This is a genomic window from Rhodobacter maritimus (genome assembly GCF_058747975.1).
In genome coordinates, this window is sequence record NZ_CM179095.1 from 2107501 (window position 1) to 2162449 (window position 54949).

The 54949-nt window shown below is 65.6% G+C and carries 54 protein-coding genes (2 of these 54 running past the window's edge); 21 read left to right on the plus strand and 33 right to left on the minus strand.

Features of this window, described 5'->3' with window-relative positions; translation table 11 throughout:
* The 5 genes from pssA to AC4PTO_RS10850 form a co-directional block, all read right to left on the minus strand.
* A protein-coding gene (pssA, locus tag AC4PTO_RS10830) for a CDP-diacylglycerol--serine O-phosphatidyltransferase (protein WP_492728362.1) crosses the window boundary here: on the minus strand, positions 1-4 show its beginning. It extends 728 nt beyond the left edge of the window; 4 of the gene's 732 nt are visible here — the first part of the coding sequence; its start codon is at positions 2-4; the stop codon falls past the left edge of the window.
* Positions 5-20: 16 nt separating this feature from the next.
* Positions 21-719, minus strand: coding sequence for a phosphatidylserine decarboxylase (locus AC4PTO_RS10835; RefSeq protein ID WP_492728364.1), 699 nt, complete (start codon positions 717-719; stop codon positions 21-23).
* Between the two features lie 252 nt (positions 720-971).
* Complete coding sequence (gene rpsI, locus AC4PTO_RS10840) at positions 972-1460, minus strand: 30S ribosomal protein S9 (RefSeq protein WP_492728365.1); 489 nt, start codon at positions 1458-1460, stop codon at positions 972-974.
* A gap of 1 nt (position 1461) precedes the next feature.
* Positions 1462-1926: a 50S ribosomal protein L13 gene (gene rplM / locus AC4PTO_RS10845; protein WP_492728366.1), complete on the minus strand. Its 465-nt coding sequence runs from the start codon at positions 1924-1926 to the stop codon at positions 1462-1464.
* Between the two features lie 142 nt (positions 1927-2068).
* On the minus strand, positions 2069-2491 hold the full coding sequence (locus AC4PTO_RS10850) for a PaaI family thioesterase (protein WP_492728367.1): 423 nt from the start codon (positions 2489-2491) through the stop codon (positions 2069-2071).
* A 55-nt stretch (positions 2492-2546) separates the two neighbouring features.
* On the opposite strand from AC4PTO_RS10850, the gene AC4PTO_RS10855 reads away from it, so the two are divergent.
* The gene (locus tag AC4PTO_RS10855; RefSeq protein WP_492728368.1) at positions 2547-3335 is read left to right on the plus strand and encodes an enoyl-CoA hydratase; all 789 of its coding nucleotides are present in this window, start codon (positions 2547-2549) and stop codon (positions 3333-3335) included.
* 70 nt (positions 3336-3405) lie between these two features.
* Here AC4PTO_RS10855 and AC4PTO_RS10860 read toward each other — a convergent pair whose 3' ends face one another.
* Positions 3406-4158, minus strand: a complete 753-nt coding sequence (locus AC4PTO_RS10860; RefSeq protein WP_492728369.1) for a cytochrome c biogenesis CcdA family protein — start codon at positions 4156-4158, stop codon at positions 3406-3408.
* A gap of 108 nt (positions 4159-4266) precedes the next feature.
* Between AC4PTO_RS10860 and AC4PTO_RS10865 the strand changes: the two genes are divergently transcribed.
* Positions 4267-4494 (plus strand): sulfurtransferase TusA family protein, encoded by a 228-nt coding sequence (locus AC4PTO_RS10865; protein ID WP_492728370.1) that lies wholly within the window; start codon positions 4267-4269, stop codon positions 4492-4494.
* A gap of 43 nt (positions 4495-4537) precedes the next feature.
* On the opposite strand, the gene AC4PTO_RS10870 is transcribed toward AC4PTO_RS10865, so the two are convergent.
* The 6 genes from AC4PTO_RS10870 to purC form a co-directional block, all read right to left on the minus strand.
* Positions 4538-7240 carry an Rne/Rng family ribonuclease gene (locus AC4PTO_RS10870; RefSeq protein WP_492728371.1) on the minus strand — a complete coding sequence of 901 codons (2703 nt, stop codon included), beginning with the start codon at positions 7238-7240 and terminating at the stop codon, positions 4538-4540.
* 495 nt (positions 7241-7735) lie between these two features.
* A complete protein-coding gene (locus tag AC4PTO_RS10875) occupies positions 7736-9067 on the minus strand; it encodes a sigma-54-dependent transcriptional regulator (protein ID WP_492728372.1) in 1332 nt (443 codons plus the stop codon).
* 4 nt (positions 9068-9071) lie between these two features.
* Entirely contained in the window at positions 9072-10847 is a 1776-nt protein-coding gene (locus AC4PTO_RS10880) for a sensor histidine kinase (protein WP_492728373.1), read from the minus strand.
* Between the two features lie 81 nt (positions 10848-10928).
* The gene (gene purQ / locus AC4PTO_RS10885; RefSeq protein WP_492728374.1) at positions 10929-11597 is read right to left on the minus strand and encodes a phosphoribosylformylglycinamidine synthase subunit PurQ; all 669 of its coding nucleotides are present in this window, start codon (positions 11595-11597) and stop codon (positions 10929-10931) included.
* A gap of 77 nt (positions 11598-11674) precedes the next feature.
* The gene (purS, locus tag AC4PTO_RS10890; RefSeq protein WP_492728375.1) at positions 11675-11914 is read right to left on the minus strand and encodes a phosphoribosylformylglycinamidine synthase subunit PurS; all 240 of its coding nucleotides are present in this window, start codon (positions 11912-11914) and stop codon (positions 11675-11677) included.
* Positions 11915-11928: 14 nt separating this feature from the next.
* Positions 11929-12690 (minus strand): phosphoribosylaminoimidazolesuccinocarboxamide synthase, encoded by a 762-nt coding sequence (purC, locus tag AC4PTO_RS10895; RefSeq protein ID WP_492728376.1) that lies wholly within the window; start codon positions 12688-12690, stop codon positions 11929-11931.
* Between the two features lie 272 nt (positions 12691-12962).
* On the opposite strand from purC, the gene AC4PTO_RS10900 reads away from it, so the two are divergent.
* Positions 12963-13277, plus strand: a complete 315-nt coding sequence (locus tag AC4PTO_RS10900) for a DUF1476 domain-containing protein (RefSeq protein ID WP_492728377.1) — start codon at positions 12963-12965, stop codon at positions 13275-13277.
* Positions 13278-13459: 182 nt separating this feature from the next.
* Positions 13460-14473 carry a betaine--homocysteine S-methyltransferase gene (gene bmt / locus AC4PTO_RS10905; protein ID WP_492728378.1) on the plus strand — a complete coding sequence of 338 codons (1014 nt, stop codon included), beginning with the start codon at positions 13460-13462 and terminating at the stop codon, positions 14471-14473.
* 14 nt (positions 14474-14487) lie between these two features.
* On the opposite strand, the gene AC4PTO_RS10910 is transcribed toward bmt, so the two are convergent.
* On the minus strand, positions 14488-15570 hold the full coding sequence (locus AC4PTO_RS10910; RefSeq protein ID WP_492728379.1) for a PA0069 family radical SAM protein: 1083 nt from the start codon (positions 15568-15570) through the stop codon (positions 14488-14490).
* Between the two features lie 150 nt (positions 15571-15720).
* Here AC4PTO_RS10910 and AC4PTO_RS10915 point away from each other — a divergent pair, with 150 nt between their 5' ends.
* The 3 genes from AC4PTO_RS10915 (at position 15721) to AC4PTO_RS10925 (ending at position 17359) form a co-directional block, all read left to right on the plus strand.
* On the plus strand, positions 15721-16425 hold the full coding sequence (locus tag AC4PTO_RS10915; RefSeq protein WP_492728380.1) for a corrinoid protein: 705 nt from the start codon (positions 15721-15723) through the stop codon (positions 16423-16425).
* Between the two features lie 103 nt (positions 16426-16528).
* Positions 16529-16687, plus strand: coding sequence for a hypothetical protein (locus AC4PTO_RS10920; RefSeq protein WP_492728381.1), 159 nt, complete (start codon positions 16529-16531; stop codon positions 16685-16687).
* A 45-nt stretch (positions 16688-16732) separates the two neighbouring features.
* A complete protein-coding gene (locus AC4PTO_RS10925) occupies positions 16733-17359 on the plus strand; it encodes a DUF1638 domain-containing protein (RefSeq protein ID WP_492728382.1) in 627 nt (208 codons plus the stop codon).
* A gap of 111 nt (positions 17360-17470) precedes the next feature.
* Here AC4PTO_RS10925 and AC4PTO_RS10930 read toward each other — a convergent pair whose 3' ends face one another.
* The 3 genes from AC4PTO_RS10930 to AC4PTO_RS10940 form a co-directional block, all read right to left on the minus strand.
* On the minus strand, positions 17471-18070 hold the full coding sequence (locus AC4PTO_RS10930) for an HNH endonuclease (RefSeq protein ID WP_492728383.1): 600 nt from the start codon (positions 18068-18070) through the stop codon (positions 17471-17473).
* A gap of 171 nt (positions 18071-18241) precedes the next feature.
* A complete protein-coding gene (locus tag AC4PTO_RS10935; RefSeq protein ID WP_492728384.1) occupies positions 18242-18904 on the minus strand; it encodes an alpha/beta hydrolase in 663 nt (220 codons plus the stop codon).
* A complete protein-coding gene (locus tag AC4PTO_RS10940; RefSeq protein WP_492728385.1) occupies positions 18901-19533 on the minus strand; it encodes a DNA-3-methyladenine glycosylase family protein in 633 nt (210 codons plus the stop codon). Before AC4PTO_RS10940 ends, AC4PTO_RS10935 begins: the two co-directional genes overlap by 4 nt.
* A 64-nt stretch (positions 19534-19597) precedes the next feature.
* On the opposite strand from AC4PTO_RS10940, the gene AC4PTO_RS10945 reads away from it, so the two are divergent.
* Positions 19598-20839: an MFS transporter gene (locus tag AC4PTO_RS10945; protein ID WP_492728386.1), complete on the plus strand. Its 1242-nt coding sequence runs from the start codon at positions 19598-19600 to the stop codon at positions 20837-20839.
* A 135-nt stretch (positions 20840-20974) separates the two neighbouring features.
* Here the strand turns inward: AC4PTO_RS10945 and pgi are convergent, their stop codons facing one another.
* The 7 genes from pgi to AC4PTO_RS10980 form a co-directional block, all read right to left on the minus strand.
* Positions 20975-22585 (minus strand): glucose-6-phosphate isomerase, encoded by a 1611-nt coding sequence (gene pgi, locus AC4PTO_RS10950; RefSeq protein ID WP_492728387.1) that lies wholly within the window; start codon positions 22583-22585, stop codon positions 20975-20977.
* A 1-nt stretch (position 22586) separates the two neighbouring features.
* Positions 22587-23258, minus strand: coding sequence for a 6-phosphogluconolactonase (gene pgl / locus AC4PTO_RS10955; protein ID WP_492728388.1), 672 nt, complete (start codon positions 23256-23258; stop codon positions 22587-22589).
* A complete protein-coding gene (gene zwf / locus AC4PTO_RS10960; protein ID WP_492728389.1) occupies positions 23255-24724 on the minus strand; it encodes a glucose-6-phosphate dehydrogenase in 1470 nt (489 codons plus the stop codon). The genes pgl and zwf overlap by 4 nt, the downstream gene beginning before the upstream one ends.
* A 117-nt stretch (positions 24725-24841) precedes the next feature.
* The gene (locus AC4PTO_RS10965) at positions 24842-25351 is read right to left on the minus strand and encodes a DUF2478 domain-containing protein (RefSeq protein ID WP_492728390.1); all 510 of its coding nucleotides are present in this window, start codon (positions 25349-25351) and stop codon (positions 24842-24844) included.
* Between the two features lie 50 nt (positions 25352-25401).
* On the minus strand, positions 25402-25944 hold the full coding sequence (locus AC4PTO_RS10970) for an RSP_2648 family PIN domain-containing protein (RefSeq protein WP_492728391.1): 543 nt from the start codon (positions 25942-25944) through the stop codon (positions 25402-25404).
* Positions 25941-27152, minus strand: a complete 1212-nt coding sequence (locus AC4PTO_RS10975) for an RSP_2647 family RNA methyltransferase (protein ID WP_492728392.1) — start codon at positions 27150-27152, stop codon at positions 25941-25943. The genes AC4PTO_RS10970 and AC4PTO_RS10975 overlap by 4 nt, the downstream gene beginning before the upstream one ends.
* 85 nt (positions 27153-27237) lie before the next feature.
* On the minus strand, positions 27238-27864 hold the full coding sequence (locus AC4PTO_RS10980; RefSeq protein WP_492728393.1) for a DUF6778 family protein: 627 nt from the start codon (positions 27862-27864) through the stop codon (positions 27238-27240).
* A gap of 205 nt (positions 27865-28069) precedes the next feature.
* Here AC4PTO_RS10980 and edd point away from each other — a divergent pair, with 205 nt between their 5' ends.
* Entirely contained in the window at positions 28070-29875 is a 1806-nt protein-coding gene (gene edd, locus AC4PTO_RS10985; protein ID WP_492728394.1) for a phosphogluconate dehydratase, read from the plus strand.
* 254 nt (positions 29876-30129) lie between these two features.
* Positions 30130-30771: a bifunctional 4-hydroxy-2-oxoglutarate aldolase/2-dehydro-3-deoxy-phosphogluconate aldolase gene (gene eda, locus AC4PTO_RS10990; RefSeq protein WP_492728396.1), complete on the plus strand. Its 642-nt coding sequence runs from the start codon at positions 30130-30132 to the stop codon at positions 30769-30771.
* Here the strand turns inward: eda and AC4PTO_RS10995 are convergent.
* Both AC4PTO_RS10995 and AC4PTO_RS11000 read right to left on the minus strand, forming a co-directional pair.
* A complete protein-coding gene (locus AC4PTO_RS10995; RefSeq protein ID WP_492728398.1) occupies positions 30768-31040 on the minus strand; it encodes a hypothetical protein in 273 nt (90 codons plus the stop codon). The genes eda and AC4PTO_RS10995 overlap by 4 nt on opposite strands.
* Before the next feature lie 19 nt (positions 31041-31059).
* Complete coding sequence (locus AC4PTO_RS11000) at positions 31060-33855, minus strand: [protein-PII] uridylyltransferase family protein (RefSeq protein ID WP_492728400.1); 2796 nt, start codon at positions 33853-33855, stop codon at positions 31060-31062.
* A gap of 100 nt (positions 33856-33955) precedes the next feature.
* Between AC4PTO_RS11000 and AC4PTO_RS11005 the strand changes: the two genes are divergently transcribed.
* From AC4PTO_RS11005 to AC4PTO_RS11020, 4 genes are all read left to right on the plus strand, one after another.
* Complete coding sequence (locus AC4PTO_RS11005; protein ID WP_492728402.1) at positions 33956-34423, plus strand: YbaK/EbsC family protein; 468 nt, start codon at positions 33956-33958, stop codon at positions 34421-34423.
* A 177-nt stretch (positions 34424-34600) separates the two neighbouring features.
* On the plus strand, positions 34601-35089 hold the full coding sequence (locus tag AC4PTO_RS11010) for a DUF2852 domain-containing protein (protein WP_492728404.1): 489 nt from the start codon (positions 34601-34603) through the stop codon (positions 35087-35089).
* 138 nt (positions 35090-35227) lie between these two features.
* Positions 35228-36052: an arginyltransferase gene (locus AC4PTO_RS11015; RefSeq protein WP_492728406.1), complete on the plus strand. Its 825-nt coding sequence runs from the start codon at positions 35228-35230 to the stop codon at positions 36050-36052.
* A 227-nt stretch (positions 36053-36279) separates the two neighbouring features.
* Positions 36280-37374 (plus strand): TRAP transporter substrate-binding protein, encoded by a 1095-nt coding sequence (locus tag AC4PTO_RS11020; RefSeq protein WP_492728408.1) that lies wholly within the window; start codon positions 36280-36282, stop codon positions 37372-37374.
* 149 nt (positions 37375-37523) lie between these two features.
* Here AC4PTO_RS11020 and AC4PTO_RS11025 read toward each other — a convergent pair whose 3' ends face one another.
* The 3 genes from AC4PTO_RS11025 to AC4PTO_RS11035 all read right to left on the minus strand — a co-directional run bounded on the left by AC4PTO_RS11025 (position 37524) and on the right by AC4PTO_RS11035 (position 40322).
* Positions 37524-39275: a TRAP transporter large permease gene (locus AC4PTO_RS11025; RefSeq protein ID WP_492728410.1), complete on the minus strand. Its 1752-nt coding sequence runs from the start codon at positions 39273-39275 to the stop codon at positions 37524-37526.
* Positions 39272-39868, minus strand: a complete 597-nt coding sequence (locus AC4PTO_RS11030; protein WP_492728414.1) for a TRAP transporter small permease subunit — start codon at positions 39866-39868, stop codon at positions 39272-39274. The genes AC4PTO_RS11025 and AC4PTO_RS11030 overlap by 4 nt, the downstream gene beginning before the upstream one ends.
* 106 nt (positions 39869-39974) lie before the next feature.
* Complete coding sequence (locus tag AC4PTO_RS11035; RefSeq protein ID WP_492728415.1) at positions 39975-40322, minus strand: hypothetical protein; 348 nt, start codon at positions 40320-40322, stop codon at positions 39975-39977.
* Between the two features lie 57 nt (positions 40323-40379).
* Here AC4PTO_RS11035 and AC4PTO_RS11040 point away from each other — a divergent pair, with 57 nt between their 5' ends.
* The gene (locus tag AC4PTO_RS11040; RefSeq protein ID WP_492733601.1) at positions 40380-42134 is read left to right on the plus strand and encodes an acetolactate synthase 3 large subunit; all 1755 of its coding nucleotides are present in this window, start codon (positions 40380-40382) and stop codon (positions 42132-42134) included.
* 75 nt (positions 42135-42209) lie between these two features.
* The gene (gene ilvN / locus AC4PTO_RS11045) at positions 42210-42770 is read left to right on the plus strand and encodes an acetolactate synthase small subunit (protein WP_492728417.1); all 561 of its coding nucleotides are present in this window, start codon (positions 42210-42212) and stop codon (positions 42768-42770) included.
* A 23-nt stretch (positions 42771-42793) separates the two neighbouring features.
* On the opposite strand, the gene AC4PTO_RS11050 is transcribed toward ilvN, so the two are convergent.
* From AC4PTO_RS11050 to AC4PTO_RS11065, 4 genes are all read right to left on the minus strand, one after another.
* On the minus strand, positions 42794-44146 hold the full coding sequence (locus AC4PTO_RS11050) for an HlyD family type I secretion periplasmic adaptor subunit (protein WP_492728419.1): 1353 nt from the start codon (positions 44144-44146) through the stop codon (positions 42794-42796).
* Positions 44143-45996 carry a type I secretion system permease/ATPase gene (locus AC4PTO_RS11055; protein ID WP_492728421.1) on the minus strand — a complete coding sequence of 618 codons (1854 nt, stop codon included), beginning with the start codon at positions 45994-45996 and terminating at the stop codon, positions 44143-44145. Before AC4PTO_RS11055 ends, AC4PTO_RS11050 begins: the two co-directional genes overlap by 4 nt.
* Positions 45997-46270: 274 nt before the next feature.
* On the minus strand, positions 46271-48346 hold the full coding sequence (locus AC4PTO_RS11060; protein ID WP_492728424.1) for a hypothetical protein: 2076 nt from the start codon (positions 48344-48346) through the stop codon (positions 46271-46273).
* Positions 48347-48508: 162 nt separating this feature from the next.
* Positions 48509-50104 (minus strand): hypothetical protein, encoded by a 1596-nt coding sequence (locus AC4PTO_RS11065; RefSeq protein ID WP_492728426.1) that lies wholly within the window; start codon positions 50102-50104, stop codon positions 48509-48511.
* 645 nt (positions 50105-50749) lie between these two features.
* Between AC4PTO_RS11065 and AC4PTO_RS11070 the strand changes: the two genes are divergently transcribed.
* Together AC4PTO_RS11070 and AC4PTO_RS11075 are read left to right on the plus strand one after the other, a co-directional pair.
* A complete protein-coding gene (locus AC4PTO_RS11070) occupies positions 50750-51490 on the plus strand; it encodes a response regulator transcription factor (protein ID WP_492728429.1) in 741 nt (246 codons plus the stop codon).
* Positions 51480-52010: a hypothetical protein gene (locus tag AC4PTO_RS11075; RefSeq protein WP_492728431.1), complete on the plus strand. Its 531-nt coding sequence runs from the start codon at positions 51480-51482 to the stop codon at positions 52008-52010. Before AC4PTO_RS11070 ends, AC4PTO_RS11075 begins: the two co-directional genes overlap by 11 nt.
* On the opposite strand, the gene AC4PTO_RS11080 is transcribed toward AC4PTO_RS11075, so the two are convergent.
* Positions 51992-52279: a hypothetical protein gene (locus AC4PTO_RS11080; protein WP_492728432.1), complete on the minus strand. Its 288-nt coding sequence runs from the start codon at positions 52277-52279 to the stop codon at positions 51992-51994. The genes AC4PTO_RS11075 and AC4PTO_RS11080 overlap by 19 nt on opposite strands.
* Positions 52280-52772: 493 nt before the next feature.
* Here AC4PTO_RS11080 and AC4PTO_RS11085 point away from each other — a divergent pair, with 493 nt between their 5' ends.
* The 3 genes in view from AC4PTO_RS11085 to AC4PTO_RS11095 are tightly spaced (at most 42 nt apart) and all read left to right on the plus strand, a layout consistent with a single transcriptional unit that may run on beyond the window.
* Entirely contained in the window at positions 52773-53483 is a 711-nt protein-coding gene (locus tag AC4PTO_RS11085) for a DUF1003 domain-containing protein (RefSeq protein ID WP_492728434.1), read from the plus strand.
* A gap of 42 nt (positions 53484-53525) precedes the next feature.
* A complete protein-coding gene (locus tag AC4PTO_RS11090; RefSeq protein WP_492728436.1) occupies positions 53526-54086 on the plus strand; it encodes a DedA family protein in 561 nt (186 codons plus the stop codon).
* Positions 54083-54949, plus strand: the 5' portion of a protein-coding gene (locus AC4PTO_RS11095; protein ID WP_492728439.1) for a phospholipase D-like domain-containing protein. The gene runs 492 nt beyond the window's last position; 867 of the gene's 1359 nt are visible here — the first part of the coding sequence; it begins with the start codon at positions 54083-54085; the stop codon falls past the right edge of the window. The genes AC4PTO_RS11090 and AC4PTO_RS11095 overlap by 4 nt, the downstream gene beginning before the upstream one ends.

A 54949-nucleotide genomic window follows, 5' to 3' on the forward strand; every position in this document is an offset into this window, starting at 1 on the left:
CCATGTGTCCCGCCCTGCCCCTACCTGATTCCACCCATGCGCGCCGGCTCGTCTGACGCGAAATCCGCCAGCACGGTTTCCCCCGCAACCATCGTCTGCCCGATCGCAACCAGAGGCGCCACGCCCTCGGGCAGATAGATATCGAGACGCGAGCCGAAACGGATCAGCCCGAACCGCTCGCCCGTTCGCATATACTGCCCCTGCTTCACCTCGCACAGGATACGCCGCGCCACCAGCCCCGCAATCTGCACAACACCATACCGCCGGCCATCCTCCAGCTCGACGGCAAGGCCGTTACGTTCGTTGTCCACGCTGGCCTTGTCGAGAGAGGCGTTGAGAAACTTGCCGGGCCGATAGGCGACCGCCGTGATCCGCCCCTCCATCGGAATACGGTTCACATGACAGTTGAAGACCGACATGAAGACCGAGATCCGCGTCATCGGCGCATCGCCCAGCCCAAGCTCCTCCGGCGGCACCGCCGGCTCCAGCAGGGACACCACCCCATCGGCCGGCGAAACCATCAGCCCCGCCCGCACCGGCGTCACCCGCTCCGGGTCGCGGAAGAAGTAATAGACCCAGACCGTAAGCCCGGCCCCGATCCAGCCCAGAGGGGAGCAGATGAGGAACAGCACCAGCGTGATCGCCGCAGCAATCGCCACGAACTTGCGCCCCTCGCGGTGCATCGGCTTGATGAAGGTGGAGAGCATGGAGACGGACATGGGAGGCCTTATCGCTGTTTCCCCCCGTGCTTACCCCACGGGACAGCCCTTGCCAACGCTTCGCACCGCACATACCCAAGGGCAGGCCAGTCCGGTCACCGTCGCGCCGTGGATATTTATGCGAAGATGAAACCAGCTTTCAGCTTCGCCCAAATATCCCCGCCGGAGGCTCCGCCGCGAACCCGATGCGCGGCGTCAGGCAAAGAAAAACGCGGCCCCGAAGAGCCGCGTTTTCCTGAATTTTCGTGCAGATCAGCGCTTCGAGAACTGGAACGAACGGCGGGCTTTGGCCTTGCCGTATTTCTTCCGCTCGACCACGCGGCTGTCGCGGGTCAGGAAGCCGGCCGCTTTCAGCGCGCCACGCAGCGAGGGTTCGTAAAGCTGCAGCGCCTTCGAGATGCCGTGCTTCACCGCGCCCGCCTGACCCGACAGACCGCCACCGGCAACCGTCGCGTAGACGTCGAACTGGCCTTCGACACCGGCCACCTGGAAGGGTTGGCGCAGAATCATCTGCAGCACGGGGCGCGCGAAATAGTTTGCCATTTCCTTGCCATTCACGGTGACCTTGCCGGAGCCCGGCTTGATCCAGACGCGGGCGACCGCGTCCTTGCGCTTGCCGGTGGCATAGGCGCGGCCAAGCGCGTCGCGCTGAGCTTCGCGCACCGGGGCCTCGGCCACGGCGGCCGGGGTGCCGGCAACGACCGACTTCAGATCGTCAAGGGATTTGAGTTCTTCGGCCATCTCATGCGCTCCGGGTGTTCTTCGGGTTCATCGACTTGACGTCGAGGACTTCGGGCTGCTGCGCCTCGTGCGGATGCTCGGCACCCGCGTAGACGCGCAGGTTCGACATCTGCTGACGGCCAAGACGGTTGCGCGAGATCATGCGCTCGACGGCCTTGATCACGACGCGCTCGGGATGGGCGCCTTCGAGGATCTGGCGCGCGGTGCGGTGCTTGATGCCGCCCGGGTGCCCGGTATGCCAGTAGTATTTCTTGTCGTCGCGCTTGGCACCGGTCATCTGCACCTTGTCGGCGTTGATGATGATGACATTGTCGCCCATGTCCATATGGGGGGTGAAGGTCGGCTTGTGCTTGCCGCGCAGGCGCATGGCGACGATCGTGGCGAGGCGGCCCAGAACGACGCCCTCGGCGTCGATCAGGATCCACTTCTTCTCGATCTCCGCCGGTTTTGCAGTGTAAGTTTTCATCGACGTGAGGCCCTTGTTAGGGTTGCTGAATTCGGATGCGGGCTTGTCAGGGATTTTCACGCGGAAATCAAGCACGTTTACCCTGATTTACCAAAGCAAAATCAATGCCTTGCAAAATAGGTATCAAAATACCCCATAAAATTCAGCGCTTGGGCGGGATGGAATAGGTCATCGAGGCCCGCGCGACGGGCTCGGCCTGCCCCTCCGAATGAACCAGGACATCGCCCACCGCAAGCACGCGCCCCAGTTTCAGCAGGCGCGCCGTGCCGATCAGGTCACGCCCCGTCTCGGGCTTGCGCATGAAGTCCACATGGCCCGAGGTCGTTACCGAAAGCCCCACGGGACCGATCCGCGACAGAATCGCCAGATAGACCGCCACATCGGCAAGCGCGAAGATATTCGGGCCGGACACGGTTCCCCCCGGACGCAGATGCCGTTCGGATACCTTCAGGCGCACGATGATCGCCTCCGCGCTCAGGGCGTCGATCTCGAAATCCTGCGCAACCTGCGGAAATTCCCGCGCCAGGAAAACTCCTAGCGCCTGCTTGTCCATGACGGGTTCCATCTTTCCTCCCACCCTTCGCCCGCCTAGACTTTCGGCAAACGGGAGGAATGGCAAGATGAACGATCTGGTTTTGCAAGAGGTTCACGGCAAGGTGGCGCATCTAACGATGAATGCCCCCTCAAGCCTGAACGCATTGTCCGACGCGATGATCGCCGCCCTTGGCGCGCATTTCGAAAAGCTGGCGCAGGATCAGACGATCAGGGTGGTGGTCCTCAAGGGCGCCGGCAAGGCGTTCTGCGCGGGCCACGACCTGAAGGAGATGCAGGCCGGGCGACAGGCCGAAGATGGCGGCAAGGCTTATTTCGCCGACCTCTTCGCCCGCTGCGCAAGGCTGATGCAGATGATCCCCGCCCTGCCCCAGCCCGTGATTGCCGAGGTGCATGGCATCGCGACCGCGGCGGGCTGCCAGCTCGTGGCAAGCTGCGACATGGCCGTCGCGGCCGAGGGAACGCGCTTCGGTGTGAACGGCGTCAATATCGGCCTGTTCTGTTCAACCCCGATGGTGGCGCTGTCACGCAACGTGCCGCGCAAGGTCGCGTTCGAGATGCTGACCACGGGCGAATTCATCGACGCCCACCGCGCGCACGAGGTTGGCCTGGTCAATCGCGTGGTCCCCCATGACACTCTGGATGCGGAAACCGCACGGCTCGCCCAGACCGTCGCCGGCAAGCTGGGCGCGGCCGTCAAGATCGGCAAACGCGCCTTTTACGATCAGATGTCGCTGGATCTTGCAGCGGCCTATGCGCACACCGCCTCCGTCATGGTCGAGAACATGATGTGGCGCGACACCGCCGAAGGGATATCTGCCTTCATTGAAAAACGTGCGCCCGATTGGGCCGAATAGGCTGGCGCCGGGGGCTCTGCCCCCGGACCCCCGGGATATTTCAGCGAAGATGAAATGCGCCCCCTTCCCGTCAGCCAAGCGCCGCAAGTGCCGGGAAGGTTTCGAGCAACCAGAACGCAAGCGCGGAGAACTGGTTCGTCAGCATCATGAGGCCGACGGTCCAGAGCAGCAGGCCGGAGATCCGCTCGATACGCCCCATATGGCGCTTCATCCAGTCCATCAGCCCTTTCAGGCGCGGGAAGAAGGCGGCGACAAGCAGGAACGGCAGGCCAAGCCCGAGCGCGTAGGAGGCCAGAAGTCCTGTGCCGCGGCCAAGATCGCCGCCGCTGGCCGCGATGCCGAGAATCGCCCCCAGGATGGGGCCAAGGCAGGGAGTCCAGCCGAAGGCGAAGGCCAGCCCGAGGACATAGGCTCCGAACACCGAGCCACCGGTATCGCCAGTCTCCAGCCGCGCCTCGCGGTCCATGAAGCCGATCCGGTAGACGCCGATGAAATGCGCGCCGAAGATCATGATCAGGACACCGGCGACCTTCGTCAGCACATCCTGATATTGCAGCAAGGCGCGCCCCATGGCCGACGCGCCGAACCCCAGCAGCAGGAAGACCGTCGAAAGGCCGAGGACGAAGAAGACCGCCGCCAGCAGCACCCGCCGCCGCGCCTCGGTCTGGCCGGACATATCGGACACCGACACCCCGCCCATATAGGCCAGATAGGGCGGAACGATGGGCAGCACGCAAGGGCTCAGGAACGACAACAGGCCCGCGGAAAGCGCCACGAAGGCGGCGGGCAGGAAAGAGGCGTCGATGACATCAATTCCGAACATGCCGCACCCTTAGCCGATCCGGAGGGCGGCGTCACCGGGCGTGATGTCACATCGGCGTGCATGCCTTGCCCGGTGGACAAATCGGCCGCACCGGATTAGGGCGCGCATATGGAGATTGCCGCCGAGATCGACGCACGGGACTTGCTGTGCCCGCTGCCCGTCCTGCGCCTGCGCAAGGCGCTCGAGCCGCTTGCCGAGGGCGCGGTCGTGCGGCTTCTGGCGACCGACGGGGCCTCGTGGATCGACGTTCCGCATTTCTGCGCGCAGGGCGGGCACGAGCTGATCTCGGCGACGGATGACGGCGCGGTGAAACGCTATCTGATCCGGCGCGGCTGAACGCGAACCGCCGGGCAAGGCCCGGCGGTCATCTGCATTCCGATCAGCGGCTCAGGGACCACCAGCCCTTGCGCCTGGGCTTTTCGGCCGCCTCGGCCGTGGCCGATGATCCTGCCCCGGCGGGTGCGGCCAGTTCCGGCGGCGCTTCGGGCGGGGCCTCGGCGGGCGGCGCCACCGGCACCTCCGCGGGCGGAGCCGCGGGGCTTTCGGAGGGCGGAGCGGCCGGTGCCTCGGCCGGCGCCGGGTCAGGAACCTCGGCCGGGCTTTCGGAGGGCACATCCTCTTGCGGCTTCGCGGCGGCCTTGCGGCTGCGCGTGCGGCTGGCCGGTTTCTTCGGCTTGGCCTCGGCTGCGTCGGCAGCCACGGCGTCTTCCGGCGTTTCGGCCGGCGCGGCCTTGCGGGCACGCGCGCGCGGCTTGGGCTTGGGCGCCGCTTCCGCTTCGGCCGCCACCTCCGGTTCGGCCCCAGTTTCAGCGTCAGATTTCGGCGCCGCGGGCTTCTTCGCGCGCGAACGGGTGCGCTTGGGCTTCACCGGTTCGGCCTCTGCCTCGGGCGCGACATCGGCGGCCTCGACGGGCGCCTCCGTGGCTTCGGGGGCCTCTGCCGGAGCGCTCTCGTCGCCGTCCTCCTGCGCGGCCGCATCGGCCTGCTGTGCGCCGGCCTCTCCGTTCGGCTTCTTCTTGCGGCGGCGGCGGCGCTTCTTCTTCTTCGGCCCCTCTTCGTCCGACGCCCCTTCGGGACTGTCCGGCGCGGCGTCGAGCACCTCTTCGGCCTCTTCGACCAGATCCTCCTCGTCGTCGATCTCGGCCATCAGGCTGGCGCTGACCGAGACCGCCTGACTGACCTCGGGCACGACACGGGTCGCGGTCTTGAACTTCTCGATCGAGAAATCCGGGCTGATCAGGGACGGATCCGCCTCGAGGCGCACGGACATGCCGTAGCGCGCCTCGATCCCCGCGATATGTTCGCGCTTGGCGTTCATCAGGTAGTTGGCAACCGCCACCGGCGCCTTCACCAGAACCTCGCGCGAGCGTTTGCGCGTACCCTCTTCCTCGATCGCGCGCAGCACCTGGAGCGCAAGGCTGTCATCCGAGCGGATCAGCCCCGTGCCGTGGCAATGCGGGCATGGCTGGGTGGTCGATTCGATCATGCCGGGGCGCAGGCGCTGACGGCTCATCTCCAGAAGGCCAAAGCCCGAGATGCGGCCCACCTGGATGCGCGCGCGGTCGGTCTTCAGCTTCTCTTTCAGGCGCTTCTCGACGGCGGCGTTGTTCTTGCGCTCTTCCATATCGATGAAGTCGATCACGATCAGGCCGGCAAGGTCGCGCAGGCGCAGCTGGCGCGCCACCTCGTCGGCGGCCTCCAGATTGGTCTTGAGCGCGGTTTCCTCGATCGAGCCTTCTTTCGTGGCCCGGCCCGAGTTCACGTCGATCGCCACCAGCGCCTCGGTCACGCCGATCACGATGTAGCCGCCCGACTTGAGCTGCACCACCGGATTGAACATCGCGCCCAGATAGCTTTCCACCTGGAAACGGGCGAAAAGCGGAAGCTGTTCGTGGTAATGTTTCACGTTCTTGGCGTGGGACGGCATGATCATCTTCATGAAGTCCTTGGCCGCGCGATAGCCGCGCTCGCCCTCGACCAGAACCTCGTCGATGTCCTTGCTGTAAAGGTCGCGGATCGAACGCTTGATCAGGTCGCCCTCTTCGTAGATCGGCGCGGGTGCGATGGATTTCATCGTCAGTTCGCGGATCTGTTCCCACAGGCGCATCAGGTATTCATAGTCGCGCCGGATCTCGGTCCGCGTGCGTTGGCTGCCGGCGGTGCGGATGATCAGGCCCGCGCCCTGCGGCACCTCCATCTCGCCCGCGATTTCCTTCAGCTTCTTGCGGTCGGCCGCGTTGGTGATCTTGCGGCTGATCCCGCCGCCGCGCGCCGTGTTGGGCATGAGCACGCAATAGCGGCCCGCAAGCGACAGATAGGTGGTCAGGGCCGCGCCCTTGTTGCCGCGCTCTTCCTTGACGACCTGCACCAGCATGATCTGGCGCACCTTGATCACTTCCTGGATCTTGTAGCGGCGCGGACGCGGCTTGCGCGGGGCGCTGATTTCCTCGGCCACGTCCTCATCCGCGACCGACTCGATGTCGTCATCGGTTTCGGCGGCGTGATCGGCGGCGACATAGGGCTCGACCTCGTCGGCACCGTTGGGCTCTTCGGTTGCGGGCTCTTCGGTGGCCGGTTCCTCGGTCACCGCCTCGACGAGGGTGTCCACCGCGGTGTCGGCCTCGGCCTCGGGTGCGCCCTCGGCGCTGCCCTCCGGGTCGACCACGGCCATGCCGGGAATGTCGTCGCTGCGCAGGACGGCATCCGTATCCGTGGCCTTCTCAGCGCGCGAGCGCGAGCGGGACGAGCGGCGGCGCGAATTGCGCGGCTTTTCCTCGGCCTCCTCGGCCTCGGCCGCCAGCCGCTCTTCCTCAAGCAGGGCCTGACGATCGGCCACCGGGATCTGGTAATAGTCCGGGTGAATCTCGGCGAAGGCGAGGAAGCCGTGGCGATTGCCGCCGTAATCGACAAAAGCGGCCTGGAGCGAAGGCTCCACCCGCGTCACTTTTGCCAGATAGATGTTCCCGGCCAGTTGCCGTTTGTTGATGGTTTCAAAGTCGAACTCCTCGACCTTGTTGCCGTCTACCACCACAACGCGGGTTTCTTCCGCGTGCGTGGCATCGATAAGCATTTTCTTTGCCATGTATCCAATTCTCACATGCCCTTCGGCGCGGCAACCCCGGTGGGGCGCCGCGTCGCGTGACATGCTGATCCGTTGAGGCGACGCCGAACGCAGGCCCGAGCAAGGCGGCGGCGCGCGCCGTAGGCCCGCCCGTCATCACCTGTTCACGCTGTTTGCGCTGCATCGCGTTACTTTCCCAAGCGCCCGGAACCCCGGTGACGCCCATCCTAAAACCCCAAGACATCAAGGCCTTGCGGGCAAACTTACGGCCAGATGGCCAATCGGATGATCCGAACCCGTCCCCACCCGAAGGCCTGACCGGTTCGCAATCAGCGAAACTCATGGGGCGTGATGAAGCAGATTGCGCGATCACGCCGACATTGGGCGACAATAGCCGCCGGTGCCCGGCAAATACAATCGCTTTTTCGTCAATCTGTCGCATGCCCTGCCGCGCAGGCCGCAGCGACCCGCCCCCTGCCCCTTCGCACCGGGACACAAAAATACGGGGCAGCGCCCTCAGATGTAGTCCTGGCGCTGCAACCCGTATTTCGCCATCTTCTCGTTGAGCGTGCGGCGCGGCAGGCACAGCTCTTCCATCACCGCCGAGATCGCCCCCTTGTGGCGGCGCATCGTGTTGTCGATCAGCATCTTCTCGAAGCTCTCGACATATTCCTTGAGCGGCTTGCCCTCAGTCGTCATCGCGGGGCCGGCCTCTTCGTTGTCGGCCATCAGAAGCGACGCGATCGAGCCCGTTCCGCGGCGGTTCTGAAGCACCGCGCGCTCGGCCACGTTGATCAGCTGGCGCACATTGCCCGGCCAGGGCGCCTGCAACAGCTGCGCGGCCTCCTGGGCAGAGACCTCGGGCGCATCGCAGCCGTATTCCTCGGCGAACTGCTCGGCCATACGGTTGAACAGCGTCAGGATATCCTCGCCCCTCTGACGCAGCGGCGGCAGGGTGATCTTCAGCGCGGCCAGCCGGAAATAGAGATCGGGGCGCAGCGCGTCCTCGACCGTGCGGCCCTCGCCATGATTGTTGCAGATGGCGATGATGCGGATTTCCGCGGGGCTGCCCTGATCGTTGATGAAGGTCAGAAGCCGCGCCTGAAGGCTCTGGCTCAGGGCTTCCACATCCTCAAGGCACAGCGTGCCGCCGCGCGTCTCTTCCACCAGCGGCAGCGCGCCGCCCTCTTCCAGCGGGCCGAACAGCTTGGCCGACAGCACGTCCTCGGAATAGGCCGCGCAACTGACGGGCACGAACTTCTTGCTTGCGCGCGGCCCCACGGCATGCAGCGCATGCGCCACCAGCGTCTTGCCGGTGCCGGTTTCCCCGTCGATCAGCACATGGCCATCCGCCTGCCCCAGATCGAGGATATCCTCGCGCAGCCGCTCCATCGGAGCCGAGGTGCCGATCAGCTTGCCCATCACCTGCGCGCCCTCGGCCAGGTCACGACGCAGCGCGCGGTTGTCCAGTGTCATGCGGCGCATCTGCGTGGCGCGCTTGGCCAGTTCGGTCATGCGGTCGGGGTTGAAGGGCTTTTCCAGAAAATCCATCGCGCCAAGGCGCATCGCCTCGACCGCCATCGGCACATCGCCGTGGCCGGTGATCATGATGACCGGCAGCCCGCTGTCAAGGCTCATGAGGCGCTTGAGAAAGGCCATCCCGTCCATGCCGGGCATGCGGATGTCGGAGATCACCACGCCGGGCCAGTCCGCGCCGATCACCTTCAGCGCCTCTTCCGCACTGGCATAGCTTTCGGGGTCGAACCCCGACAGGGCCAGCCACTGGCTGACCGACTGGCGCATGTCTTCCTCGTCGTCGACGATCGCCACCTTCATCATGCGCGCCATATTCTTACTCCGCTGCACGTATTCCATTTTTCCGGGGCGTGTTCCCCTCGACGCTATCCGCATGAAGCGGCAACTGCACTTCGAAGACGGCTCCGCCCCCGGCCGCGTTATGCGCCGTCAGGCGCCCTCCGAAATCACTCACGATCGAGGAGGAAATGGCAAGCCCCAGTCCCGTCCCCTCTCCGGGTTTTTTCGTCGTCCAGAACGGCTCGAACAGTTTTTCCAGCTCCGAGATACCGGGGCCGTTGTCGCGCACGCTCAGCACTGCGGTCTCGCCGGCTGTCAACATCAACTCGATCTGCGGCTCGGCCACCCCCTTCGTCGCATCCAGCGCATTGCGCAACAGATTGATGATCACTTGTTCGAGACGGATCCGGTCCGCCATCACCATGACCGGCCCCCGCGCCAGGGTCCGCGAAATACGCACCGTGCGCGATTTCAGCTGCGGCTCCATCATCGCAAGCGCCGAGCTGATGGCAGCACGAAGATCAACGGGTTCAAAGGCTTCGCCGCCTTTCCTCGCATAGGACTTGAGCTGCCGCGTGATCGCCCCCATGCGCTCGATCAGATCGTCGATGCGCTGGAACGAGGACAGCGCCTCCTCGGCCCGCCCGCGCTGCAACAAAAGCCGCGCGCCCGCCAGATAGGTCTTCATCGCGGCCAGCGGCTGGTTCAGCTCATGGCTCACCGCGGCCGACATCTCGCCCAGGGCGGCCAGCTTGGAGGATTGCGCCAACGTCTGTTCCGCCACCGCCAGGTCCTTCTGCACCCGCTCGCGCTCGGCAATCTCGCGCGAGAGCCGCGCATTGAGCGCGCGCAACTCCACCGACTCGCGCCGATAGGCCGCGCTTTGCACCCGCGCCCGGCGCGACAGAAGATAGAAGGCAACCGCCAGGAAAATCGCAAAACCCATGATCTCCAGCGCCAGCACCGCGTTCACGCGCTCGCGCACGGAATCGTAGGAGGTGAACGAGATCATGCGCCAGCCGCGGAACGGAATGCGCGATTCGGTGCGCATCACGGCCGTGCCGCGCAGATAGGCATCGGGCGGCTCGTTCGCCCAGTCCGCCGTGGCCTGCAAGGCGCGCCGGATCGCATTGGGCGCCGAGCGGACGGCAAGCGCCTCTTCCACCGTGACACCGCGCCAGCGCGGCTCGGTCGTCAGGATGATCACGCCCTCGCTGTCCACCACGGCCACCGCGTCGGAAATCCCCGCCCAAGCACGCTCGAACTTGGACAGCTCCGCCTCGACCGCGATCACCCCGATCGGCCGCCCCTCGGACAAAAGCGTGCGCGAATAGATGAACTCGGTCCCGCCGGTGTCGCGGGAACCGGCGGTGAACACCGTCTCGCGCGATCTCTGCGCCTCCACGAAGAAGGGCGCGTTGGCGAACGAGGTGCCGATCTGGTTGCGGTTGGTGGCCGCCACCGTGCGCCCCGTCGCATCCAGAAGCCGGATCGAGGCCGCAGCAATATCCTTGCGCGCCGCGATCAGCACCGCCGAGGTGGTCGAGAAATCTCCCGACTCCAGCGCCCGGATCAGCGCCGGATCGCGCGCCAGCAACAGCGGCACCACCCCGGTGCGCTGCAACTCGCTCATGATATTGCCGGTATAAAGCGCCAGCCGCAACTCGGCGCGCACCCGCGTCGTCTCGGTGAACCGCTCGGTCAGCCAGGCATTGGTGATCCAGGTCACCACCACCGCAAGCACGAGTATTCCCGACACCGCCCCGCGCAGGATCCAGGCCCTGCGCCGCGCGCGCAGGACAGCATCATCCATGCTAGTCAGGTCAGTGCTGGTCGATCCGCGCGGCATGGCCCGAATTTAGGCCAAGCCCGGATGTGCAACAAGCCAAAGCAATCAGGCGCGCGCCATGATCCCGGCCAACGCGCGGAATAGCGCCGACCCGTCGGCGCCTCCTTGCGCAAGCTCCACCGCGCGCTCGGGATGGGGCATCATGCCCAGAACCCGGCGGTTTCCGCTCAGAATGCCCGCAATATCGGCAACCGATCCGTTGACCGGCTCCGCATAGCGGAACGCCACCCGATCCTCGCCCTCCAGCCGGCGCAGCCCTTCGGCGTCAATGGTGTAATTCCCGTCGTGATGCGCGATCGGATAGACCACCTCCTGGCCCTTCCGATACCCGCCGGTATAGGCGCTCTCGGTCGTTTCCACGCGCAGCGTGACCGGCTTGCAGATATATTTCAGCGAGGCATTGCGCATCAGCGCGCCCGGCAAAAGCCCCATCTCGGTCAGGATCTGGAACCCGTTGCACACGCCCAGAACATAGCCGCCCCGCCCCGCGAAATCGGTGATCGCACGCCCCACCGGGCTTTGCGCCGCAATCGCGCCGCAGCGCAGGTAATCCCCGTAGGAAAAGCCTCCCGGCACGCCCACGATGTCCACGCCCTCGGGCAAGGCGGTCTCCTTGTGCCAGACGCGGACCACCTCGGCCCCCGCCAGCTCGAACCCGCGGGCAAGATCTCGGTCGCAATTCGACCCCGGAAAGGTGATGACGGCGGCTTTCATCGGTCAACGGCCCCTGGCTGTTTCATCTTCGCGCAAATATCCCGGGGGTCCGGGGGCAGCGCCCCCGGGCCTCGCCCTCAGGCAATCTCGATCGCGTATTTCTCGATCACGGTATTGGCCAGAAGCTTCTCGCACATCGCGCGCACTTCGGCCTCGGCCGCGGCCCGGTCCGTGGCGGCCAGATCAAGGTCGATCACCTTGCCCTGGCGCACGCCCTCGACGCCCGCGAACCCAAGCGTTCCAAGGGCATGGCGCACGGCCTCTCCCTGCGGGTCCAGAACTCCATCCTTCAGCATGACATGAACGCGCGCCTTCATCGCGGAGGTCCCTTTCAGTTGATCAGCGTCGGCTTGATATTGGTGGCGGCGGCGGGCAGCACGCCCAGGCGGCGCGCCACCTCGGAATAGGCATCGGTCAGGTTGCCCAGATCGCGGCGGAACACGTCCTTGTCCAGCTTCTGGCCGGTCTTGACATCCCACAGGCGGCACGAATCCGGGCTGATCTCGTCGGCCACGATCAGCCGCATGAAATCGCCGTCCCAGATCCGCCCGATCTCGATCTTGAAGTCGACCAGCTTGATCCCGACCCCGAAGAACACCCCCGACAGGAAGTCGTTCACCCGAAGCGCAAGCGCCACGATGTCGTCAATATCCTGCTGGCTCGCCCAGCCGAAGGCGATGATGTATTCCTCGGGCACCAGCGGATCGCCCAGCTCGTCGTTCTTGTAGCTGTATTCCACGATGGGCCGCGGCAGCGCGGTGCCTTCCTCCAGCCCCAGGCGCTTGGCGATCGAGCCTGCGGCGAAGTTGCGCACGATCACCTCGAGCGGCACGATCTCGACCTGGCGGATCAGCTGCTCGCGCATGTTCAGGCGGCGGATGAAGTGGTTCGGCACGCCGATATTGGTCAGCCCGTTCATGAAGAACTCGGACAAGCGATTGTTCAGCACGCCCTTGCCGTCGATCGTGGCCTTCTTCTGCGCGTTGAAGGCGGTCGCGTCGTCCTTGAAATACTGGACAAGCGTGCCCGGCTCGGGGCCTTCGTAAAGGATCTTCGCCTTGCCTTCGTAGATCTTCTTGCGCCGGGGTGCCATGCAATCTCCGTTCGGTAACGGGTGTCCCGCGCCCGCTGGCAGGCGCGTGAAACGGTTGAGGGCGGGCCGAAACCCGACCCTTTCGGCCCCTATAGGGCAAGCGCCCTGTTCCCGCAAGGCTCAGGGAGGTCGCCGCCCGTCCCGGCACGCAGATTTGCCGCCCAGCGCCCCTGCCTAGCGCCGCCGCGGCGCGGATCGGGCATCGCGGCCCTTGCAGCGCGCGCCCTCTAAGGGCATATGGAGTGGGAACACAACCTTTCACGGGGGGCCCGATGACCACCTTCGACGATCGCGAAAACGCCTTCGAGAACAAGTTCGTCCATGACGCGGAACTGCAGTTCAAGGCGGAAGCGCGCCGCAACAAGCTTCTCGGGCTTTGGGCGGCAGAGCTTCTGGGCAAGAGCGGCGCCGACGCCGAAGCCTATGCCAAGGAAGTCGTGACCGCCGATTTCGAGGAAGCCGGGGACGAGGATGTCTACCGCAAGGTCGCGGGCGATCTTGGCGGGCGTGCCGACGAAACGACGATCCGCACCAAGATGGTCGAGCTGTTGGCCGTCGCCAAAGAGCAGGTGATGAAGGAAAGCTGATTCTCCGTCTGACGCGCCCGGAGCAGAACATCCGGCCCCGTCGCGCTGCGCGTGGCGGGGCCTTTTCGTGAAATCCCCCCATTCCGAAGCGGAATGCCGCTTCGAGGATTTGCCAATTTCCCCCATCCGTGGCAGAGCACGCGCAGCCTCGCCCCCCCTCGATCACGAAAGGCACAGAGACGATGACCGATGCACTGAGCCGCCTTCTTCAGACGCGCGACTGGCTGATGGCCGATGGCGCGACGGGGACCAACCTGTTCAACATGGGCCTCGCCTCGGGCGAGCCACCCGAATTGTGGAATGTCGACAAGCCCGACAATATCCGCGCGCTCTATCGCGGCGCGGTCGAGGCGGGATCGGACATCTTCCTCACCAACTCCTTCGGTGGCAATGCCAGCCGGCTGAAGCTGCACAACGCCCAGGATCGCGTGCGCGAACTGAACCGCCTTGCGGCAAGCCTCGGGCGCGAGGTGGCCGATGCGGCCGGCCGCCCGGTGGTGGTGGCCGGCTCCATGGGCCCCACCGGCGACATCTTCGCACCGATGGGCACGCTGACGCATGAGCTGGCGGTCGAGATGTTCCACGAACAGGCCCAGGGGCTGAAAGAGGGCGGCGCGGATGTGCTCTGGGTCGAGACGATCTCCGCCCCCGAGGAATTCAAGGCCGCGGCCGAGGCCGCACGGCTGGCCGGCATGCCCTGGTGCGGCACCATGAGCTTCGATACCGCAGGCCGCACGATGATGGGCGTGACCTCGGCGCAGCTGGCCGCGCTGGTTGACAAGCTGCCCAACCCGCCGCTGGCCTTCGGGGCGAATTGCGGCGTGGGGGCCTCGGATCTGCTGCGCACGGTGCTGGGCTTCGCGGCCAGCGGCACCGAACGCCCGGTCATCGCCAAGGGCAATGCCGGGATTCCGAAATATCACGACGGCCACATCCATTACGACGGCACGCCCGAGCTGATGGCCGAATATGCGGTGCTGGCGCGCGATGCCGGCGCCACGATCATCGGCGGCTGCTGCGGCACGATGCCCGAACACCTGCGCGCCATGCGCGCGGCCCTTGAGGCGCGCCCGCGCGGCCCCCGCCCCACGCTCGAAGAGATCTCGCAGAAGATGGGCGGGTTCTCCTCGGCCTCCGACGGCACGGGGGACGAGCCCGCGGCCACGCGCGAAAGGCGCGGACGGCGGCGCGGCTGAGCGGGCGCGACGGATCAGAACAGGCTTAGCTGATCGCCGGGACGGGGCGGCGGGGCAAAGCGCGTGCAATCGAGCGCGGGCATCCGGCGCCCCAGCCCCAGCCGCCGGACGGCAAGCGCGAAGCGCTGCGCCAGCAGGTCGGCCGTCATCCCCTGCCCCGTCATCCGGCTGCCGAAGCGCGGATCGTTCAGCCGCCCGCCCCGCATCTCGGCCAGCCGCGCAAGGACATGCGCGGCACGCCCCGGACGATGGCGCTCCAGCCAGTCGGCGAACAGCGGCGCAACTTCATGGGGCAGCCGCAAAAGGATCATCGCGGCCGCCTGCGCCCCCGCCTCGGCCGCGCGGGACAGGATCGCCTCCAGTTCGTGATCGGTCAGCGCGGGAATCATCGGCGCGGCCATGACCCGCGTCGGCACCCCGGCCGCCGAAAGCCGCGCGATCATCCGCAACCGGATTTCGGGCGCGGGCGCGCGCGGCTCCATCGCGCGGGCAAGGCCGGCATCAAGCGTGGTCACGCTGACCCCGACATGCACCAGGCTGCGTTTCGCCATATCCGACAATATATCAAGATCGCGCAGAATCGTTGCCCCACGCGTGACAATCGCCACCGGGTGCTGAAACCCGGACAGTACCTCCAGCAGCGCCCGCATGATCCCCATCTTCGCCTCCAGCGGCTGATAGGGATCGGTGCTGGTGCCGATCGCCAGCGGGGCCACGCGATAGCCCTTGCGCCGCAGTTCTTCCGCCAGGCGCAGGGGCGCATTCGGCCGCGCGATCAGGCGGGTTTCGAAATCCAACCCCGCCGACAGGCCCAGATAACCGTGCGACGGCCGGGCAAAGCAGTAGATGCACCCGTGTTCGCACCCCCGATAGGGATTCAGCGACCGGTCGAACGGCACATCCGGAGAGCTGTTGCGCATGATGACCGAGCGCGGATTCTCCAGCGCGACCTCGGTGCGCAGCACCCGCTCTTCCTCGGGGATGTCCCAGCCGTCATCGACCCTGACCCGCTCATACGGCTCGAACCGGCCCACTGGATTGGCCGCGGAACCGCGCGCCTTCAGGCGCAGGCTGGGATCGGTCGGGGACAGGCGCATTCGACCAAACTAGAACATTTCATGAACATTTGCCAGAGGATTTGCACCGCCCCTGTCGGAACCGAAGGGGCGCATGTCGCAATTCGCCAAGTATGCAACGGCCTTTGGCCGCATCTAGAAAACAGCGGATCGTTCAGGAGACAGCACGAGATGGCCGACGAAGAAGAGATCATCCTTTCGGAACTGAATGACGAGGAACTCGTGCTGCAAATGCATGACGACCTCTATGACGGTCTCAAGGAAGAGATCGAAGAGGGCGTGCGCATCCTGCTGGAACGCGGCTGGACCCCCTATGACATCCTGACCAAGGCGCTGGTCGCGGGCATGACCATCGTCGGCGCGGATTTCCGCGACGGGATCCTGTTCGTTCCCGAAGTGCTGCTGGCGGCGGGCGCGATGAAGGGCGGGATGGCGATCCTGAAGCCGCTTCTGGTGGAAACCGGCGCACCGCGCATGGGCAAGATGGTGATCGGCACCGTCAAGGGCGACATCCACGACATCGGCAAGAACCTCGTGGCGATGATGATGGAAGGCGCGGGCTTCGAGGTCGTCGATCTCGGCATCAACAACCCGGCCGAGAACTATCTGGAGGCCGCCGTGCGCGAAGAGGCCGACATCATCGGCATGTCCGCCCTGCTCACCACCACCATGCCCTACATGAAGGTCGTCATCGACGCGCTGAAGGAAAAGGGCATGCGCGAGGATTACATCGTGCTGGTCGGCGGCGCCCCCCTGAACGAGGAATTCGGCCGCGCGATCGGCGCGGATGCCTATTGCCGCGATGCCGCCGTCGCGGTGGAAACGGCAAAGCAGTTCATTTCGCGCAAGCACAACCAGCTTGGTGCGGCCGGCTGATCCGCCCAGGCCTGCGCAAGACGATCGAAAGGCCCCGGTCGCGCGATCAGGGCCTTTTCCTTTTGGCAAACAACGCCCATATTGAAAAGGAACGGAGGGTACCATGCCTTTGCCTCATTTCCTGGCGCTCGTGGCCATCGTGATCGTGCTGGGCGCAATGACCGTTTGGGCCGCCACGGTGGCGGGCGTGCCGCTGCCGATGCTCGCGCTCGTGGTGCTTGCCGGTGCGGGCATAGCAAGACTGATGACCCGGGTGCACTGAACCACGGCCCCGGCAGAACGTCCCGAAGCGATCGAGAGGCCTGGGATGGAGACATCATCCGATAACACGACAGCCGCACCGGCCCCGTCCCCGGGGCGCGTGCTGCTGATCGCCTGCGGCGCGCTTGCCCGCGAGATCCTGGCCTTGAAGGCCGCGAATGGCTGGACACATCTCGAACTGACCTGCCTGCCCGCGAACCTGCACCTTTACCCCGACCGCATCCCCGACGCCGTCGAAGCCGCGGTCAACAAGCACCGCGCCGATTACGACGAGATTTTCGTGGTCTATGCGGATTGCGGCACCGGAGGCCTTCTGCGCGAACGCTGCGACGCGCTTGGCGTGGAAATGGTGCCCGGCGCGCATTGCTATGCCTTCTACGAAGGGCTCGATGCCTTCGCCGCGAAGGCCGACGAGGAATTCACCGCCTTCTACCTGACCGACTTCCTCGTGCGCCAGTTCGACGCCTTCGTCTGGCGCCCGATGGGGCTCGACCGGCACCCGGAACTGCGCGACATGTATTTCGGCAATTACGACCGGCTGATCTATCAGGCGCAGACCGATGATCCCGCGCTCGATGCCCTCGCGCGCGAAGCGGCCGAACGCCTCGGGCTGCGCTACGAGCGGCGCTTTACGGGTTATGGCGATCTCACACATGCCCTCGCGGCGCTTTGACCCAGACTGCGGAAGCCTCCGGCGGGGATATTTGGGGCTCTGAAGAAGCCGCATTCTCCAGAGAAAAATATCCCCCGCGGAGCGTTCCGCCGCATGCCACGGGCGACCGGGTCAGGCTTCCAGCTCGGCATCCCAGTAAAGAAAGTCGAGCCAGCTTTTGTGAAGATGCCCGGGTGGGAAGCGGCGCCCGATGGAATGCATCTCTTCCGGTGTCGGGCGGTGTGGCGGGCGCTTGAGGTGCAGTCCGGACTGGCGCAGCGACTTGTTCGCCTTTCTCAGGTTGCACGGAGAGCAGGCCGCAACCACGTTTTCCCAGCTGGTGATCCCGCCACGCGAACGGGGAAGCACATGATCGAAGGTCAGATCACCCTTCGATCCGCAATACTGGCAGCAGAATTCATCGCGCAGAAAAAGATTGAAGCGCGTGAAGGCCACGCGCTTCTGAGGTTTTATGAATTCCTTGAGGACGACGACGGAGGGGATTTTCATGCTCTCCCTCTGGCTGCGCACCACCGCGTCATATTCCGCGATGATCGTGACCCTTTCGAGGAACACCGCCTTGATCGCCTCTTGCCAGGGCCAGAGCGACAGGGGGTAATAGGAGAGCGGGCGAAAATCGGCGTTGAGCACAAGCGCCGGATACTGGCGCAGGGCCGCAGGCTCGCGCACGAATTGCGATCTGAAATCTGGTGTTCTGGCTTGGTCAAGCATGCGTGACTCTGTCCTCGCCCTGTCAGCCCTGTTTCATGGCCCGGGGCGGGGAGACCGCCCCATTCCACACGTAAAGACTATATATGGCGTTCCGCCTCTGGCAAGCCCCGTAATGTGCGGTGCTGCCACCAAGGTTCGTGTATCGCCCTCCCGTGACAGGGATGTGACGGATCAGGCCGGCAGGTTCTCTTTCAGGAAGGCGAGCGCGACGGAAAGGCCGTCGGGGGCGATGCCGTGGCCGGTGCCTTTCATCACATGGGCGTAGGTTTCGAACCCCGCGCTGACCAGCGCGTCGCCCGCAAGCCCCATATCCGCGAACGGAACCATCGGGTCCTCGTCGCCATGCACAAGCAGCACCGGCGGCTTCGAGATCGCCTCGGCCGCAAGCCGTTCCGGCATCAGAAGCCGCCCCGAAAAGCCGACGAGGCAGGCGATCGGCACGGCGCGGCGCGGGATGACCTGAAGCGCCATCATCGTCCCTTGCGAGAATCCCACCACAGCAAGGTGCCCGGGCGCGATGGCGTTTTCGGCCAGCACATCGTCCAGGAAGGCGTTCAGGTCTGCGCTCGCCTGCGCCATTCCCGCGGCGGCCTCTGCCTCGCTCGAGCCGTCCAGCCAGGGGATCGGGAACCACTGCCGCCCGAACGGGTTGCCCGCGCAGGGCTCGGGCGCGTCGGGGGCGAGGAACAGCGTATCGGGCAGGTGCGGCGCCAACGGGTCCGCCAGCCCCAGAAGATCGGCGCCATCCGCGCCATAGCCGTGCAGGAACACCACGACCGATCCGGTCTTGCCCGAGCGCGGTTCCTTGCGGCCTGTCTGAAGTTTCCGGGTCATACGCCCACCCCCTCACGCGATTTTCCATGTGCGTAGTAAGCCCAGAGCAGCCGGGCCGCAACCGCGCGCCAGGGCGACCAGGCCTCGGCCATCGCGGCAAAGGGCTTCGGGCGCGGACGGTCGGGCAGATCGAACAGCATCCGGGCCGCTTCGGCCAGGGCAAGATCGTCGACCGCGAACACATCCGCCCGGCCAAGCGCGAACATCAGATACATCTCGACGGTCCAACGCCCGATCCCCGGCAGCGGCAGGAGCGTCTCGAAGACCGCCTCCGACGGCATCCCCCGCAAGGCGACAAAATCGACCCCGGCTTCCGAAAGCGCGCTCAGGTAGCGGATCTTCTGGCGCGACAGGCCGCAGGCGCGCAGTGCCTCGTCTCCGGCCGTGGCGATGGCCGCGGCCTCGCCCAGCCCCGCCTCGACCAGACGATTGCGGATCGCGCTTGCCGCAGCGACCGAGACCTGCTGGCCGACGATCGCATCGCGCAGCGCCTCGAACCCGTCGGACCGGCGGCGGAGGGGCGGCGGCCCGGTCAGGTCCAGAGCATGGGCAAAACGCGGCTCTTGCGCGGCAAGCCACTGCGCGCCCTCGGCGATGTCGTCTTCGGTTTCAATGATGCGTCCCACCATCGCGCTACCCTGCCCGATTGTCGCACGGCTTGCCAGCCCCGCCGACGCGGGCTAGGGGTTCGCAATGACCGACATCACCGCACCCCGGCCCGACTCAGAGATGCCGAACAGCCGCGCCAGACGCAATGTCGCGGTGCTGGTGGCCGCACAGGCGCTGCTTGGCGCGCAGATGTCGATGATTTTCATCGTCGGCGGGCTGGCGGGGCAATCGCTGGCCTCGAATCCCTGCTGGTCGACGCTTCCACTTTCGCTCATCGTGCTCGGCTCTGTCCTGAGCGCGCAGCCCATGTCCGAGTTCATGGCCCGCCACGGAAGGCGGGCGGGGTTCATCCTTGCAACCGTTGCCGGCGGGATCGGCGCGGCCATCGCCGCGCGCGCGCTCTATGTCGGCTCGTTTCCGCTGTTCATGGCCGGATCGTTCCTAACAGGCATCTACATGTCGGCGCAGGGCTTCTACCGCTTTGCCGCAACCGATACCGCAAGCCCGGAATTCCAGCCGAAGGCGATTTCCTATGTCATGGCCGGCGGACTCGCGGCGGCGATCATCGGGCCGCAACTCGTCAAGCTGACAAGCCAGGCGATGGCCGTGCCCTTCCTGGCGACATATCTCGCCATCATCGCGCTCAATGCGCTCGGCCCGTTGCTTTTCGCCTTTCTGGACATTCCCGCGCCCGGCGGTCGCGCAAAGGGGGAACGGCATCCCGGCCGCACCCGTCTGCAGCTTCTGAAGGATCCGGTGATCGCGGTTGCGATGATCTGCGGAATGGTCTCGTACGCGTTGATGAATCTCGTGATGACCTCGACGCCGCTGGCGGTGGTCGGATGTGGCTTCGACGAAGGCGATGCGGCCGATATCGTTTCGGCCCATGTGCTTGCGATGTATCTGCCCTCGTTCTTCACCGGCCACCTGATCGCGCGCTTCGGCCGCGAGGTCATCGTGGGGGCCGGCATTCTGATCCTTGCGGGATCGGGCGCGGTGGCGCTTTCCGGGGTCGACCTCGAGCAGTTCTATATCGCCCTGGTCCTTCTGGGCGTCGGCTGGAACTTCGGGTTCATCGGAGCAACGGCCATGCTCGCCTCGGCCCACAGCCCCGAGGAACGCGGCCATGTGCAGGGGCTGAACGACTTTCTGGTCTTCGGCGGGGTATTCCTGGCCTCGCTTTCCTCGGGCGGGCTGATGAACTGCTCGGCCTCCGGAAATCCCGAGGCCGGCTGGCAAGCGGTCAATCTGGCCATGCTGCCCTTCTTGGTGCTGGCAGGTGGCGCGTTGATCTGGCTGGTGATGCGTCCGCGAGAAACCGGGTAAGGGGGGCGCTGCCCCCTCTTGACCTGCGGCCAATTCACCCCCGGGATATTTACGCTCTGAAGAAGCCGCATTCTCCAGAGAAAAATATCCCCGCCGGAGGCTTCCCCGCGCGACACGCGCGCAGCTGCAAGGGGGTCAGCCCTGCCGCGCCGCGCGGATGTGCGCGGCCAGGCGCAGGGTCGAGGCATCCTTGCCCGTGCCCCCGGCACTGCCGTCAAGCACCGGGGCGAGGGCGAGGGCCAGTTCCTTGCCGAGTTCCACCCCCCATTGATCGAAGCTGTTGATCCCAAGGATCACGCCCTCGACGAAGACGCGGTGTTCGTAAAGCGCGATGATGCCGCCCAGGGTTTCCGGGGTCAGCTTGCGATAAAGAAGCGTGGTCGAGGGGCGCGATCCGGGGAAGACGCGGTGGCGGGCCTGACGTTCAAGCTCGGCCGCGCTCAGCCCCTTGCCGGACAAGAGCGCGCGGGCCTCGTCGAGGGTCCGGCCACGCATCAGGGCCTCGGACTGGGCGAGGCAGTTGGCGGCCAGCAGGAGGTGCTGATGCGCGAGATCGGGTTCGTGCCCCTCGGCGGCCAGCAGGAATTCGCAGGGCACGATGCGCGTGCCCTGGTGGATCAACTGGTAGAAGGCGTGCTGGCCGTTGGTGCCCGGTTCCCCCCAGACGACGGGGCCGGAATTGACGGCAAGCTCTTGCCCGTCCATCGCGACGCGCTTGCCGTTCGATTCCATCTCGAGCTGTTGCAGATAGGCCGGAAGCCGGGCCAGGCGCTGGTCATAGGGCAGAACCGCGCGGGTCGCATGGCCGCAGAACTGGTTGTGCCACATGCCGACAAGGGCGAGCAGGACGGGCAGGTTTTCTTCGAACGGTGCCGCGCGGAAATGCGCGTCCATGGCGGCCGCGCCGGCAAGGAAGCGATCGAATGTCGCCGGGCCAATCGCGATCATCAGCGACAGCCCGATCGGCCCCCAGAGCGAGTAGCGCCCGCCGACCCAATCCTCGAACCCGAAGACACGGGCGGGCGCGATGCCATAGGCCGTGGTGCGTTCGGTGGCCGAGGAAAGCGCCGCGAATTGCGCGGCCGGATCGGCCACCCGCGCGGCCATCCATTTGCGCGCGGTTTCCGCATTGGTCATCGTCTCGATCGTGTTGAAGGTCTTCGAGGCGACGATGATCAGCGTGGTCTCGGGATCAAGGCCGGCCAGCGTGTCATGCACATGCGCCCCGTCCACATTCGAGACGAAATGGCAGCGCGGGCCGTCGTGATAGGGCGCAAGCGCCAGAACCGCCATGGCCGGGCCAAGGTCCGATCCGCCGATGCCGATATTCACCACATCGGTGATCGCGCCGCCCTGCCCCCGGAAGCGCCCTTCGCGCACATCCTTGGAAAAAGCCGCCATGCGGGCATGGGTTTCGCGCAGCTTCGGCATCACGTCATGGCCATCGACCATGACGCTGCCCCCAAGGTTGCGCAGCGCGGTATGAAGCACCGCGCGGCCCTCGGTTTCGTTGATCTTGGCGCCGCCGAACATCGCGTCGCGGCGCTCGGCCACCCCGCTTTTCTCCGCAAGCCGGATCAGGAGCGAGCGCGCCTTGGCGTCGATACCGGTCTTGGAATAATCGAAAAGGAAGCCGCAGGCCTCGGCGCTAAAGGCTTCGGCGCGGCCCTCGTGCTTGAACAGGGTGGCGATGGGGCGCGTGGCGGTGGCTTCGGCGTGGCGGGTCAGATCGTCCCAGATGGTCATGTCATTCGGCCCAGTGAACGGTGGCATTCTTCAAGACGGTGCGGATGGGCGCAAGTTCGGGCGGCAGGCCCTCGGCCCGTTCGATCGCGGCGCGTTTTTCGGCCCCGGTGATCAGCACATGGACATTGATCGCATCGCGCAGGACCGGGGCGGTCAAGGTGATGCGCGGCTCGCCCGCGGCCTCGTCGCGCAGCGCCATCAGGACCGGGGCATCGGGGGCAAGCGCATCTTCCAGCCGGTCGGCGCCCGGAAACAGGCTTGCGGTATGCATGTCGGTGCCCATGCCCAGAAGCAGCACGGTGATGGGCAGATGCGGGGCGATGCCCTTGGCAAGCTCCTCCAGCCGGTCCTCGGGGCGCGGCGCATCGGCATAAAGCGGGACCAGCACCGCCTCGGCCGCGCGGCCCTTCAGAAGCCTTTGGCGCAAGAGCCGCGTGTTCGACCGGGGCGCGCTTTCCGGAACCCAGCGTTCGTCATTGAGAAAGACCGAGACATGCGCCCAGTCCAGATCGACATCGGACAACAGATCGAACACCGGCCCCGGCGTGGTGCCGCCGGGCACCGACAGGCTGGCGCGGCCGGAATTGCGCAAGGCGGTGCCCAGCTCGCCCGCGATGGTGTTCGCAAGGCCCAGCATCAGCAGATCCCGGTCCGGATATTCCTGAAAGTTCATTCGCGGATCTCCCGCCAGCGGCGGCCGTCACGGTGCATCAGCATCAGCGCATCCTCGGGGCCCGACGAGCCCGCATCATAGGGTTTCGGACGATCCCCCCGCGCCTCCCAGCCCGAGATGATCGGATCGGTCCATGCCCATGCGGCCTCGACCTCGTCGCCGCGCATGAACAATGTCTGGTTGCCCCGGATCACGTCCATGATCAACCGCTCGTAAGCGTCGGGGATGTCGGTGCCGTCCTCGCCCAGGGCCTCGGCGAAGGACATGTCCAGCGGTACCTGAACAAGACGCATACCCCCCGGTCCGGGTTCCTTGATCATGACCTTGAGGTTCATGCCCTCGTTCGGTTGCAGCCGGATCACCAGCACGTTCTCGCGCCAGCTTTCGGCATCGTCGAAGATGGAGTGCGGCGGCTCGCGGAAGGTGATCGCGATTTCCGAGGCCCGCGCGCGCAGCCGTTTGCCCGTGCGCAGGTAGAACGGCGTGCCCTTCCAGCGCCAGTTGGCCACATGCACCTTCAGCGCGACATAGCTTTCGGTGCGCGAATCGGGGTTTTCGGCATCCTCCAGATAGCTTGCGCAGGGCTCCCCCTCGCGCCCCGGGCGGCCCAGATACTGGCCGCGCACGATGTCGTGCGGATCGACGGGATCGAGCGCGCGGATCACCTTGAGCTTTTCGTCGCGCACCGCGTCCGGGTCGAAGTGATAGGGCGGCTCCATCGCAATCAGGCACAGAAGCTGCATCATGTGGTTCTGCACCATGTCGCGCATCGCGCCCGACTTGTCATAATAGCTGCCGCGCCCGCCCACGCCCACGGTTTCGGCCACGGTGATCTGCACATGATCGACATATTGCGCATTCCAGAGCGGCTCGAACAGGATATTGGCAAAGCGCACCGCCATCAGGTTCTGCACCGTCTCTTTTCCAAGATAGTGGTCGATGCGGTAGATCTGATGCTCGTCGAAATGCTCGGCCAGGGTCGAGTTCAGCGCGCGGGCCGTTTCCAGATCGCGCCCGAAGGGCTTTTCCACCACGATGCGGGCATGTTCATCGGCAATCCCGTAGGCGTGCAGCCGCTCGGCCAAGTCACCGAAAAGCGCGGGCGCGACCGAGAAATAGAAGGCATGCACGCGCCCCGGCGCCATCCGCGCCTTGAGATCGGACCAGCCGGCACTGCCCTTGGCGTCGATGGGCACATAATCGACGATGTCGAGGAAGGCCGAGATCATGGCCTCGTCACGCTTCGACGGCCCCACGAATTCCTCGATCGCGGCGCGCACCTGCGCGCGAAAGGCAGGCAGGTCCATCTCGCTGCGCGCGGCGCCGATGATCGCGGCGGTCGGGGGAAACTGGCCGGCATAAAAGCGCCGGTAAAGGCCCGGAAGGATCTTGCGCCGGGCAAGATCGCCCGTCGCCCCGAAAACGACGAGGTCGAACGGATCGACCGGAATGACACGCGAGACCATGCCCCACCCCACCTGTTAGCGCTAACGCGCCTTCTCATAGACCGCGTTCGCGGCAAAGTCTAGCATGTCGGGCTGAATATCGGCCAGTTCGTTACGCCCTTGCCGGCCGGAGGCCGCTCAGACCTTTTCGGCGGCCGCATGGGTCAGGAACGCGCGCAACACCGAAGGGTCGGACGGCAGTTCCCGCGCAAGATCGCCCGCGAAATCCAGAAATTCGGCCCGCGTCTCGGGCGGAACGGAGACAAGGGTGCGCAGCCCGCGCTCCAGCCCCTCGGCGATCAGCGGGCGGCAGCCCCGGCCCGCGGCCTCCTGCTTGCCGAACTTGCTGAGAACAAGAACCGTGCCGGGCGGCACCTGTTCCAGCGCGCCCATCACCCAGGCCACGGCCTGTTCCAGCGCACCGGGATCAAGCGTGCAGGCATCGCCCCCCACGCCCAGATCCTGCGAGATATCGACCACCGGCCCGCCGGGAAAAAGCGCAAGCGACATTTCGCAGCCACGCGGGGCGGGATCGTGGGCGACCATCCCCGCCACGGGCACGCCACGCGCCACCAGATCCTGCACCAGCGCCGCCAGAAGTTGGTCGGCCGCGCCGCGTTCGTCCATCGTTATGAAGCCAAGTGACATGCCGCCTCCGTGCCCTTCGCTATGCGCGCCGCGGCGCGCGGCGTCAAGCATCAGCCTGCAAGCGCCTTGCCCAGACGCGGCAGGCGCGCGCGTTTCATCAAGGCTCGGATCGGCTGCGGCGCGCCCGAAAGCCGCTCGGCCTCGGCGCGCACGGCTTCGGCGCAGGCGGCCACCGCCTCGGGGTGAAAGGACCACAGCTCCCACAGGAACCCGTCGGGATCGCGCCGCTCAAGCCCCTCGCCCGCCAGCACGCCGCGCGGGAAATCGGCGGCATTCGCGGTGACGATCACATCGGCATGGCCCGCGATGGCGGTGGCCAGAACGTGGATGTCGTTCTCGTCGGGCAGGTGCAGCCGCGCCTCCAGCCCCGCACGGGGCGGCACCGCCGCGCCGGGGAATTCATCTTGCAAAAGCGCGATGGCAGCGCGGGCCATGGCCTCGTCCACCGGGCCGAAGCGGGCCGCGGCGCGGGCCCATTCCTCAAAGATCCGCGCCGACCAGAGCGGCTGGAACAGCCCCGCGCGCGCGCAGCCCAGAAGCAGCTCGCGCTTCACGGTCGGCACCAGAACGCAGGCGTCCAGAACCGCCTTCATCCGTCCAGCCGGAAGAACAGCGCCTTGAGATAGCCCGTCTCGGCCAGTTGCGGCAGCATCGGATGGTCCGGCCCGGCAAAGCCCGTATGCAGCAACTGCCCGCGGCGCCCGCCCCGCCCGATGCCGCGCGCGCTTGCATTGCGGAACTGCGTCAGATCGGCGGCATGCGAACACGAGCAGAGCGCCAGATATCCCCCCGGCGCCACCAGCGGCGCGGCCAGCCGCGCGATCCGCTCATAGGCGCGCAGCCCCGCCTGAAGCGCCTGTTTCGAGGGCGCGAAAGCCGGCGGATCGCAGATCACCAGATCGAATTGCGCGCCCTCTTGCGCAAGGGCTTCAAGCGTGGCGAAGGCGTCACCCTGACGGGTGGCAAAGCGGTCGCCCGCCCCCATCGCCTCGGCCCCCTGCCGCGCAAGCGCAAGCGCCGGCGTCGAGGCATCGACCGCAAGCGCCCCGGCCGCCCCGCCGGCAAGCGCGGCCAGCCCGAAGCCCCCCACATGGGAAAACACGTCAAGCACCCGCTGCCCGCCCGCTAGGCGCGCCGCAAAGGCGTGGTTCGGGCGTTGGTCGAAGAAAAGCCCCGTCTTTTGCCCGCCCAGAAGGTCGGCCATGTAGAGCGCGCCGTTCATCGGCACCTGCACCGGCGCCTCCAGCGCCCCGCGCAGGACCACGGTTTCCTCGGCCAGCCCTTCCAGCCCGCGCGCACGGCCGGTGCCGTTCTTGACGATGACCTCCACCCCGGTCACATCGGCCAGGGCCGCGGCGATGTCGTCGATCAGGGCTTCGGCCCATGCGGCATTGGGCTGGATCACGGCGGCCGCGCCGAAACGGTCGATGATGACGCCCGCAAGCCCGTCCGCCTCGGCATGGACGAGCCGGTAGAAGGGCGCATCGAACAGCCGCGCGCGCAGCGCAAGCGCGCGTTCGATCCGCGCGGCGATCCAGGCCCGGCCGACCTGCGCCTGCGGATCACGGTCCAGCACCCGTGCGATGATCTTCGAGCGCGGGTTGACCGTGACGGTGGCCAGCGGGCGGCGTTCCGCATCCTCCAGCGTGGCGATGGTGCCGGGCACAAGCGCCCCGGTGCGCCGGTCGGTCACCAGCTCGTCGGCATAGACCCAGGGGAAGCCATGCCGGATCGCGCGGGCCTCGGCCTTGGGGCGCAGGCGCACGACGGGGCGCGGGGGGATCGGGGCATCACTGGGCATGTCGGACCTGCGCTGATTGGGGCCTGCCCCCTTTAGCGTCATCGGCCCCTGCGCGAAAGGGGCGCCTAGCACTCCTGCCTCCGCGTTATGGCCCCGCCTCTTCAACCGCCTGCTGTGGCGGCGTAGGCGCCAACTCTGCACCGATCACCTCGGCCAAATGGCGGGTGATGAGCACCTTCTGCGTCAGCCCCATGGCATCTTCCTCGATCGCGGTGCCGCCGCCAGCGGCCCGCAGATCGCCGATCACCTGCCGGGGTTCCTCAAGGATCGCGCCGCTTTCGGCATCCCTGACCGTCAGAAGGAAGCGGATCGAATGCACCCCGCCCACGGTATAGCGCGCCTTCTCGGTCAGGGCATGAAAGCGCTGCACCTCGATCCCGGCGATCACGGGGCGCCCGTCGGTCCGTTCGGCGAGGGCAGGTTTCGCGGCCTCTTCAAAGATCGCCCGGACCTGGGCGCGCCGGTCGCCACGCTCTTCGCCGCGCCAGACGATATCGGCCAGCGGGTAATAGGCGTTCGCCTCAGAGACCCGCAACGTCTCGGGAACCTGCACCTCGACCGCACGCAGTTCATAGGCGGGCCGGACGAAGGGCTGCGCCTGTTGCGCCGCATCCGGAACCGCGGCCGCATCCGCAGACGGCAGGCCAAGCTGTCCGCATCCCCCCAGAAAGACCATCAGCGCAAATGCACCCGTGACTCGTATCGTTCTCATGGCTATCGTTCCTTCCGCCACCGCCCGGCGCTACACACTTGTCCAGCGGTTTCGGCGAACAACCGAGCGAATTTTGCCCCGGCTGTCAACGCCCGGAGGCGGACCGGCGCCCGGCCGGCGGCGCAATCCGGTTGCGCCGTTAGCGCTAACTGAGTATAACCGCGCCCAAACCGGAGAGCTGCCCTCTCCGCCGCCCGAGGCTGAAATGACCCTGAACCCGACCATTGCACGCGTGACCGACCGCATCCGAACCCGTTCCAGGGCACGGCGCGACGATTATCTGGCCGGGATCCGCGCGGCCGCCGCAGCGGGACCCGCGCGCGCGCATCTGTCCTGCGGCAATCAAGCGCATGCCTATGCCGCCATGGGACAGGACAAGGACAGCCTTGCCGCCGGGCGGGCGCCCAATATCGGCATCGTCACCGCCTATAACGACATGCTCTCGGCGCATCAGCCCTATGAAGGCTTTCCCGCGTTGATCCGCCAGGCGCTGCGCGAAGCGGGCGCCACGGCACAGGTCGCGGGCGGCGTGCCCGCGATGTGCGACGGCGTCACCCAGGGCCAGGCGGGGATGGAACTGTCGCTTTTTTCGCGCGACGTGATCGCCATGGCGGCGGGGATCGCGCTCAGCCATAACACGTTCGACGCGGCACTTTATCTTGGCGTCTGCGACAAGATCGTTCCGGGGCTCGTGATGGCTGCGGCGGTCTTCGGGCATGTCCCGGCGGTATTCATCCCGGCCGGCCCCATGACCTCGGGCCTGCCGAACGACGAAAAGGCCAAGGTCCGCCAGCAATTCGCCACCGGCGAGGTCGGCCGCGACAAGCTGATGGAGGCCGAGATGGCCTCGTATCACGGACCCGGCACCTGCACCTTCTACGGCACCGCGAACACCAACCAGATGCTGATGGAGTTCATGGGCCTGCACCTGCCGGGCGCAAGCTTCGTCAACCCCAACACCCCGCTGCGCGAAGCGCTGACCGTCGCGGGCGCGAAACGCGCCGCAGCCATCACCGCGCTTGGCAACGATTTCCGCCCCGCGGGCGAGGTTCTGGACGAACGCGCCTTCGTCAACGGGCTGGTGGGGCTGATGGCGACGGGCGGCTCGACCAATCTCGTGCTGCACCTGCCGGCGATGGCGCGCGCGGCGGGAATCGAACTCGACCTCGAAGATTTCGACGACATTTCCTCGGCGGTGCCGCTGATGGCCAAGGTCTATCCGAACGGCCTTGCCGATGTGAACCATTTCCACGCGGCAGGCGGGCTGCAATTTATGATCCGCGAGCTGCTGGAAGCAGGGCTTCTGCACCCCGATGCCCGCACCGTCGCAGGCGACGGGCTTGCGCGTTACACGCAGGAGCCCAGGCTGATCGAGGGCGCGCTGACATGGCGCGACGGCCCGTCGGATACGCTCAACGATCGCATCCTGCGCCCGGCAAGGGACGGCTTTGCCCGGTCCGGCGGTCTGAAGCAGCTCTCGGGCAATCTGGGCCGCGGGGTCATCAAGATCTCGGCCGTGGCATCCGAACGGCATGTGATCGAGGCCCCCGCCCGGATCTTCCACGACCAGGCCGAGGTCCGCGCGGCCTTTCAGCGGGGCGAGTTCACCACGGACACCGTCGTCGTGGTGCGTTTCCAGGGACCGCGCGCAAACGGCATGCCCGAACTCCACTCGCTCACCCCCACCCTTTCGGTGTTGCAGGATCGCGGCCTGAAGGTGGCGCTGCTGACCGACGGGCGCATGTCGGGCGCCAGCGGCAAGGTGCCCGCGGCAATCCATGTCAGCCCCGAGGCTGCGGATGGCGGCCCGCTCGCACGGCTGGTCGATGGCGACATCGTGCGCCTCGATGCCGCGAACGGCACGATCGACTGCCTGAGCGCCGATTTCGAGACGCGGCCCGCGGCCACCGCCGACCTGTCGGCCAACCGGCACGGCACCGGCCGGGAACTCTTCGAGGTCTTCCGCCGCACTGTCGGCCCCTCCACGACAGGCGCCTCGGTCGTGATCTGAGAATTTCTCGCCTCCGGCGGGGATATTTTAACGAAGCTGAAAGGATGATCGGAGCATAACGGGCACACGGTACAGGCGGGGACGCCGATGACCGTCGAAGGTGAAAGCGCCCCGACCCACCGGGCAACCGCGGGGTTCGGGGCGCCGCCTTCCATCCCGCGCATCGCTCTGATCTTCATCTTCGCCCAAATATCCCCGCCGGAGGCTCCCCACCCCTCCGCCCCTGCGCGGTTCGATCCGAAGGACCACCGGAAATGACCCCTGCCGATCAATCGCTTGCCGCCCGCGAGCTGTGCACCCTCGCCCCCGTGATCCCGGTGATCGTGGTGCGTGCGCCCGATCATGCCGTGCCGATGGCCCAAGCACTTGTCGCGGGCGGCCTGCCGGTGCTTGAGGTGACCTTGCGCACGCCTTGCGCGCTCGAGGCGATCCAGGCGATGGCCGATGTCGAAGGCGGCGTGGTCGGCGCCGGCACGCTTCTGACCCCCGCCGACGTGAAGGCGGCAAAGGCGGCGGGCGCGCGGTTCGGCGTGTCCCCCGGCGCCACCGACAGCCTTGTTACCGCCTGCGAGGACGAAGGGCTGGCCCTTCTGCCCGGCGCGGCCACCGCGACCGAGGTCATGGCGCTTCTCGAACGCGGCTATACGGTGCAGAAGTTCTTTCCCGCCGAGGTCTCGGGTGGCGCGCCGGCGCTGCGGGCCTTTGGTGGCCCCTTGCCGCAGGTCTCGTTCTGCCCCACGGGCGGGGTCAGCCTGGGCAATGCGGGCGAGTACCTGTCGCTGCGCAATGTGCTTTGCGTCGGCGGAAGCTGGGTCGCGCCCGACGCGCTGGTTCAGGCCGGGGACTGGGCCGGGATCGAGCGGCTGGCGCGCGAGGCCGCAGCGCTGCCGCGCTAGCCCTCGACGCGCGCGGCACGCCCCCCCCGACGTCCGCGCCCGGCCGCCGGGTTCTTCAGCCCCTCGGCCAGCACCACATCCATCGGATGCCCCGGCACCTCTGCGCCATAGGTTGCAAGCAGGGTGCGCAGCGCCTCGCGGACATCCACGCCGGGCGCGAGGCTCAGCGCCCAGTCGAGGAATATCGAGCGGCATTCCGAAGGGGCGATCCCCTCGATACGATAGCTTTCGCGGATCAGCCCCTTGGGGTCGGCCAGCTTCAGGTCCATGATTCTCCTCGCCATGCAATCAATCCCGTGATGTCCGCGCCGCGGCCCCGAGAACCCGCTCGACCAGCCCGGCCACCTCTGAGGTGGTGCGTGCAAGCCGCGCGGCAAGGGCATCGAGGTCGGGTTCTCCGGCCTCGCGCAGAAGGAAGGCGCGCCCGCCCTCGCCGATCGCGCCCATGTCCAGCGGGCGGTCGGTCAGCAGCCGCCCCGCCGCCTGCAGGCGCCACAGGAAACGATAGGCCGAGGCCAGAACCTCTCCGTCCTCCCTCGAGATCAGCCCGGCACGCGGACCCACGCGCAGCTGCGCCTCGACCCGGCGGGCCGGATCGCCCGCGCGCAACGCGAAGCTTTGCGCCAGCAACTCGATATCCTGCAAACGGCCGGGGCCGATCTTGGCCTCCCAGGCGCCATCGGGGGCCTTCGCGGCGAAGATCCGCGCGCGCATGTCGGCCAGGTCCTGCATCACCGCCGCGCCGCCCCCCTTGGCGCGCAGGGTTTCCAGCCGCACCGCGTCGACATCGGCCGCCAGATCCGCCGGCCCCGCCACGACCCGCGCGCGCGTCAGGGCGAGGTGCTCCCATGTCCAGGCCTCGTCCATCTGGTAGCTGCGGAAGGATGACAGCGCGGTCGCCACCGGCCCCTGCCGCCCCGAGGGGCGCAGCCGCATATCGACCTCGTAAAGCCGGCCCTCGGGCATCTGGGCGGTCAGCGCGGTGATCAGCGCCTGGGTCAGCCGCGCGTAATAGGGCCGCGTCGACAGCGGCTTCGGCCCCTCGGAACTGTCGGCATCGAGCGGGTCGTAGATCACGATCAGATCGAGATCCGACGACGCGTTCAGCCGCTCGGCCCCAAGCGAGCCCATGCCAAGAACCACCGCCCCGCGGCCCGGCGGCGGGCCGTGGCGCTGCGCGAATTCGGCCTGCACCTGCGGCCAGAGCGCGGCTACCGCCACCCCCGCCAGATCGGCATATTGACGCGCCACCTCCGAGGCATCGACAAGGCTGCGCAGGTGATGAACGCCGATACGGAACTTCCACTCCTTCGCCCAACGCCTTGTTGCGTCAAGTTTTTTCTCGTAGTCCCCGGCCTGCTCAAGCTCGGCCTCCAGGGTCTCGGCCAGACCGGCCCGGCCCGGCCACGGGGCGAAGAACGACCCACCCAGAACGGCATCCAGAACGCCCGCATTGCGCGACAGATGCGCCGCGAGCCCCGGCGCCGTGGCGCAAATGTCGACGATCAGGTCGATCAGCTGCGGATTGGCCTCGAAAAGCGAGAAGAGCTGCACCCCCGCGGGCAGGCGCGCCAGAAAACCATCGAACTGGCGCAGCGCCTCTTCGGGGTTCGAGGCGCGTTGCATGCGGCGCAGGATCTCCGGCTCCACGCGGCGGAAGATCCCCTGCGCACGGGCCGAGCGCAGCGCCGGATAGGCCCGCCAGCCATCGACGATGGCGCGCGCGGCAGGCGACAAGTCGGGCGCATCGGCGGCCTCGCCGGGGGAGAAGAAGGCCCCGGTCAGTTCCTCGACGCGCTCGAGCCGCGCGATCAGCGCCTTGCCCCAGGCCTCGGTATCGCCCGCCCCCATCAGCCGCGCGATCCGGTCGATCCCTTCGGCCGAGCTCGGCAGAAGATGGGTCTGGGCATCGTTGATCATCTGGATGCGATGCTCGACCTCGCGGTGGTGGCGATACTGCTCGGTCAGTTCCCGCGCGACCGGGTCGGGCACCCAGCCCTTTGCGGCAAGCGCGGCCAGCCCGCCCACCGTGGTGCGGTCGCGCAGGTCGGGGTCGCGCCCGCCCGCGATAAGCTGGCGGGTCTGGGTGAAGAACTCGATCTCGCGGATACCGCCCTGCCCGAGCTTCATGTTGTGCCCGGCCAGCGTGATCGGCCCGTGCAGGCCCTTGTGGTCGCGGATCCGCAGCCGCATGTCATGGGCATCCTGGATCGCCGCAAAATCCAGATGGCGGCGCCAGACGAAGGGCGTCAGCGCCTGCAAAAAGCGCCCGCCCGCCGCGATGTCGCCGCCGCAGGGCCGCGCCTTGATATAGGCCGCGCGTTCCCATGTGCGCCCCTCGGCCTCGTAGTAAAGCTCGGCCGCCGCCATCGAAATGCAGACCGGCGTCACGCTGGCATCGGGGCGCAGGCGCAGATCGGTGCGGAAGACATAGCCCTCGGCCGTCAGGTCCGACAGCATCGCCGTCATCTTGCGCGCGACCCGGATGAAGGCGGCGCGCGCCTCCATCTGGTCATCCGCGTCATAGCGGCTTTCGTCGAACAGGCAGATCAGGTCGATATCGGACGAGTAGTTCAGTTCACCCGCGCCCATCTTGCCCATCGCAAGCGCCACCATTCCGCCCGCGCATTCCGCATCATCGGCCACCGCGCCGGGCAGCTTGCCGCGCCGGATCTCCTCGCCCACAAGGCGCTTCAGCGACAGATCCACCGCGACATCGGCCAGCCGCGTCAGCGCGCCGGTCACCTGCTCCAGCGGCCAGACGCCCCCCAGATCGGCAAGCGCCGACAAAAGCCCCACGCGCCGCTTGGCAATCCGCAGCCCGTCGGCAAGGGCGTCCACCTCCAGCCCCGGCAGCGCCGCGAAAGCGGTTTCAAGCGCGGCCTCGGGCGTGCCCGAAAGGGCCTCGGCGATCCAGTCCCGCTCGCGCGTCAGAAGCCCGGCCAAGAAGGGGCTGCAACCGGCCGTGCCCGCCACCAGATCGCGCAGCTCGGGTGCCAGTTCGGCAAAGCCTCCGGCAATGTCGGCGCCGCGATCGGGCTCATAGGGAATGGGACAGCGGGTCAGGCGGGGTGCAAAGCTCATGGCGCGAAGACTATCCTGCCCGGTGCCCACGTCAACGGGGCTTCCGCCCCGGCGCGCAGTTTGTATTAATGCCCCCGCACGGACAAAAGGGGGCACCGAGATGAGCAAAAGCGTCAACCGCGTGAAGGCCGCGCTTCAGGCCGCGGGCATCACCCCCGATCTGCGCGAACCCGGCGAGGCGCGCACCGCCGCGATGGCCGCCGAGGCGGTCGGCTGCGCGGTCGACCAGATCGCCAAGTCGATCATCTTTCGCGGCGAGACCTCGGGCCATGTCGTGCTGTTCATCACGGCGGGTGGCAACCGGGTCTGTGCGCAAAAGGCAAGCGCGCTTGCGGGCGAGCCCCTTGGCAAGGCCGATGCCGCGCTGATCCGGGCCGAGACCGGCTTCGCCATCGGCGGGGTCGCCCCGCTTGGCCATACCGCGCCGGTGCAAAGCTTTCTCGACCCGCGGCTGATGGAGTTCGACACGGTCTGGGCCGCCGCCGGCACGCCGCGCCACGTCTTTGCCATCGCCCCCCCCGATCTGCACCGCGTGACCGGCGCCACCCTGGGCGATTTCGTCGAGTAGGCGCCCCCGCCGGCCCGGAAGATCCGGGCGATCGCCGGGTAATGTGAAAAATGTTTACATTGCCCCTTGCAATGGTCCGCCCCCATTCCGATCTTGGGTTATGTGAATAGTGTTTACATCAACCGGCCGAAGGCGGAACGCCCGTTACGGCCCCATTGCAAAGCGACGGAGAAGCCCATGTCTGCCTATGCCGCCTACCCTTCCGATGCCACGGCCCTGCGCCGCGGCAACTGGTTTACCCGCGCCGAGGACTGGCTGGATTCGAAGGGCCGCGGGGCCTGGATCGCGGCCATGATCCTCGGTTTCATCGCCTTCTGGCCGGTCGGCCTCGCGCTGCTGGCCTATATGATCTGGAGCAAACGCATGTTCAAAGGTTGCGCCCATTCCCGCCACATGGCCCGCCATGGCCAGCATTCCCATCACTACGCCGCACGCCGCATGGGCGGGCTGACCGGCAATTCGGCCTTCGACGCCTACAAGGCCGACACGCTGGCCCGGCTGGAACGCGAACAGGAAGAGTTCGAAAGCTTCCTCGCCCGCCTGCGCGCCAGCCGCGACAAGGCCGAGTTCGACCAGTATATGGAAGATCGCGCGCGCGCCGCTGCCGAAACGGATGACGAAGCTCCGGCAAAGCCCGATCAGGATGATCGGCGCGGCCTCTACTAAGGCCCTTTCAGGCTGATCCAGCTCAGGCCCCGAAGCCCCGCCCCTCCGGGCGGGGCTTGTTACTTAAGGAAATGCTTGGCGAAAAACTCAACAGTTGTTAGCCTCTGCCTTGAAACACGGAACCTTGTACCCGAGATCATGCGCCATTCGCTTCCGCTTGCTCCGCAGTTCTATGTGACCGCGCCGCAACCCTGTCCCTATCTGGACGGGCGGTCCGAGCGTAAGCTGTTCACCGCGCTTCAGGGCGAGAACGCGGAAAAGCTGAACAACGCGCTGTCGCGGCAAGGATTCCGCCGTTCGCAGAACGTCCTTTACCGCCCCTCCTGCGCCGATTGCACCGCCTGCCTGTCGGCCCGCATCCGGGTTGCGGATTTCGCGCCAAGCCGCACGCAACGGCGCGTGTTGCGGCGCAACACCGACCTGTCGCGCACCGCCACAAGCCCCTGGGCCACCGAGGAACAGTTCGATCTGTTCCGCCGCTATCTGGACCAGCGCCATGCCGATGGCGGCATGGCCGACATGGACATCTTCGAATTCGCCGCGATGATCGAGGAGACGCCGGTCAAATCCCGCGTGATCGAATACCGCTCGGCCACCGCCGAAGAGGGGCGCGCATTGACCGCCGTGTGCCTGACGGACGTTCTCGATGACGGACTGAGCATGGTCTACAGCTTCTTCGATCCCGAACGTATCGGATCGTCTCTTGGCACCTACCTGATCCTCGATCATGTCGAGATCGCCCGCAATGCCGGCCTGCCCTATGTTTATCTTGGCTACTGGGTGCCGGGTAGCCGCAAGATGGGCTACAAGGCCAATTTCGCCGCGCTCGAGATCTTCAAGAGCGGCGAATGGCAACCCATCGGCAACCCCGAAGACCACAGCGGAGAGACCCATCCCCTTTCCGTAGATCCGATCGCCGAACAGGTCGCGCGCATCGCGCTTCCCGACACCAGGGCGCCCTGAACCGGCCCTCCCTGCCTCTGGTTGCGATTGCCGGAAGCCATTCATTCTCAGGTAGTTGCGCGGCATTGCCGGGTTTTTGCGCAACCGGGCAAGGTGCCGCGCAAAATGCGCATCACGGCCTTCGCACAGCACGCGCCGCGCTGGACAGAGCGCGCGGGCTGTGCAAACTTCGCGATGGCGGGGCGCAAGGCACAATCGCCCCGAAATCCATAGACCGGAGGAGATACATGGATCGTCGTTCATTCCTGACCAAGGCCGCCGTCGGCACGGCCGCTGTCGGCCTCGCAGCACCTGCCCTGGCGCAAGCCGCGCCGAAAGTGACCTGGCGGCTGACCTCGTCCTTCCCGAAATCGCTCGACACGATCTACGGCGGCGCCGAAGTCCTGTCCAAGATGGTATCCGAAGCGACTGACGGCAACTTCCAGATCCAGGTGTTCGCCGCAGGCGAGATCGTTCCCGGTCTGCAGGCAGCCGACGCGGCCGCCAATGCGACGGTCGAGGCCTGTCACACGGTGGGATACTACTACTGGGGCAAGGATCCGACCTGGGCGGTTGGCGCGGCGGTTCCCTTCGCGCTTTCGGCGCGCGGCATGAACGCCTGGCAATACCACGGCGGCGGCATCGACCTTTACAACGAGTTCATGGCCAAGCAGGGCCTGGTCGCGTTGCCCGGCGGCAATACCGGCGTGCAGATGGGTGGCTGGTTCCGCAAGGAAATCAACACCGTCGAAGACCTTAAGGGCCTCAAGATGCGCATCGGGGGCTTTGCCGGCAAGGTCGTGGAAAAGCTGGGCGTGGTACCGCAGCAGATTGCCGGCGGCGACATCTATCCCTCGCTCGAAAAAGGCACGATCGACGGTTCGGAATGGGTCGGCCCCTATGACGACGAGAAGCTGGGCTTCTACAAGGTCGCACCCTACTACTACTATCCCGGCTGGTGGGAAGGTGGCCCGACCGTCCACTTCATGTTCAACAAGGCTGCCTATGACGGTCTGCCCGCGGCCTATCAGTCGCTGCTGCGCACCGCAGCCCAGGCGACAGACGCGGACATGCTTCAGAAGTATGACTACAAGAACCCCTTCGCACTGAAATCTCTCGTGGCCAATGGCGCGCAACTGCGCCCCTTCTCGCCCGAGATCCTCGAGGCCTGCTTCAATGCGGCCAACGAGGTCTATGCCGAGATGGAAGCCAACAACGCCGACTTCAAGAAGATCTGGGAGTCGATCAAGGCGTTCCGTGCCGAGAACTATCTCTGGACCCAGGTCGCGGAATACAACTACGACACCTTCATGATGATCCAGCAGCGCAACGGCAAGCTGTAAGGACATCCTCCGACAACGCGAAAGGCCCCGGCGCATGTCCGGGGCCTTTTGCGTTCTGCCGCCCGGTCGGCCCGGCATTCCCCGCCCCTGGCCCGCTCAAAAGGAAACCGGCGGCCAAAGGGCCGCCGGCTCGATCCGTTTCGCCCGACCTAGTTGCCGGGGATGCTGGGCGGCGTGCCAAGCGGCGGCAACCCGCCAAGCCCGCCAGGCGCGGGCAACCCGCCCCCGAGTCCGCCGCCGGATGCCCCCGGTGCAGGCAGGCCAAGCCCCCCGCCCAGCCCGCCAAGGCCGGGCATCTCGGGCAGCTTCATCTCGAAGTTCGAAGTATCGACCGCCGGCCCCTTGTAATGCATCACCATGCCGGGGAACGAGATCACGATCGCGATCATCAGGATCTGGATGAACACGAAGGGAACCGCACCCCAATAGATCTGCGAGGTTTTCACCGGATCGGTCAGCTTGCCTGTCACCTTGTCGAGGAACGGTGCACGCGGTGCGACCGAGCGCAGGTAGAACAGCGCAAATCCGAAGGGCGGATGCATGAACGAGGTCTGCATGTTCACCCCGAGGATCACCCCGAACCAGATCAGGTCGATCCCGAGGCTTTCCGCCGCTGGTGCGAGAAGCGGCACGATGATGAAGGCCAGCTCGAAGAAATCAAGGAAGAAGGCCAGCAGGAAGACCAGGATCGACACGACGATCAGGAAACCCATCTCTCCGCCCGGCAACGAGGTCAGCAGATGCTCGACCCACAGGTGCCCGTTCACGCCGTAGAAGGTGAGCGAAAAGACCCGCGCGCCCAGAAGGATGAACATCACGAAGGCCGACAGCCGCGTGGTCGAGGCAAGCGCCTGCTGGATCACCTCAAGCGTCAGGCGCCGTTTGGCAGCCGCCAGCACAAGCGCGCCCACGGCCCCCATCGCGCCACCCTCGGTCGGGGTGGCGACGCCAAGGAAGATCGTGCCCAGAACCAGGAAGATCAGCGCCAGCGGCGGGATCAGCACGATCACGACCTGCTGGGCAAGGCGGCTCATCAGGTTGATCTTCAGCGCCTTGTCCAGTAGCGCAACGACATAGATCACGATCACCGCAAGCGCGGCGGCAAGAATGTCGGCGTTCGAGCCGTGATCCTTGTCCATCCAGTCGCGGCCGAACCAAAAGATGGCAACCGCAAGGGCGATGGCCACCAGAAGCGAGGTCACACCCGAGCCGAGCGTGCGCGCCTCTTTCGGCAGGGCGGGCATCGAATTGGGCCGGATGATCGACATCACGGCCACATATCCCAGATAGATCCCCGTCAGGATCAGGCCGGGGATCAGTGCTCCCTTGTACATGTCGCCTACCGAACGGCCCAGCTGGTCGGCCAGCACGATCAGCACGAGCGAGGGCGGGATGATCTGCGCCAGCGTCCCCGAGGCTGCGATGACCCCCGAGGCGATGCTCCGGTCATAGCCATAGCGCAGCATGATCGGCAACGAGATCAGCCCCATCGCGATGACCGAGGCCGCAACAACCCCCGTAGTAGCCGCCAGCAGCGCCCCCACAATGATGACCGCATAGGCCAAGCCGCCGCGCACCGGGCCGAACAGCTGGCCGATCGTATCCAGAAGATCCTCGGCCATGCCCGATCGTTCCAGCACGATCCCCATGAAGGTGAAGAAGGGAATGGCCAGCAACGTCTCGTTCGACAGCACCCCCCAGAACCGTTCGGGCATCGCGTTCAGAAGCGGCCATGACAGGTTGATCGTGCCGTTCGACAGCGGCGCCAGCTCGACCCCGATGACGAAGAACAAAAGCCCATTGGCGGCCAGGGCGAAGGCCACCGGATAGCCGATCAGCAGGAAGAACACGAGCGAGGCGAACATGATCGGCGCCATGTTCTGAGCGATGAACTCCATCATTTGCGCGCCTCCTCGTCGCTTGCGGCTTCGGGGGCGTCATCCATGCCCAGATCGGGGGCGTGATGGCCGGTGAAGGGCGTCGGGTCCTCGATCAGGCCACGCATGACGGCGATCTTCTTGATGATCTCCGAGATGCCTTGCGCGAACAGCAGCACGAAGCCCGCAAGGATCAGCGCCTTGGCCGGCCAGATGATCAGCCCGCCCGAATTGGTCGACACCTCGCCCGAGCGCACGGACAGCATCACATAGGGAAAGAGCAGATAGAGCATCACCAGCACGAAAGGCATCAGGAACAGGAAATGCCCCAGAAGGTCGATCCAGTGCTGCACCCGGCGCGAGAAGGCCCCGTAGACGATGTCGATGCGGATATGCTCGTTCTGCTTGAGCGTATAGGCCGCCGCCAGCAGGAAGGCCGCGCCATAGAGATACCATTGCAGCTCCAGCCAGGCATTCGACGAGGTATTCAGCGTCTTGCGAATGATCGCGTTGGTCGCACTGACCAGCACCGCGATCAGGATTAGCCAGGACACGCTTTTGCCGATCAGCTCGTTCACGCGGTCGATGGCGCGAGACAGGGCAAGCATACCGCCCATCTTGATCCTCCCCTTTACACTCTGCCCCACGACACGGGGGCTTTGGTTTCTCATGGCCGAGCACGGGGCGCGCGTCAAGGTTTTGGCTCATTCTGGTTTTATTTTCTTACCAGTTTTGCAGGTTCGTGCCGCGTCTGCGTTCCCGGCCCACCGCAGGATGCGGCGACAGGACGGGCCATGCCGCCCGAAAAACGGGATCGGCGGGGCGGATTTCGGGCCGAAACCCGGCTTGATTTCCCGAATCTTGCCCACGCAACACGGCACGGCGCAACAAAAGAAAACAAAAACGCCGCACCGCGACATTATATTCACGGTTTTGCCGTTGACGCCCCTCGCATGCAGTCATAATGTCCGCCCAACGCAACAGAAGGAGGGGAGCGCGATGGACGCGATCCTTGTCGTCGTAGGAACCTCGCGCATGGGCCGGTAACGGCAAGACCATGATGGTTCCCATGCGCCCCCGCCAGAACGGGGGCTTTTTGTTGCGAAACGGGTTGATGGAGTTGAGATGATGTCACGGCAGATGACCGGCGCGAAGATGGTGGTGCAAGCTCTGAAGGATCAGGGCGTCGATACAATTTTCGGCTATCCCGGCGGCGCCGTCCTGCCGATCTATGACGAGATCTTCCAGCAAAACGACATCCGCCATATCCTTGTGCGCCACGAACAGGCCGCCGTGCACATGGCCGAGGGCTATGCCCGTTCGACCGGCAAGCCCGGCGTGGTTCTGGTGACCTCGGGGCCCGGCGCGACCAATGCGGTGACCGGCATGGTCGATGCGCTGATGGATTCGATCCCGGTGGTGGTGTTCTCCGGGCAGGTGCCGACCTTCATGATCGGCACCGACGGCTTCCAGGAGGCCGATACCGTCGGCATCACCCGCCCCTGCACCAAGCACAACTGGCTGGTGAAGGATACCGAGCGGCTGTCCGAAACCATCCATCAGGCCTTCCATGTCGCCACCTCGGGCCGGCCCGGCCCGGTGCTGATCGACATTCCCAAGGACGTGCAATTCGCCACCGGTACCTATTCGGGGCCGAAGCAGGCACGCGTCGATCATTACCAGCCCCGCGTGAAGGGCGATATCGACGCGATCACCCGGCTGGTCGAGCTGATGGAAACCGCCGAGCGGCCCGTGTTCTACACCGGCGGCGGCGTGATCAACTCGGGCCCCGGTGCAAGCCAGCTCTTGCGCGAGCTGGTGGACGCCACCGGCTTTCCGATCACCTCTACGCTGATGGGGCTTGGTGCTTATCCGGCCAGCGGAAAGAACTGGCTGGGTATGCTGGGGATGCACGGCCTCTACGAGGCGAACCTGGCGATGCATGGCTGCGATCTGATGATCAACCTGGGCGCCCGGTTCGACGACCGGATCACCGGGCGGCTGGCCGATTTCTCGCCCAAGTCGCGCAAGGCGCATGTGGATATCGACGCCTCCTCGATCAACAAGGTGATCCCGGTCGAGCTGCCGATCATCGGCGATGTGGGCCATGTGCTTGAGGATATCCTGAAGGTCTGGAAGGCCCGCGGGCGCAAGGTCAACAAGGCCGGGTTGCAGAAATGGTGGGCCCGCATCGAGGAGTGGAAGGCGAAGGACTGCCTGTCTTACGCACCCTCGCAAAAGACCATCAAGCCGCAATATGCCTTGCAGCGGCTGGAAGCCCTGACCAAGGGGCGCGATCGCTATATCACGACCGAGGTCGGCCAGCACCAGATGTGGGCCGCGCAGTTTTTGGGCTTCGACGCGCCGAACCGCTGGATGACCTCGGGCGGCCTTGGCACGATGGGCTACGGCTTTCCCGCCTCGATCGGGGTGCAGATCGCCCATCCCGACGCGCTGGTGATCAATGTCGCCGGCGAGGCGAGCTGGCTGATGAACATGCAGGAACTGGGCACCGCCACGCAGTTCCGCGCGCCGGTCAAGCAGTTCATCCTGAACAACGAGCGTCTTGGCATGGTGCGCCAGTGGCAGCAGCTTCTGCATGGCGAGCGCTATTCGCATTCCTGGTCCGAGAGCCTGCCCGATTTCGTGAAGCTGGCCGAGAGCTTTGGCTGGAAGGGCATCCGCTGCGACGATCCGGCGAAACTTGACGATGCGATCCAGGAGATGCTGGATCACGACGGGCCGGTGCTGTTCGACTGCCTGGTGGAGAAGCACGAGAACTGCTTCCCGATGATCCCCTCGGGCAAGCCGCATAACGAGATGCTTCTGGGCGATGCCTCGACCGAGGGCGCAATTCAGGCCGGCGGTGCGGTGCTTGTGTAACCCTGCCGGACCGGGGGCTGCGCGCCCCCGGACCCCCGCGGGATATTTGAACGAAGATGAAAGAGGAGAGAGGCAATGGCCGCTCTGAACATCAAGAAGGGTGCCACGTCGCATTCGGCCTATGACCTGCGCGATTTCCATTCCGATGTCGTCAGTTCGCACACGCTGGCGGTGATCGTCGACAACGAGGCGGGGGTGCTGGCGCGGGTGATCGGCCTGTTCTCGGGGCGGGGCTACAATATCGACAGCCTGACCGTGGCCGAGGTGGACCACAAGGGGCACCGTTCGCGCATCACCATCGTCACGCGCGGCACCGAGGCGGTGATCGAACAGATCAAGGCGCAGATCGGCCGCATCGTGCCGGTGCACGAGGTGCATGACCTGACCGTCGAGGGGGCCTCGGTCGAGCGGGAGCTGGCGCTGTTCAAGGTGGGCGGCACGGGCGAGAAGCGCGTGGAGGCGCTGCGGCTGGCCGATATCTTCCGCGCCAATGTGGTGGATTCGACGCTGGAGAGCTTTGTCTTCGAGATCACCGGAACGCCCGAGAAGATCGACGCCTTCGCGGAGCTGATGCGCCCGCTGGGTCTGCTGGATGTGGCGCGCACGGGCGTGGCGGCGCTGTCGCGCGGGGTCTGAGCGCGGGGTCTTGTTGCCGAGGCTCAGTTCTCGCGGAAGGCGCGCTGCATGGAATCCGTGATCGGCTTGGCGATATATTGCGCGAAGGTGCGTTCGGCCGTCTGGATCATCACCTCGACCGGCATGCCGGGCATGGGTGCGAAGCCCGGCACGCGGCGCAGTTCCGCGGCCGGCAGTTCGATCCGCGCCAGATAGACTTCGCGTTGCGCAAGGCCCTCGGCGTTCTTGTCGGCGATAGCATCGGCCGAGACGTAGAAGACCTTGCCTTGCAGGATCGGCGTCGTCCGCTGGTTGAGCGCGATCAGGCGCACCGCCGCCCCCTGCCCCAGCCGCACATTGTCGATATCGGTCCGCGCGATCAGCGTTTCGATGATCAGGGGCACGTCCGAGGGCAGGATTTCCGCGATGACCTTGCCGGCCTCGACCACGCCGCCGGCGCCGGAATAGTTCAGCCGCACCACCGTGCCGGAAACCGGGGCGTCGATCACCACGCGGCGCAGCACCGATGACGCCTTGCGTTCCTGTTCGCGCACGCTGTCCAGTTCGGCCTGGACCTGCTGCAATTCGTCCAGCGCGGCCTGGCGGTAGGTGGAGATCGTCTGCTCCATCTGTGCGCTGTATTTCTCTTGCATCTCGACGGCTTCGGTCACCTCGGCCTGAAGCCGCCCGGCCTGTCCCTCGGCTTCGGCGATGGCACGGCGCAGGGCGTTGACCTCGGTGCGCCGGATCAGCCCGGCATCGAGCAGGCTCGCGCGGCTGTCGTGATCTTCGGTCAGGATCTCGATCTGCGCGCGGGTCGAGGAGAGCTGCGCCGAATACCCCTCGGCGCGCACCTTCAGGGCCGAGATGTTGCGACCCAGCAGCGCCAATTCGCTTTGCAGCCGGGTATGGCCGATGTCGAAAGTCAGCTTCTGGCTGTCGATCATGCCGGCGATCTCGGGGTCGGTGGCCGCGGCCGACAGCCAGTCGGGGAAGGCAAGGGCGGAATCCTGATTGTATTCGGCCAGGATCCGCGCCTCCATCGCCTCAAGGCGGGCGCGGCGCAGGAACAGCGCGCGTTCGTTGGCCATGGCGGCGGTTTCGTCAAGCCGCATGAGCGGCGCGCCCGCATCGACAAAATCGCCCTCGGAGACCATGATCTCCTTGATGATGCCGCCTTCGAGGTGCTGGATCATCTTGTTGCGCCCGGTGGCGACGAAGGAGCCCGGCGCCATGATCGCGGCCGCGAGCGGCGCGGTGAAGGCCCAGACCCCGAAGCCGCCGAAGGCAAGCCCCATGATCAGAAGCCCGGTCAGCACATGGCTGCGGATGCTGCGCGGGACATCCTCATACCAGATGGCGGAACTGGCGGGCAGAAGCGGGTCGGTCTGGCTCATGCCGGGGCTCCTTGCAGCGATTGCGGGGGCTGCGGGCGCGGGGCCATGGCCTGACGCTGGCGCTTCTGAAGCTCGGCCAGGACCTGATCGCGCCAGCCGAACAGCACGATATTGCCGTCTGCCAGCAACATGATCTTGTCCACGGCGGACAGAAGCGAAGGCTTCTGCGTCACGACCACGGTGGTGATCCCGTTGGCCCGCGCATGGCCAAGCGCACGCACGAGCGCCTGGTCCCCCGCGGTGTCGAGATTCGAGTTCGGCTCGTCCAGCACCACGAATTTCGGCCCGCCGAAAAAGGCGCGGGCCAGCCCGATGCGTTGCTTCTGCCCGCCCGAAAGCGGCGATCCGTCGCCCGCCACCACGGTTTCATAGCCCTGCGGGAGCGAGGCGATCATGTCGTGCACATCGGCCAGCATCGCGGCGCGGTGGATCTCTTCGTCGCTGGCGCTTTCGCGCATGCGGCCGATATTGGCCTTGATCGTGCCGGGGAACAGCTGCACGTCCTGCGGCAGGTAGCCCACGATCTCGCCCAGTTGGCGCGGGTCCCAGTTGCGCAGGTCCATCAGGTCCAGTCGCACCGCCCCCGAGGTGGGCAGGATCGAGCCCACCAGCATCTTGCCAAGCGTGGTCTTGCCCGCGCCCGAATTCCCGATGATCGCCAGCGATTCACCCGGCGCGAGCGAGAAGGACAGCGCGTTCAGCACCACCGTCTTCGTGCCCGCCGGCACATAAAGCAGCCGCTCAACGTCCAGCCGCCCTTCGGGCCGGGGCAGGCGCAGCTTGTCGAATTTCTGCGCCGAGGCCCGCAAGAGCCCCGCCACGCGGTCATAGGCCGCGCGCGCCAGAAGGAAGTGGTTCCAGCCTTCAATCGAGCCCTCGATCGGCGCAAGGGCGCGGCCCGCCACGATCGAGGCCGCGATCACCATCCCCCCGGTGATCTGCCCATCAAGCGCCAGCCACGCGCCCCAGCCCAGCATGCCGATCTGCGTCAGAAGCCGCACCATGCGCGAGGCCGAGGCCGTCATGATGTTGCGGTCCTGCGCCTGCACCTGCGCGCGCAGGGACGCGGCCGTGTCGCGGCCCCAGATCGTCACCGCCTCGGGGATCATGGCCATGGCGTTGATGATCTGGCTGTTGCGCGACATCGATTCCAGATGCAGGTTCGCGCGGCTTTGATGCAGCGTCGCGCGGCGGAACCCCTCGGAGGTGATGCGCTGGTTGATCAGCGCGAAGACCGCCAGCATCGCGGCCGTCACCACTACGATCATTCCCAGATGCGGGTGGATCAGAAAGACCGCAAGGATGAAGAGCGGCGTGAACGGGACATCGAGAAACGAGATCAGCGTGCCCGAGACCAGAAAGCCGCGCAACTGCTGCAAATCGCCAAGCGTCTGGTATTCGCGCCCGTTGGAATGCAGCGCCGCCTGGGCAGCCGCCGACAGGATCGGCGCGCCAAGCCGTGCCGCCACATCGACGGCGGTGCGCATCAGCACGAAGCGGCGCACGGCATCCAGAAGCGCCTGCACCACGATCGCGCCCACGATGACGATGGTCAGCATCACCAGCGTATCGGTCGAGCGCGAGGTAAGAACCCGGTCCGAGATCTGGAACAGATAGATCGGGATCGCAAGGATCAGCACATTGGTCGCGCAGGTCATCAAGGCCACGAACAGCAGGTTCGCACGGATGCGCAGTTGCGTATCCTTCAGCGTCCGCGCGTAATCGACCGGACCCAGCCTGCGGTGAAAATCGGGCGTGCCGCCTTTTCCGCCCTGTCCTCCGCCGCCCTGCGCGGCAGTCTGCGGAACGGACTTGCCCCCGCTCTCCTTGACAGCCGGTTCCGGTTTCATCTTGGCGGATCGCGCCGCGTCACCATCCCGGAACACACGCGCAGCAGGCTTTGCGGACTCGACGGGAGGGGCGGAGGCAGCCACCCCCCCGGTCCGGAACACCTTGGGGCGCAATGGCGGGATTGGCGGAGCGGGGGCAAGTTCATCATCCGAAGCAACGGGCTTCGTATCGACACGCTGGTCGGGGGTAAGGCGCAGGGTCAGGGGCAAGATCTATCTCCTGGCATATGGTCTTCGTGACCGGCACGGCGCATCGCGGATGACGGCCCCAAGGTCATGTCAGCACCGAATGCATGACATCGACCCCGTCCGAGCAGTACTCGCCCGGCGCAATCGCAAGATCGAGATCGCCGGGCACGACCGGGTCGATCATACCCTCGGCGAGGAAGGCGACAGCTTCGGAGGCAAGCGCGCCCATGCCGCCCTCAAGCGGTTGGTCGTTGCAGTCGATCATCCCCGCCTGCCAGATCACCGCATCGGTATAAACCTCGCCGCCGGCCATCACCGTGCTGTCAAGGCCGGCCTGCTTCAGCGTGGCAATATTGGCCAGCACATTCTCGCCGGTGGTCAGTTCCAGCGGCATCAGGCCCTGATCCCTGAAATCCTCGGCCAGAACGGCCACCTGATCGGCATCCCCCAGGATATTGACCTGCGTCACGGTATCGGTGCGGATCAGGTCGCCCTCGATATACAGCACGCGCAGGAATTCGTAGCCCTCGAACAGCGCGTCCTTGACGATCGAGGACAGATCCTCCACCCCCTTGGCCAGAGATTTCAGCGCCTGATCGAACCCCTCGGACAGGGCGGCGTGATAGTCGATGCCGATCTTCTCGACATGGGCCTCGTTCCAAAGCGCGTTGCCATGGGTGGAGACGCCGCCGACGCCCTGCCCGCCCATCATCAGGACATGATCGTTATCGAGCAGGATGTTGGCCTGCTGCACGCTGGTCAGGTCGATCATGTCTCCGCCGACCATGATAAGATCGAAATAGCTGCCAAGCGCCAGAAGCGAGGACAGGTTTACCAGCACGTTATCTCCCAGATCGACCTGCATGCCATGGGCGCCCGCAGCGAACTGCGCCACATCGTCATCCGACACAAGGTTAACCTGCAGGGACCATGTATCGACCAGAAGGTCGCCCTCGATCCGGGTCACGGCCCAGGCCTTGGGCAGTACCAGGGCGGGGTCTTCTCCGCTGTCCTTCGCATCTTCCTGCGCCTGCGCCTTGCGGGCTTCGGCCTGAAGTTGCGCGCGCGCAGCCATCGACACCTCGGTCAGGCTGGCGGCATTCAGCATCACCGTTTCGGGCGCATCCTCATCGGACGCCACCAGCGCGCCATCCGCGCCAGTCACGCTGTCACGATCGCTCAGCAGGTTGACCTGCGCGATCAGCGTCAGCGAGGTGACATCGCCCGCGACCGCGATCACCGGCGCATCCAGCCAGTCGCTGGCAAGCGCGGTTTCGTTCAACAGAAGATTCTCGCCGGTGGATACCACCTGTGGCAGCGGATCGGACGGGCCGCCATTCCCGACGGCATCGACCTTCGCGGCCTCGGCCTGACGGGCCTCCAGAAGCTGGGACAGATGGTCCGGCACCTCGTCGGACACCACGCCATCTATGACAAGGCCACCGCCGAACACCTCGGAATGCGGATCGTCCGGGTCGATAGGATCGCCCAGACGCAGCATCGCCACACTCGCCCCCGCCGGGACCATCGCCGGGCTGGCGGCGGCAAGGGCAGGTGCAAGGCTGGCAACGATTTCGGCCGCCGTAGCGGCCGCGGAAATCGGTGCGAAGGGCGAAAGCTGGCCCGCGAGGCTTACGAGTGCCGCCAGATCGGCGCGCAGGGCCTCGAACGGGATCAGCGCAGGCAGGGATCCGACCGGAAAAACCGCGTCGTTCAGCCACATATCCTGGTCGCTCATGGCATTGAACTGCAGGGTCACCACGCCCAGTTGCCCAGGCGGATCTATGACATAGACGACCTTGGCCAGCAGCATCGCAAAGATCCCACCACCCGAGGACGCCAGTTCCCCGACCGGCGGTGCCTCGGCAAGCGGGCCGGATTTCGCGGACGGGCTGACCACCAAAGCGCGCGCGCCAGAAGGCACCGCCCCTCCCGCATCGGGCTGAGCCCCGAAACCCAGCCGGATTGCACCCGGCATGTAGTCTTCGGGGCCAAGGTTCGAATTCACGTTGACTTTCACATCGGGCAGCGGCGGCGGATCGTCGATCTTGCGCGCCGCATAGCTAAGGCGGTCATAATCCAGCCGCAGCCCCGCCCGTTCGACCAGAAGCTCGAAATAACCGATGAAATGCGCGATGGTTTCGGAATGGATATCGAACATCGCCCCTCTCCCTTTGGTTACTCAAGACGCTCTTGCGTTCCCGTGACATCCCCGGGCAACCCGTGGCGCCCCAGAGGAGGGTGAAACGGGCATCGGCTGCAACACCCGTTTCCCCGGTTTCAACGGGCGGCCGATGGACCGCCCGCCGAACTCTTGCCGACCTCAGAGGTCGTCGTCACCGATATAGGTCGAGGTCATCGAGCCTCCGACAACGGTGGTATCGACGCTATTGCCAAGCACGTTGGCGCCCATCACGATCGACTGGTTGAAGGCCGTGGTGGTCAGCGCCGCCGCCGCGTCCGCGATCGACTCGCCATTCACCATGCCGTCGTCGCCATTGCCCGAACCCCAGGAGCCCAGACCACCGGCATTGCCGCCGTCACCGGCATAGGCAAGCCCGCCGGCGCCACCCATGCCGCCTTCGGCCATGCCGCCGGCCGCATTGGCATAGCCCCCCGTCGCCGCGCCGGAGGCACCGCCCATCGAGGAGGCAAGCCCGCCAAGGCCGCCTTCGGCCGAGCCGGTGCCACCGCCCCAGCCATTGGCCGAGCCCGCGGCATAGTTGTCGGCCGCACCGCCATCGCCGGATGCACCACCGGGACCGTTGCCGCCCGTGCCGTCACCGCCAGTGCCATCACCGGCCGCGCCATCGCCGCCCATGCCTGCACCGAGGCCGATACCCGAAAGCAGGCCAAGACCAAGCCCGACGCCGATACCGGCCGCATCGCCCGCATCGCCACCGCCGCCGGTGCCGTCGCCGCCGGTGCCATCGCCACCCGCGCCATCGCCGCCCGTAGTATCGCCGCCCGTGGTATCGCCGGTCGCACCAAGGCCGACACCAAGGCCAAGCCCGAGGCCTACGCCATAGGCATCGCCGCCATCACCGCCGGTTGCGGTCGAGGAGCCGCCCGCGCCGGATTCTCCGCCGCCCGCAAGGGACAGACCGCCAAGCGCAAGCGCACCGCCGCCCTCGGCACCGTTGGCCGTGGCGCCGCTGCCGCCCATGCCGCCTTCGCCGCCACTGGCCGAAATGCCATCGCCGGCCGAGGCGTCACCGCCAGATGCGTTGCCGTTCTGATAGAACTCGCCATCGTTGGACACGCGGGCACCCGACAGGGTGTCATCGTCGGACAGCACGTTGCCCTGAGCATTGACAAGGCCAACATCGTTGCCCGCCCCGTTCAGCGCATCGCGCAGCACACCGTCAAGATTGATGTCATGGCCGTAGTCGAAGCTCATGGCGCCATTCGACATGAAGATATCGCCGGTGGTCGTGTTCTCGAGATCGAGATCGGCAAAGTCGTCATCGGTGGGGATCAGCCCTTCGATATCGACATTCACGCCCACATCGACATTCACATCGGTCGAGGTGTTGTTGTCGTTCGAGTTGTAGTTTTCGCTCTTGTTGAAGTTGTCATTGCCGTTGCCGTTCTGGGATTGGTTGGCATTGGCATTTTCGCTCATGTTGGCATTGGCGTTCTCATTGCCGTTGCCGTTCTCGTTGCCATTGGCATTCTGGGACTGGTTGGCATTGGCATTTTCGTTACCGTTGCCATTCTCATTGCCATTGGCGTTTTCATTGCCATTGCCGTTCTCATTGGCATTGGCGTTGTCATTGACGTTGTATTGCTCCTGAGCCTGCTCTTGCATCGACTCCTGCATCTGCTCCTGACCCTGATCCTGGGTCTGGTCCTGGCTCTGATCCTGGGACTGTTCCTGGTAATCCCAGTCACCCCAGAAGAACTGATTGCGTCTCATTTGGTCCACTCCTTGGCTTGGACCCTTGATCGCCGCCATTCATCTACCAAGCGACATGCCGCGGGTCCGGTTTAGGTTCCGACGCAAAAGCGCCGAGTGGTTCGTGATGGCGCAAGGGTGCAGGAGACACCCCCATCACCCGTGGGCAATGAGCTGCTACAACCTGTGCGTCATCCTGAAAGTTGAAGGTTCTCCTCCCTCCAACACAGCCGCCGGATCTCCCCTCCGACAACTGTGCCATTGTTTCGCCATAATCTGTCCAAAAGCCAGTTGCCCAGAGGGAGTAACCTTATTGACGCAGGGTAAGGCAATGAAGGGAAAGCACTTTTTCCGAGGCTTGCCAAAAGGGGTATCCTGCTTAGGGATTACCCAACCGATCATCTGCCTGATCGAAAGGTTAGCCCGAAAGGACTTCACTCGGAAGATTTCGGTGATTTTTGGCCCTGATTGGCACGAATCGGCCGATCGATTTCATGAATCCGGCGAAGAATTGACGTAGAGGTCAGGTATTCCAGACCCCGGATACGCCCTTCGATTAATGAAACAAGGCCAGGAATGTGTTAAGTTGGCGTTAATTGTTCCCTGTGTTGCGAGTTCCGCAAAGGTCAGCGCCCATTCCCTCTTGTGCCGAATGGAACCGAAACCATGAACGCGAACCGATTTTCCAGCACCTTTGCCTCTGAGCGCCCGAATGGTGCGGCACCCAGCGATACCACGATCTGTTTTGTCGGAGCCTTGACGCAATTCCCCGATACCGTGCTGCGCACTGTCCAGACCGAGCTTCTGCCGGCGCAGATATTCCGCTTCCTGTCGATGTCCGCGCTCATGGCCAACGAAGAAACCGTCCCGGTTTTCTCGGCCGTGGTAGCGGATGAAACGAATTCCGAGCAACTGATCGCATCCTGTCACGAGGGTGCGCCCGAACTTGCCGGCACAAGCCCGGTGATCGCCTATCTCAACACCTCCGCCGCACTGGATCTGATCCAGCGGCATGGCGATACGATCTGCACGCACAAGATTAGCCTGCTGCCGATGAACCTCAATCTCGAAACCTGGCTGTCGGTCATGCGCATGACGCTATGCGGGGGGCATTATGTTCCGCCCGAGCTGATGGTACGGCGCACGGCGCGTGGCCCGCTTCCCTTCTGCGCGGGCAGCGGCGATCCGCAGCAGCAGATCGCCGGGCCAGACGGCAGTGGCCTGACCCCGCGTGAGGTCGAGGTTCTGTCCATGGTCGCCTCGGGGCAATCGAACAAGGCCATCGCCGCGCAGCTGGAACTGTCCGAGCATACGGTAAAGCTTCATATCCACCGCGTCATCGCAAAGCTGGGCGTGCGCAATCGCACCGAAGCGGCAGTTCTGTTCCACCGGCATCATGGCAACTGATCCCGCCCCCCCGCCAAAGGTGCCCGATCCACGTGCAGGCTTTGACGCCTTTCTGCTGCGCATAGGCACGCTGAACTACACCTGGACCAACACCGAAAGCCTGCTGATCCACCTGATCGCCGGGCTCGCACGGGTCGACAAGGACACGGCGGTGATCCTTTACCTGACGCTGAACACAACACGCGCCCGGCTGGACCTGGTCGAACGGCTGGTCAAGCGCGACGCCTGCCCCGCCCCCGAAGCGGCACAGTCACGCATTCTGGCGGTCGCCGGACGTCTCAAGGCGCTCTCGGCTCTGCGCAACCGCTTCAACCATTGCATCTATGCCTTCGACGCCGATGGCGGACCGCCACGCGCGATCCAGATGCGCATCGCCGACCGGCGCGAAAGCATCCGCGTGGGCGCGGCCAGCACGCTTGACGGCACCACATTGGAAGAGATCGACAACGCGCTGCGCGAGCTTCAGACGCTCAACAACGAGATCTGGTCGATCGTGGCCGATTACGGCTTTCCGTTCTGAACAAGGCGCAGGGGCGCCGCCGCAGGCTGCGCGGCAGCCCCGGACCCAAGCGCCCGCTCGGCCAGTTGCACGAGCGTCGAGATATGGCGCGCCTGCTGCACCGTGCGGCTTAGCGCGAATTCGCCCTTCGTCATGGCGAAATTGCCCGGCAAGACCGGCAACGCCTTGCCGTGCTGCGGATTGCGCACACGCGCGCTAATGCCAAGGGACGAGCTTCGCATGGCTGCCGCGCCGCTTTTCGCGTTGTGCCAGACCAGAACACAGATCATCGAAGCCCTTCCAATTTCACATCCGACGGGATTCGGACCCGCACCACTTGCCTGTGGATAAAATGCGCAAAACAGGGACGGTTCGTCTTGATTATTGGCAAAATGCAAAGATTTTTTCTCGCAAACAAATCCGGAACATGGCGACAGATAGCGGGTTTTTCCCGCCCCCTCCACTCCGGGCAGCAGAAGCCTTCAGGAGAGTCCATCCTAACAAATTGTTAATATTGTAATATTTCGCGCCCAGCACAGGCTTCCGTAAGGGTAAACAGGGGTAAAATCGGAGATGCAGGGCTTTTTCGAAATGATGCAAATAGCCCACACATTGAAAAAGTTTTTGATCAGGTGTTTCCGGGGTTGGGTCACGCGGGCGGTGCCTGTGGGTAACCTGCGCAGTGACGGCTTCGGCGCATTGAGGCGCGCGTGAAATCTGCTTTTCTCGGTGCCCGCGGGCCATATACTCGGGATGCGCCAATGATACGGGACCCGCAGCGACATGAGCACCTCACAGCCGCAGGCCACGGCCCCCTGCCACGTCTGCAAGCGCAGGTTCCCGCTCTCACGCTTGTTTACGTGGATTTCTGTTCGCCCCGGCGTCGGCGCGCTGATCGAGAACGCGCATCCGGGCTGGCATGCGGGGTGCTTCATCTGCCGCGAGGATCTGAACCGCTTCCGGAACGCCTATGTCGAGAAACTTCTCGAGGACGAGCGCGGAGAGCTGAGCGCCATTGACCGCGAGGTCATCGACAGCCTGCACAGCGGGCAGCCGATCTCGCAGAACCCGCTCGACACGGCCGAGGAAATCAGCACTTTCGGGGAACGCATGGCCGATCGTGTCGCGGCCTTCGGCGGCAGCTGGCGCTTCATCCTGGTCTTCGCCTTCGTGCTGATCGCATGGATGGCGGTGAATACCGTGGTGCTTTTGACCAGACCGTTCGACCCCTACCCCTTCATCCTGCTCAACCTTGTCCTGTCCAGCCTTGCGGCGTTTCAGGCCCCGGTCATCATGATGAGCCAGCGGCGGCAGGAAACCAAGGACCGGCTGCGCGCCGAGAACGACTATCGCGTGAACCTCAAGGCCGAGCTGGAGATCCGCCAGCTGCACGAAAAGATGGACCACCAGATGGCAAGCCAATGGGAAAAGCTGGCCGAGTTGCAGCGCATCCAGATCGAACTTCTGGAAGACCGCGCCCGCGACCGGCACTGAGCGCGCCCACCGGGCCGCAAGAAAGAGAGGGGCAAGGCCGCGATGGACATTGACACGATCATTGCACATTACGGGCTTGCCGCGGTCTTCCTGGGTTGCTTCTTCGAGGGCGAGACCGTTGCGATCACCGGGGGTGTCCTGGCCCATCGTCACCTTCTGGTGTTGTGGCAGGTGGTGGTTACGGTGGCGCTTGCCGCGATGGCGTCGGATCTTTTCTGGTTTGCGCTCGGGCGGCGCTTTCGTGACCAACCTCGCCTGCGCGGCATCGTGGAAAGGCCCGCCTTCCGGCGCGCGGTGGCGATGCTGGACCGCGGCCCCTACCGGCTTGCGGCGGTGTTTCGCTACATTCCGGGAATGCGGATTGTCGGCCCCCTTGCCCTGTCACATTCGCGGATTCCCGCGCGCCATTATGTGCTGATCGTCACGATCTCGGGCATCGTATGGGCCTTTGCCTTCACCGTTCTGGGACATACCATCGGGCATCTGATCACGCAGATCTTCGGCCGGGCCCATCATGCCGGGATCATTCTGGCACTCGCTTTTGCGGCACTGTCGATCATCGGGCTGTGGCACCTGTTGCGGCGACGGAGGGCCAAACCATGATCTGGCTAGGAGCGCATTTCGCCCTTGTCGCAACGGCGGTGATCTTTACGCTCACATGGTCGCTGGTGATGCAGGAACGCCGGACGCCGCAATCCACGCTGGCCTGGATGGGCTTCATCATTCTTCTGCCCTACGCTGCCATTCCTGCGTTTCTGATCTTCGGCTACCGCAAGCGGCGCAATCTGCCCTCCGCCGCCCTGCCGCCTCCTGGCAGGGAAACCGGCGCAGATGATCTTGACCGGCTTCTCACTGGCTATGGCGTCGCCCCGGCCGGGTCCGGCAACACCTTCCGGCTGCTGTTCGAGGGCGCCCCCGCCTATGAGGCGATGATGGAGCTTGTGCGCGGCGCGCAGGAAAGCCTGAGCGTCACGCTTTACGTCCTTGGCGATGACGAGGTTGGCCGCGCCTTTTGCGCCGCCCTTGCCGAACGCGCGGCCCAGGGCGTGCGGGTGCGGCTAATCCTCGATTCGGTCGGCGCACTGCGCAGGCCCCGCGCGGCCCTGCGCAGCCTGCGCCGCCACGGCGCCGAAGTCCGACTGTACTCTCCGCTTCTTCACGGACCATTCGGCGGGCATGTCAATCTGCGCAATCACCGCAAGATGGTGATCGCCGATGGCACAGGGGTCTGGGCCGGCGGGCGCAACGTGGCTCGGGACTATCTGGGCCCCACCGCTTTCGCCGATCGTTGGCGCGATCTGTCCTTTACCCTATGCGGCCCCGCAGCGCAGGGCTTCACGCGGCTTTTCGAAAGCGACTGGACGGCAGCAGGCGCCAAATCCCCGCCTGCCCCGATTTCGGCGGGGGCCGACACGCCCACCGGAACTACGCCGTTGCGCCTTGTGCCTTCGGGCCCGGACACGCCC

Coding starts and splice junctions, on each gene's coding strand:
- AC4PTO_RS10880 (WP_492728373.1), bottom strand. CDS start 10,847: ATGGATGATGCTGTCCTGCGCGCGCGGCGCAGGGCCTGGATCCTGCGC.
- eda (WP_492728396.1), top strand. CDS start 30,130: ATGACCCCTGCCGATCAATCGCTTGCCGCCCGCGAGCTGTGCACCCTC.
- AC4PTO_RS11070 (WP_492728429.1), top strand. CDS start 50,750: ATGAACGCGAACCGATTTTCCAGCACCTTTGCCTCTGAGCGCCCGAAT.
- AC4PTO_RS11035 (WP_492728415.1), bottom strand. CDS start 40,322: ATGGGAACCATCATGGTCTTGCCGTTACCGGCCCATGCGCGAGGTTCC.
- AC4PTO_RS10860 (WP_492728369.1), bottom strand. CDS start 4,158: ATGTTCGGAATTGATGTCATCGACGCCTCTTTCCTGCCCGCCGCCTTC.
- AC4PTO_RS11050 (WP_492728419.1), bottom strand. CDS start 44,146: ATGAGCCAGACCGACCCGCTTCTGCCCGCCAGTTCCGCCATCTGGTAT.
- zwf (WP_492728389.1), bottom strand. CDS start 24,724: ATGGTCTCGCGTGTCATTCCGGTCGATCCGTTCGACCTCGTCGTTTTC.
- AC4PTO_RS10835 (WP_492728364.1), bottom strand. CDS start 719: ATGTCCGTCTCCATGCTCTCCACCTTCATCAAGCCGATGCACCGCGAG.
- AC4PTO_RS10875 (WP_492728372.1), bottom strand. CDS start 9,067: ATGGCGCGCATGATGAAGGTGGCGATCGTCGACGACGAGGAAGACATG.
- AC4PTO_RS11055 (WP_492728421.1), bottom strand. CDS start 45,996: ATGAAACCGGAACCGGCTGTCAAGGAGAGCGGGGGCAAGTCCGTTCCG.
- AC4PTO_RS10965 (WP_492728390.1), bottom strand. CDS start 25,351: ATGTCACTTGGCTTCATAACGATGGACGAACGCGGCGCGGCCGACCAA.
- AC4PTO_RS10935 (WP_492728384.1), bottom strand. CDS start 18,904: ATGACCCGGAAACTTCAGACAGGCCGCAAGGAACCGCGCTCGGGCAAG.
- AC4PTO_RS10925 (WP_492728382.1), top strand. CDS start 16,733: ATGGAGACATCATCCGATAACACGACAGCCGCACCGGCCCCGTCCCCG.
- purC (WP_492728376.1), bottom strand. CDS start 12,690: ATGGCACCCCGGCGCAAGAAGATCTACGAAGGCAAGGCGAAGATCCTT.
- AC4PTO_RS10910 (WP_492728379.1), bottom strand. CDS start 15,570: ATGCGCCTGTCCCCGACCGATCCCAGCCTGCGCCTGAAGGCGCGCGGT.
- AC4PTO_RS11060 (WP_492728424.1), bottom strand. CDS start 48,346: ATGTTCGATATCCATTCCGAAACCATCGCGCATTTCATCGGTTATTTC.
- AC4PTO_RS10970 (WP_492728391.1), bottom strand. CDS start 25,944: ATGAAGGCGGTTCTGGACGCCTGCGTTCTGGTGCCGACCGTGAAGCGC.
- AC4PTO_RS11065 (WP_492728426.1), bottom strand. CDS start 50,104: ATGAGACGCAATCAGTTCTTCTGGGGTGACTGGGATTACCAGGAACAG.
- purS (WP_492728375.1), bottom strand. CDS start 11,914: ATGAAGGCGCGCGTTCATGTCATGCTGAAGGATGGAGTTCTGGACCCG.
- AC4PTO_RS10900 (WP_492728377.1), top strand. CDS start 12,963: ATGACCACCTTCGACGATCGCGAAAACGCCTTCGAGAACAAGTTCGTC.
- AC4PTO_RS10920 (WP_492728381.1), top strand. CDS start 16,529: ATGCCTTTGCCTCATTTCCTGGCGCTCGTGGCCATCGTGATCGTGCTG.
- edd (WP_492728394.1), top strand. CDS start 28,070: ATGACCCTGAACCCGACCATTGCACGCGTGACCGACCGCATCCGAACC.
- AC4PTO_RS10915 (WP_492728380.1), top strand. CDS start 15,721: ATGGCCGACGAAGAAGAGATCATCCTTTCGGAACTGAATGACGAGGAA.
- pgl (WP_492728388.1), bottom strand. CDS start 23,258: ATGAACTTTCAGGAATATCCGGACCGGGATCTGCTGATGCTGGGCCTT.
- AC4PTO_RS11085 (WP_492728434.1), top strand. CDS start 52,773: ATGAGCACCTCACAGCCGCAGGCCACGGCCCCCTGCCACGTCTGCAAG.
- bmt (WP_492728378.1), top strand. CDS start 13,460: ATGACCGATGCACTGAGCCGCCTTCTTCAGACGCGCGACTGGCTGATG.
- AC4PTO_RS11025 (WP_492728410.1), bottom strand. CDS start 39,275: ATGATGGAGTTCATCGCTCAGAACATGGCGCCGATCATGTTCGCCTCG.
- ilvN (WP_492728417.1), top strand. CDS start 42,210: ATGGCCGCTCTGAACATCAAGAAGGGTGCCACGTCGCATTCGGCCTAT.
- AC4PTO_RS11030 (WP_492728414.1), bottom strand. CDS start 39,868: ATGGGCGGTATGCTTGCCCTGTCTCGCGCCATCGACCGCGTGAACGAG.
- AC4PTO_RS11080 (WP_492728432.1), bottom strand. CDS start 52,279: ATGATCTGTGTTCTGGTCTGGCACAACGCGAAAAGCGGCGCGGCAGCC.
- AC4PTO_RS10995 (WP_492728398.1), bottom strand. CDS start 31,040: ATGGACCTGAAGCTGGCCGACCCCAAGGGGCTGATCCGCGAAAGCTAT.
- AC4PTO_RS11090 (WP_492728436.1), top strand. CDS start 53,526: ATGGACATTGACACGATCATTGCACATTACGGGCTTGCCGCGGTCTTC.
- AC4PTO_RS10850 (WP_492728367.1), bottom strand. CDS start 2,491: ATGGAACCCGTCATGGACAAGCAGGCGCTAGGAGTTTTCCTGGCGCGG.
- AC4PTO_RS11005 (WP_492728402.1), top strand. CDS start 33,956: ATGAGCAAAAGCGTCAACCGCGTGAAGGCCGCGCTTCAGGCCGCGGGC.
- AC4PTO_RS11010 (WP_492728404.1), top strand. CDS start 34,601: ATGTCTGCCTATGCCGCCTACCCTTCCGATGCCACGGCCCTGCGCCGC.
- purQ (WP_492728374.1), bottom strand. CDS start 11,597: ATGAAAGCCGCCGTCATCACCTTTCCGGGGTCGAATTGCGACCGAGAT.
- AC4PTO_RS11020 (WP_492728408.1), top strand. CDS start 36,280: ATGGATCGTCGTTCATTCCTGACCAAGGCCGCCGTCGGCACGGCCGCT.
- AC4PTO_RS10975 (WP_492728392.1), bottom strand. CDS start 27,152: ATGCCCAGTGATGCCCCGATCCCCCCGCGCCCCGTCGTGCGCCTGCGC.
- AC4PTO_RS10855 (WP_492728368.1), top strand. CDS start 2,547: ATGAACGATCTGGTTTTGCAAGAGGTTCACGGCAAGGTGGCGCATCTA.
- AC4PTO_RS11000 (WP_492728400.1), bottom strand. CDS start 33,855: ATGAGCTTTGCACCCCGCCTGACCCGCTGTCCCATTCCCTATGAGCCC.
- AC4PTO_RS11075 (WP_492728431.1), top strand. CDS start 51,480: ATGGCAACTGATCCCGCCCCCCCGCCAAAGGTGCCCGATCCACGTGCA.
- rplM (WP_492728366.1), bottom strand. CDS start 1,926: ATGAAAACTTACACTGCAAAACCGGCGGAGATCGAGAAGAAGTGGATC.
- AC4PTO_RS11015 (WP_492728406.1), top strand. CDS start 35,228: ATGCGCCATTCGCTTCCGCTTGCTCCGCAGTTCTATGTGACCGCGCCG.
- AC4PTO_RS10930 (WP_492728383.1), bottom strand. CDS start 18,070: ATGCTTGACCAAGCCAGAACACCAGATTTCAGATCGCAATTCGTGCGC.
- AC4PTO_RS10865 (WP_492728370.1), top strand. CDS start 4,267: ATGGAGATTGCCGCCGAGATCGACGCACGGGACTTGCTGTGCCCGCTG.
- AC4PTO_RS10870 (WP_492728371.1), bottom strand. CDS start 7,240: ATGGCAAAGAAAATGCTTATCGATGCCACGCACGCGGAAGAAACCCGC.
- AC4PTO_RS11040 (WP_492733601.1), top strand. CDS start 40,380: ATGTCACGGCAGATGACCGGCGCGAAGATGGTGGTGCAAGCTCTGAAG.
- AC4PTO_RS10940 (WP_492728385.1), bottom strand. CDS start 19,533: ATGGTGGGACGCATCATTGAAACCGAAGACGACATCGCCGAGGGCGCG.
- rpsI (WP_492728365.1), bottom strand. CDS start 1,460: ATGGCCGAAGAACTCAAATCCCTTGACGATCTGAAGTCGGTCGTTGCC.
- pgi (WP_492728387.1), bottom strand. CDS start 22,585: ATGACCATCTGGGACGATCTGACCCGCCACGCCGAAGCCACCGCCACG.
- AC4PTO_RS10945 (WP_492728386.1), top strand. CDS start 19,598: ATGACCGACATCACCGCACCCCGGCCCGACTCAGAGATGCCGAACAGC.
- AC4PTO_RS10980 (WP_492728393.1), bottom strand. CDS start 27,864: ATGAGAACGATACGAGTCACGGGTGCATTTGCGCTGATGGTCTTTCTG.